The 57,181-nt window shown below is 70.8% G+C and carries 49 protein-coding genes, 1 tRNA gene and 1 pseudogene (2 of these 51 cut by a window edge); 24 read left to right on the top strand and 27 right to left on the bottom strand.

Translation table 11 applies throughout. The features are described 5' to 3' along the window. Positions 1–1,041: the beginning of an ABC transporter permease gene (locus tag ACV530_RS15080; protein WP_494332943.1), read on the bottom strand. 1,521 nt of this gene lie to the left of the window's left edge; the window shows 1,041 of its 2,562 coding nt (coding positions 1–1,041); it begins with the start codon at positions 1,039–1,041; its stop codon lies off the left edge, out of view. Then, positions 1,038–1,811 carry an ABC transporter ATP-binding protein gene (locus ACV530_RS15075; RefSeq protein ID WP_494333045.1) on the bottom strand — a complete coding sequence of 258 codons (774 nt, stop codon included), beginning with the start codon at positions 1,809–1,811 and terminating at the stop codon, positions 1,038–1,040. The genes ACV530_RS15080 and ACV530_RS15075 overlap by 4 nt, the downstream gene beginning before the upstream one ends. Positions 1,812–2,329: 518 nt before the next feature. Between ACV530_RS15075 and ACV530_RS15070 the strand changes: the two genes are divergently transcribed. Next, entirely contained in the window at positions 2,330–4,060 is a 1,731-nt protein-coding gene (locus ACV530_RS15070; RefSeq protein WP_494332942.1) for a lytic transglycosylase domain-containing protein, read from the top strand. A 163-nt stretch (positions 4,061–4,223) separates the two neighbouring features. Here ACV530_RS15070 and ACV530_RS15065 read toward each other — a convergent pair whose 3' ends face one another. From ACV530_RS15065 to ACV530_RS15055, 3 genes are all read right to left on the bottom strand, one after another. After that, positions 4,224–5,129 carry a cellulose-binding protein gene (locus ACV530_RS15065; protein WP_494332941.1) on the bottom strand — a complete coding sequence of 302 codons (906 nt, stop codon included), beginning with the start codon at positions 5,127–5,129 and terminating at the stop codon, positions 4,224–4,226. A 129-nt stretch (positions 5,130–5,258) separates the two neighbouring features. Then, positions 5,259–7,508, bottom strand: a complete 2,250-nt coding sequence (locus ACV530_RS15060; RefSeq protein ID WP_494333044.1) for an SUKH-4 family immunity protein — start codon at positions 7,506–7,508, stop codon at positions 5,259–5,261. 5 nt (positions 7,509–7,513) lie between these two features. Next, a complete protein-coding gene (locus tag ACV530_RS15055) occupies positions 7,514–8,491 on the bottom strand; it encodes an SMI1/KNR4 family protein (RefSeq protein ID WP_494332940.1) in 978 nt (325 codons plus the stop codon). A 267-nt stretch (positions 8,492–8,758) separates the two neighbouring features. Between ACV530_RS15055 and ACV530_RS15050 the strand changes: the two genes are divergently transcribed. Both ACV530_RS15050 and ACV530_RS15045 read left to right on the top strand, forming a co-directional pair. Next, the gene (locus ACV530_RS15050; RefSeq protein ID WP_494332939.1) at positions 8,759–9,322 is read left to right on the top strand and encodes a YwqJ-related putative deaminase; all 564 of its coding nucleotides are present in this window, start codon (positions 8,759–8,761) and stop codon (positions 9,320–9,322) included. Between the two features lie 6 nt (positions 9,323–9,328). Further along, positions 9,329–9,832 (top strand): SUKH-3 domain-containing protein, encoded by a 504-nt coding sequence (locus ACV530_RS15045; RefSeq protein ID WP_494332938.1) that lies wholly within the window; start codon positions 9,329–9,331, stop codon positions 9,830–9,832. 6 nt (positions 9,833–9,838) lie between these two features. On the opposite strand, the gene ACV530_RS15040 is transcribed toward ACV530_RS15045, so the two are convergent. Continuing rightward, positions 9,839–11,188, bottom strand: coding sequence for a sensor histidine kinase (locus ACV530_RS15040; RefSeq protein WP_494332937.1), 1,350 nt, complete (start codon positions 11,186–11,188; stop codon positions 9,839–9,841). Positions 11,189–11,371: 183 nt separating this feature from the next. Between ACV530_RS15040 and ACV530_RS15035 the strand changes: the two genes are divergently transcribed. The 5 genes and pseudogenes from ACV530_RS15035 to pth all read left to right on the top strand — a co-directional run bounded on the left by ACV530_RS15035 (position 11,372) and on the right by pth (position 15,225). Continuing rightward, positions 11,372–11,442, top strand: a tRNA-Gln gene (locus ACV530_RS15035). Positions 11,443–11,558: 116 nt separating this feature from the next. Then, positions 11,559–13,013, top strand: coding sequence for a bifunctional UDP-N-acetylglucosamine diphosphorylase/glucosamine-1-phosphate N-acetyltransferase GlmU (gene glmU / locus ACV530_RS15030; protein WP_494332936.1), 1,455 nt, complete (start codon positions 11,559–11,561; stop codon positions 13,011–13,013). A gap of 73 nt (positions 13,014–13,086) precedes the next feature. After that, positions 13,087–14,064, top strand: a complete 978-nt coding sequence (locus ACV530_RS15025) for a ribose-phosphate diphosphokinase (RefSeq protein WP_494332935.1) — start codon at positions 13,087–13,089, stop codon at positions 14,062–14,064. A gap of 182 nt (positions 14,065–14,246) precedes the next feature. Further along, positions 14,247–14,528: pseudogene (locus ACV530_RS15020) on the top strand (50S ribosomal protein L25); the annotation flags it as partial. A 100-nt stretch (positions 14,529–14,628) separates the two neighbouring features. Continuing rightward, positions 14,629–15,225 (top strand): aminoacyl-tRNA hydrolase, encoded by a 597-nt coding sequence (gene pth, locus ACV530_RS15015; RefSeq protein WP_494332934.1) that lies wholly within the window; start codon positions 14,629–14,631, stop codon positions 15,223–15,225. Between the two features lie 42 nt (positions 15,226–15,267). Here the strand turns inward: pth and ppc are convergent, their stop codons facing one another. Beyond that, positions 15,268–18,027: a phosphoenolpyruvate carboxylase gene (gene ppc / locus ACV530_RS15010; protein ID WP_494332933.1), complete on the bottom strand. Its 2,760-nt coding sequence runs from the start codon at positions 18,025–18,027 to the stop codon at positions 15,268–15,270. 209 nt (positions 18,028–18,236) lie between these two features. On the opposite strand from ppc, the gene ACV530_RS15005 reads away from it, so the two are divergent. Together ACV530_RS15005 and ACV530_RS15000 are read left to right on the top strand one after the other, a co-directional pair. Beyond that, positions 18,237–19,229 (top strand): acyl-CoA desaturase, encoded by a 993-nt coding sequence (locus ACV530_RS15005; protein WP_494332932.1) that lies wholly within the window; start codon positions 18,237–18,239, stop codon positions 19,227–19,229. After that, complete coding sequence (locus ACV530_RS15000; protein ID WP_494332931.1) at positions 19,226–19,918, top strand: TetR/AcrR family transcriptional regulator; 693 nt, start codon at positions 19,226–19,228, stop codon at positions 19,916–19,918. The genes ACV530_RS15005 and ACV530_RS15000 overlap by 4 nt, the downstream gene beginning before the upstream one ends. 184 nt (positions 19,919–20,102) lie before the next feature. Here ACV530_RS15000 and ACV530_RS14995 read toward each other — a convergent pair whose 3' ends face one another. Further along, entirely contained in the window at positions 20,103–20,909 is an 807-nt protein-coding gene (locus ACV530_RS14995) for a trans-aconitate 2-methyltransferase (RefSeq protein WP_494332930.1), read from the bottom strand. A 101-nt stretch (positions 20,910–21,010) separates the two neighbouring features. Here ACV530_RS14995 and ACV530_RS14990 point away from each other — a divergent pair, with 101 nt between their 5' ends. Next, positions 21,011–21,508, top strand: a complete 498-nt coding sequence (locus ACV530_RS14990; protein WP_494332929.1) for a MarR family winged helix-turn-helix transcriptional regulator — start codon at positions 21,011–21,013, stop codon at positions 21,506–21,508. Here ACV530_RS14990 and ACV530_RS14985 read toward each other — a convergent pair. The 4 genes from ACV530_RS14985 to galT form a co-directional block, all read right to left on the bottom strand. Further along, the gene (locus tag ACV530_RS14985; RefSeq protein ID WP_494332928.1) at positions 21,467–22,258 is read right to left on the bottom strand and encodes a response regulator transcription factor; all 792 of its coding nucleotides are present in this window, start codon (positions 22,256–22,258) and stop codon (positions 21,467–21,469) included. The two genes, ACV530_RS14990 and ACV530_RS14985, sit on opposite strands and share 42 nt — an antisense overlap. A 244-nt stretch (positions 22,259–22,502) precedes the next feature. Beyond that, positions 22,503–23,654 carry a galactokinase gene (gene galK / locus ACV530_RS14980; protein WP_494333043.1) on the bottom strand — a complete coding sequence of 384 codons (1,152 nt, stop codon included), beginning with the start codon at positions 23,652–23,654 and terminating at the stop codon, positions 22,503–22,505. Positions 23,655–23,665: 11 nt separating this feature from the next. Continuing rightward, positions 23,666–24,634, bottom strand: coding sequence for a UDP-glucose 4-epimerase GalE (gene galE / locus ACV530_RS14975; protein WP_494332927.1), 969 nt, complete (start codon positions 24,632–24,634; stop codon positions 23,666–23,668). Further along, positions 24,631–25,677 (bottom strand): galactose-1-phosphate uridylyltransferase, encoded by a 1,047-nt coding sequence (gene galT / locus ACV530_RS14970; protein ID WP_494332926.1) that lies wholly within the window; start codon positions 25,675–25,677, stop codon positions 24,631–24,633. The genes galE and galT overlap by 4 nt, the downstream gene beginning before the upstream one ends. Positions 25,678–25,784: 107 nt before the next feature. Here galT and ACV530_RS14965 point away from each other — a divergent pair, with 107 nt between their 5' ends. Continuing rightward, positions 25,785–27,443, top strand: a complete 1,659-nt coding sequence (locus ACV530_RS14965) for a sodium:solute symporter family protein (RefSeq protein WP_494332925.1) — start codon at positions 25,785–25,787, stop codon at positions 27,441–27,443. A gap of 38 nt (positions 27,444–27,481) precedes the next feature. Beyond that, positions 27,482–27,712: a hypothetical protein gene (locus ACV530_RS14960; RefSeq protein WP_494332924.1), complete on the top strand. Its 231-nt coding sequence runs from the start codon at positions 27,482–27,484 to the stop codon at positions 27,710–27,712. Here ACV530_RS14960 and ACV530_RS14955 read toward each other — a convergent pair. From ACV530_RS14955 to ACV530_RS14920, 8 genes are all read right to left on the bottom strand, one after another. Continuing rightward, positions 27,672–28,391, bottom strand: coding sequence for a response regulator transcription factor (locus tag ACV530_RS14955; protein ID WP_494333042.1), 720 nt, complete (start codon positions 28,389–28,391; stop codon positions 27,672–27,674). The two genes, ACV530_RS14960 and ACV530_RS14955, sit on opposite strands and share 41 nt — an antisense overlap. Before the next feature lie 239 nt (positions 28,392–28,630). Beyond that, the gene (locus ACV530_RS14950; protein WP_494332923.1) at positions 28,631–30,421 is read right to left on the bottom strand and encodes a proline-rich domain-containing protein; all 1,791 of its coding nucleotides are present in this window, start codon (positions 30,419–30,421) and stop codon (positions 28,631–28,633) included. Between the two features lie 186 nt (positions 30,422–30,607). Further along, a complete protein-coding gene (locus tag ACV530_RS14945) occupies positions 30,608–32,410 on the bottom strand; it encodes an ABC-F family ATP-binding cassette domain-containing protein (RefSeq protein WP_494332922.1) in 1,803 nt (600 codons plus the stop codon). 348 nt (positions 32,411–32,758) lie between these two features. Beyond that, on the bottom strand, positions 32,759–35,323 hold the full coding sequence (locus ACV530_RS14940; protein WP_494332921.1) for a SpoIIE family protein phosphatase: 2,565 nt from the start codon (positions 35,321–35,323) through the stop codon (positions 32,759–32,761). A gap of 130 nt (positions 35,324–35,453) precedes the next feature. After that, positions 35,454–35,876 carry an ATP-binding protein gene (locus tag ACV530_RS14935; protein ID WP_494333041.1) on the bottom strand — a complete coding sequence of 141 codons (423 nt, stop codon included), beginning with the start codon at positions 35,874–35,876 and terminating at the stop codon, positions 35,454–35,456. A gap of 103 nt (positions 35,877–35,979) precedes the next feature. Continuing rightward, positions 35,980–36,162 (bottom strand): SPOR domain-containing protein, encoded by a 183-nt coding sequence (locus ACV530_RS14930; RefSeq protein WP_494332920.1) that lies wholly within the window; start codon positions 36,160–36,162, stop codon positions 35,980–35,982. 172 nt (positions 36,163–36,334) lie between these two features. Then, entirely contained in the window at positions 36,335–38,056 is a 1,722-nt protein-coding gene (locus tag ACV530_RS14925; protein WP_494332919.1) for an APC family permease, read from the bottom strand. A gap of 212 nt (positions 38,057–38,268) precedes the next feature. Then, entirely contained in the window at positions 38,269–39,021 is a 753-nt protein-coding gene (locus tag ACV530_RS14920) for a GntR family transcriptional regulator (protein WP_494332918.1), read from the bottom strand. Positions 39,022–39,211: 190 nt separating this feature from the next. Between ACV530_RS14920 and ACV530_RS14915 the strand changes: the two genes are divergently transcribed. Further along, positions 39,212–40,618, top strand: a complete 1,407-nt coding sequence (locus ACV530_RS14915) for a M1 family metallopeptidase (protein WP_494332917.1) — start codon at positions 39,212–39,214, stop codon at positions 40,616–40,618. Positions 40,619–40,677: 59 nt separating this feature from the next. Here ACV530_RS14915 and ychF read toward each other — a convergent pair whose 3' ends face one another. Beyond that, positions 40,678–41,766, bottom strand: coding sequence for a redox-regulated ATPase YchF (gene ychF / locus ACV530_RS14910; protein ID WP_494332916.1), 1,089 nt, complete (start codon positions 41,764–41,766; stop codon positions 40,678–40,680). A gap of 242 nt (positions 41,767–42,008) precedes the next feature. Here ychF and ACV530_RS14905 point away from each other — a divergent pair, with 242 nt between their 5' ends. Then, positions 42,009–42,566 (top strand): DUF6542 domain-containing protein, encoded by a 558-nt coding sequence (locus ACV530_RS14905; protein WP_494332915.1) that lies wholly within the window; start codon positions 42,009–42,011, stop codon positions 42,564–42,566. Here ACV530_RS14905 and ppgK read toward each other — a convergent pair. Beyond that, entirely contained in the window at positions 42,475–43,224 is a 750-nt protein-coding gene (gene ppgK, locus ACV530_RS14900; protein WP_494332914.1) for a polyphosphate--glucose phosphotransferase, read from the bottom strand. The genes ACV530_RS14905 and ppgK overlap by 92 nt on opposite strands. A 30-nt stretch (positions 43,225–43,254) precedes the next feature. Continuing rightward, positions 43,255–44,259 carry a 4-hydroxy-3-methylbut-2-enyl diphosphate reductase gene (locus tag ACV530_RS14895; protein WP_494332913.1) on the bottom strand — a complete coding sequence of 335 codons (1,005 nt, stop codon included), beginning with the start codon at positions 44,257–44,259 and terminating at the stop codon, positions 43,255–43,257. Positions 44,260–44,332: 73 nt separating this feature from the next. On the opposite strand from ACV530_RS14895, the gene xseA reads away from it, so the two are divergent. From xseA to ACV530_RS14880, 3 genes are all read left to right on the top strand, one after another. Then, complete coding sequence (gene xseA, locus ACV530_RS14890) at positions 44,333–45,583, top strand: exodeoxyribonuclease VII large subunit (protein ID WP_494332912.1); 1,251 nt, start codon at positions 44,333–44,335, stop codon at positions 45,581–45,583. Positions 45,584–45,593: 10 nt separating this feature from the next. Further along, the gene (locus ACV530_RS14885) at positions 45,594–45,842 is read left to right on the top strand and encodes an exodeoxyribonuclease VII small subunit (RefSeq protein ID WP_494332911.1); all 249 of its coding nucleotides are present in this window, start codon (positions 45,594–45,596) and stop codon (positions 45,840–45,842) included. A gap of 169 nt (positions 45,843–46,011) precedes the next feature. Next, positions 46,012–46,602 (top strand): malonic semialdehyde reductase, encoded by a 591-nt coding sequence (locus tag ACV530_RS14880; protein ID WP_494332910.1) that lies wholly within the window; start codon positions 46,012–46,014, stop codon positions 46,600–46,602. A gap of 71 nt (positions 46,603–46,673) precedes the next feature. Here the strand turns inward: ACV530_RS14880 and ACV530_RS14875 are convergent, their stop codons facing one another. Continuing rightward, positions 46,674–47,228: a DUF4245 domain-containing protein gene (locus tag ACV530_RS14875; protein WP_494332909.1), complete on the bottom strand. Its 555-nt coding sequence runs from the start codon at positions 47,226–47,228 to the stop codon at positions 46,674–46,676. Between the two features lie 162 nt (positions 47,229–47,390). Here ACV530_RS14875 and glpX point away from each other — a divergent pair, with 162 nt between their 5' ends. Further along, positions 47,391–48,422 (top strand): class II fructose-bisphosphatase, encoded by a 1,032-nt coding sequence (glpX, locus tag ACV530_RS14870; RefSeq protein WP_494332908.1) that lies wholly within the window; start codon positions 47,391–47,393, stop codon positions 48,420–48,422. A 95-nt stretch (positions 48,423–48,517) separates the two neighbouring features. On the opposite strand, the gene ACV530_RS14865 is transcribed toward glpX, so the two are convergent. Together ACV530_RS14865 and ACV530_RS14860 are read right to left on the bottom strand one after the other, a co-directional pair. Continuing rightward, a complete protein-coding gene (locus ACV530_RS14865; RefSeq protein ID WP_494333040.1) occupies positions 48,518–48,823 on the bottom strand; it encodes a WhiB family transcriptional regulator in 306 nt (101 codons plus the stop codon). Between the two features lie 229 nt (positions 48,824–49,052). After that, positions 49,053–49,736 (bottom strand): DUF1707 SHOCT-like domain-containing protein, encoded by a 684-nt coding sequence (locus ACV530_RS14860; protein WP_494332907.1) that lies wholly within the window; start codon positions 49,734–49,736, stop codon positions 49,053–49,055. 188 nt (positions 49,737–49,924) lie between these two features. On the opposite strand from ACV530_RS14860, the gene ACV530_RS14855 reads away from it, so the two are divergent. Next, positions 49,925–51,583, top strand: coding sequence for a fumarate hydratase (locus ACV530_RS14855; RefSeq protein WP_494332906.1), 1,659 nt, complete (start codon positions 49,925–49,927; stop codon positions 51,581–51,583). A 49-nt stretch (positions 51,584–51,632) separates the two neighbouring features. Here ACV530_RS14855 and ACV530_RS14850 read toward each other — a convergent pair whose 3' ends face one another. Continuing rightward, entirely contained in the window at positions 51,633–53,153 is a 1,521-nt protein-coding gene (locus tag ACV530_RS14850; RefSeq protein WP_494332905.1) for a ricin-type beta-trefoil lectin domain protein, read from the bottom strand. 108 nt (positions 53,154–53,261) lie between these two features. On the opposite strand from ACV530_RS14850, the gene ACV530_RS14845 reads away from it, so the two are divergent. From ACV530_RS14845 to ACV530_RS14830, 4 genes are all read left to right on the top strand, one after another. Beyond that, a complete protein-coding gene (locus ACV530_RS14845) occupies positions 53,262–54,656 on the top strand; it encodes a class II fumarate hydratase (RefSeq protein WP_494332904.1) in 1,395 nt (464 codons plus the stop codon). 190 nt (positions 54,657–54,846) lie between these two features. Next, positions 54,847–55,569: a cytidylyl-2-hydroxypropylphosphonate hydrolase gene (gene fomD, locus ACV530_RS14840; RefSeq protein ID WP_494332903.1), complete on the top strand. Its 723-nt coding sequence runs from the start codon at positions 54,847–54,849 to the stop codon at positions 55,567–55,569. A 120-nt stretch (positions 55,570–55,689) separates the two neighbouring features. Continuing rightward, the gene (locus tag ACV530_RS14835) at positions 55,690–56,367 is read left to right on the top strand and encodes a class I SAM-dependent DNA methyltransferase (RefSeq protein WP_494332902.1); all 678 of its coding nucleotides are present in this window, start codon (positions 55,690–55,692) and stop codon (positions 56,365–56,367) included. Positions 56,368–56,491: 124 nt separating this feature from the next. After that, positions 56,492–57,181, top strand: the 5' portion of a protein-coding gene (locus ACV530_RS14830; RefSeq protein WP_494333039.1) for a SpoIIE family protein phosphatase. The gene runs 1,233 nt beyond the window's last position; only the first 690 of its 1,923 coding nucleotides appear in the window; its start codon is at positions 56,492–56,494; its stop codon lies off the right edge, out of view.

Here is a 57,181-nt window from a genome sequence, read left to right as displayed (position 1 = left end):
CAGGGAGTTCATGACCTGCATCAGCCCGATGGCCAGCCCGATGCCGCCGCCGATGCCCAGCACCGAGCCGACGACGCCGAGCAGCAGCGCCTCCACCAGCACGGACCGGTTGACCTGCCGGCGGCTCGAGCCGATGGCCCGCATCAGGCCGATCTCCCGGGTGCGCTGGGCGACCAGCATGGAGAAGGTGTTGACGATCAGGAAGATGCCGACGAGCAGGGCGATGCCGGCGAAGCCGAGCAGCGCGTACTTCATGACGTCCATGAAGGAGCCGAGGTTGTTCTTGTTCTCCTTCTTGGTCTCGGCGGCGGTGTGCACGGTCCAGTCCGTGCCGATGGCGGCCGTGACGTTCTTCTTCAGCTGCTCGTCGCTGACGCCGGGGGCGGCGGTCAGCCCGTAGCCGGTGTACTCGGCGGTGCTGCCGAGCAGCTTGGCCTGGGCGGTCGGGGTGTCGAAGTAGACGACGGTCGCACCCGGGTTGGTGATCTTGTACGTGGCGATGCCGACGACCCGCACGGTGAAGTCGCCGGGGGCGGCCATCACCCGGAGCGTGTCGCCCGTCTTCACGTGGTGCTTGCGGGCGGTGTCCGCGTCCAGGACGGTCTCGTGCGCACCGCGCGGCTCGTGGCCGCTGGTGATCTCGACGGACTTCTTCTGCTCCTCGTTCCAGCTCGCGCCGACGGTGGGGGCGCCGGAACTGGGGCTCAGGCTCTCGTTCTTCGCGTTCGCGACGGTGATCTTCTGGCTGGTGACCTGGGCGTCGACCGCGGCGACGCCCCGCACCTTCGACAGTCGGTCCTTCAGGGAGTCCGGCAGCGTCGGGGGCTTGCCGGTCTCCTGGGCGTTGTCGTCCTTCTTCGGGGAGACGTCGACGTCGCTGGCCGTGGCGGCGAAGAGCTTGTCGAAGGTGGCCGTCATGGTGTCGGTGAACACCAGCGTGCCGCAGACGAAGGCGACGGACAGCAGGACGGCGACGGCGGAGAGCGCCATGCGGCCCTTGTGCGCAAGGAAGTTGCGCAGAGAGGTCTTGAAGACGGTCACGACACCCGCCCGCGGGCATCGAAGTGCTTCATGCGCTCGAGGACCATGTCGGCCGTCGGCTGGTGCATCTCGTCCACGATCCGCCCGTCCGCGAGGTAGAGGACGCGGTCGGCGTAGGAGGCGGCGACGGCGTCGTGGGTGACCATGACGATGGTCTGGCCCAGTTCGTCGACCGAGCGGCGCAGGAAGCCCAGCACCTCGGCCCCGGCGCGGGAGTCCAGGTTGCCGGTGGGCTCGTCACCGAAGATGATCTCGGGCCGGGCGGCGAGCGCGCGGGCCACGGCGACGCGCTGCTGCTGGCCGCCGGAGAGCTGGTTCGGCCGGTGCTTGAGCCGGCCGGCGAGGCCCACCGTCTCCACGACCTGGTTCACCCAGTCGCGGTCCGGCTTGCGGCCCGCGATGTCCATGGGGAGCGTGATGTTCTCGATGGCGTTGAGCGTCGGGAGCAGGTTGAACGCCTGGAAGATAAAGCCGATGCGGTCCCGGCGCAGCTGGGTGAGCTTCTTGTCCTTGAGCCCGGTGATCTCGGTCTCGTCGATCCAGATCTGGCCCGCGGTGACGGTGTCCAGCCCGGCGAGGCAGTGCATCAGGGTCGACTTGCCGGAGCCCGACGGACCCATGATCGCCGTGAACTGCCCCCGGGCGATGTCCACGTCCACGTGGTCGAGCGCGGTGACCCGGGTGTCCCCCGAGCCGTACGCCTTGAGGATCCGGCGTCCCCTCGCCGCTACGGCCGATTGCTGCCCGCTGCCGGTCATGGGAATCGACATAGCCATGGTCACGGTGGGTTCTCCTGATCCTTCTGCCCCGTTGGTGGTACGCCCCGTTGGTGGTACGCCCTACAGCCTGCTGGTCGGCGTACGTGGCCGCGATGGTGCTCGTCCGTGTCTTCGAGGTGGTGGTAGCCCCACCATCGATCCCCCGGCCACCTCGACGAGCGTAGGTTCGGGGCCTTCGCCGGCTCCTCCTGCTGCGGGACGAACCGGGGGCGGAGAAACGTCCGGGCGGGCCCTTAGGGGACGGGCCCGTGCGGCGCCGTGCTGTCTCGGGGTCAGCTCGCGTTCCGGCCAGTCGGCTTGGGGAACGGCCCCGGACACATGGCCGGACCCGACCGACTCCGGCCGGACCCACAGGTTCCGCGGGGAGAACGAACGGCGAAGAATCCGTGAAGCCCGTCCCCGGGCAAGACATCTGGGGGCAGAGGGAATTAATGTTCGGCTTTAGGCCGAGGGGGGTGCCGTGGGCCCCCCGGGTGCACGGCCGCCGGTCTCCCAAGGAAGCAGCCTTCGTGAAGATACTTCGTACTCGCGCTGCCAGTGTCTCCCGACAGGGACTGTGCACGGCTCTGCTCGTCGCCAGCCTCACCACCGCGGCGGTCGGTGCTGCCGGTCCGCCGCACAACGCCGCGCACACCGGGAGCGATCCCGCCCCGTCGCCCGGCGGCCCGCAGAGCCGACCGCACGGCTCCCCCGACCTCGCGCTCCCCGACCTCGTCCCGAGGCCCGGCTCCACCCCCTCCGCGCAGGGCGGCACCGGTGATACCAAGGACAGCAACACGGGCATCCCGTCGACCGCGCTCGCCGCGTACAAGAACGCCGAGAAAATCGCCAAGGAGCAGTGGCCGGACTGCCACGTTCCCTGGGAACTCGTCGCCGGTATCGGCAAGGTGGAGTCCGAGCACGCCTCGGGCTACGGGCTGCGCCCCGACGGGTCGACCGAGAGACGGATCATCGGGCCCGTGCTGGACGGCGGGCAGTTCGCGCTCGTCCGCGACACCGACGGGGGGAAGTGGGACGGCGACAAGGTGTACGACCATGCCGTCGGCCCGATGCAGTTCATCCCATCGACGTGGGTGGCCTACGCCATGGACGGGAGCGGGCTCGGTCAGAAGGACCCGAACAACATCTTCGATGCGGCGGCCGGCACCGCGCGTTACCTGTGCGCGGGCGGTCTGGACCTGAGCAAGCAGGCCGACATCGAGACGGCCGTGCTCCGTTACAACAACTCGCGTGACTACCTCAACGCCGTGGTCGGCTGGATGCGGGCGTACCAGGACGGCAAGGCCGTCGCGGTGCCCAATCCTCCGGCGGCGCCCGGTACGGTTCCGCCCTCGACGCCTTCGGCACCCTCGACCGGGCGGCCGACGTCGCCGGCCGAGCCGCCGCGGCAGAGTCCGGCGCCGTCGAAGCCCCAGCAGCCCAACACGCCGCAGGAGCCGCGGGATCCGCAGAAGCCGGATCACCCGGGCAAGCCCGACGATCACCGCGGGGACCGGGACAAGGACCGTGGTAAGGACAAGGACAAGGACAAGGACCACAAGCCCGTTCCGCCGGCGACCGCCGACCGTCTCGACCCCGTCGGGGACCAGGAGCTGAAGGCCACCGCCGGGACGGCCTTCGCCGACCGGCCGCAGGTACGGGCCACCGACCGCGGCGGCAAGGCGGTCAAGGGCACCCGGATCCGCTTCGAGGTCATCGGCGACACGGAGGCCCGCTTCCCGGGCGGCTCCCGTACCGTCACCGTCATCACCGGCAAGGACGGTGCGGCCGCGACGCCCACGCTGCAAGCGGGCGGCAAGGCGGGCGAGTTCACCGTCCGTGCCACGGTGCAGGGCCGGGACATCGATCCCGTCGACTTCGACGCGACCGTCGAGGCGCCGCCCGCGCCGCCGCATGCGGATGCGCTGGTGCGCGTCGGGGACAAGGCGCTCACGGCCGCGCCGAAGGCGGCCTTTGCCCCTCCCGTGCAGATCAAGGCGCTGACGAAGGACGGCAAGGCCGTTGCCGGCGTCAAGGTCACCGCGGCCGTGCTGGCCGCGGACGGCAAGACGGTGGTGAAGAACGGGCCCTTCTTCAAGGGGAAGGACGGCAAGCCGGTGCGGTCGGTGGACGTCGAGACCGGGAAGGACGGGCAGGTTGTCCTGCCGGGGCTGTTCGCTGATGCGAAGGCTGGGACGTATTCGCTGGTGCTGAGCACGGAGGACGGGGTGAGTCTGTCGCTGACGTTGACCGTCAAGTGACGGGTGGGGGCGGGGTGGGGGATTGTGCCCCGGTCCCGCCCTTTCACCGTTTCTTCCGGGGCTCCGCCCCGGACCCCGAAACCGTGCTCCGCGCGGCCACGCGGCGGAGCCGCACATCGAGCACAGCCTCAAACGCCGGACAGGCTGAATTTGCCGGGCCGCGCTACGACGACGTCGAGCCGTCGTCCTGGGCCACCGGCTTGCCCGTCAGGGCCGCCAGGCTGTGGCGGACATGGGCCATGTGCGAGCGCAACTCCTCGCGGCGTTCCTCGTGTTCGCGCAGGACGCGCTCCGTCTCACGGACCACGCGTTCCTCGCGGACCTGCGCCTGGGCGATCACCGAGGCCGCCTGGGCCTCCGCGTCCTCCTGGCCGTGGCGGGCCGCTTCCTCGGCGTCCGCGTAACGCCGCTGCGCCTCGCTCAGCTTCGACCGCGCGTACTCCTCCATCGCCCCGATGCGGGCCTCCAGCGCCGTCTCACGATCGGAGATCTCGCGCGCGCCGGTCTCCCAGCGGTCCGCCTGTTCCTTCTCCTGCTCGGCGAGCATCGCGGCCGTGCGCTCGCGCATCTGGTGCAGCGCCTGCGCCGACTCCGCGCGCCGCTGCTTCGCCTCCTGGCGCACCGTCGCGCGCAGGTCGTCGGCGACCGCCTCGGCCGCCAGCTGCGCCTGCCGTGCCCACTCCTCCGCCTCGGCCCGCAGGGCCACCGACTGCTCGTGCGCGGCGTCCCGTGCCCCGCGGGCGTACGTCTCGGTCGCGTCCTGCATCTCGGCGGCCGCCGCCTCGGCGCGTTCGCGCAGGCCGATCGCCTCCGCCTCCGCGGTGGTCACCAGCCCCTGGGCGCGCGGCCCCAGCGACTCGTACGTCTGCGGCGGGAGCTGCGTGACGATCTGGTGGACGCGCTGTACCTCGTCCTCCATCTCGCGCGCGAGCACCGTCAACCGCGCCGCCCGCTCCCATGCGGAGTCCCGCTGTCGTGCGAACTCGGCGACGGCGCGCTCGACCTGGTCGGGCCGGTATCCGCGGCCCCGTACGACAGAGAACCCTTCGGGAGACACCGATGCGCTCATGCTTGTAGCCCCTTAAGTCCGGACACCCGGTGTGCGACGCGGTCAGGCGCACATCATTCCCGTAAGGGCGAAGTGCCCCACAACGCGACACTCCGCCCGCCACAGCACGGGGAGTCCTTGGCCGGCCCGCTAGAAAAGACCGTCCCACATCTGCTCGAGCAGCACGGCCCACCAGTTCTCCGGCGCCGAAAGCGCCGCAGGGTCCAGCGCGGCCAGCTGGTCCTGGAAATCCACGGTCCAGCGCCCGGCCTGCTCCGGTGTCAGCCCATATCGCCACCGCCACATCCGGCCGAGCAACGCCAAAGAGCGTACAAACTGAGGAAGGCTCGTGTTGACGAACTGCGGTGGCACCGACTGCCCGTCCGGACCCGCCTCCAGCGGTACGGCCACGATGTGCGCCGTGCCGTACTGCACGCACAGCTGCCGGCCGAAGTCGTTGCCCATGACGAGGTACGACCCGGCGTCCGGCGCGGGCTGCACGCCGCGCTCGACCGCGAGTTCGGCCAGCGTCGGCACCGGGCGGCCCGGCTGGGCCTGCGCCCAGAAGAACGGACCGAAGTCACGCGGCAGTCCCGCCCATACGAGCGTCTGCGCCACGATCTCCGGCACGCCCTGCCGGGACACCGCACGCTGGTCGAAGCGGAACACCCCTTGCGGGCCGTACGACTCGAGCAGCTCGTGCGCGATCGCGTCCGGTGCGACCGGCGGCGCCGCCGCCACCTGTCCGGGCTGCGGCAGCGGCACCCGGTTCGGCGCGGAGCGCGCGGGGGCGCCCGCGACCTGGTGCAACTCGCCCTGGTGCTCGACCAGATGACGCACGCCCTGCTGACGGGTCGCGTGCTCCCGCCCGTACGCCGCCGTGTGACTCACGCGCACCTGCGGCCAGGTCTCCCGCACCATCCGGGCGCAGTAGCCGCCCGGCAGGTCGCACGACTCCAGCTCCGTGTGCAGCTCGAGCACCTGCTGCGGCGGCACGTTCATCGTCCGCAGCTCGTGCAGTATCTGCCACTCCGGGTGCGGCGTGCCGAGCGCGCTGCGGCGGATGATCTGCTGCTCCGAGCCGTCGGGCGCGCGGTAGCGCAGGACGGCCATGTAGCCGGGGCCGACCGTCGGCACACCGGCGGGGGCCTGCGGGTAGCCGTACCCGCCAGGGGGCGCGGGAGGCGCGGGAACGCCGGAGGCGGCCGGAGAGCCGGGCGGCACGGGGGCACCCGGGCCGCCGGGGTGGGCCAGCATCGTCGCCGCGTACGCATCCTGCGCACCCGAGCCCGAACCACCGGACGCGGCAGGCGCCTTGGGGGCGGCCGGAGGCGCCGGCGGCGGGGGCACACCCGGGCCTGCCTGGCGGCCCGCGGGGCCCGAGGGGCCGGGCTTCGCGAGCATCGTGGCCGCGTACGCGTCGCCGGAGGCGTTGGGGGTGCCGGGGGCGCCCGGAGGGCCGGGCGGCACGGGGGCACCCGGGCCACCGGGGTGGGCCAGCATCGTCGCCGCGTACGCATCCTGCGCACCCGAGCCCGAACCGCCAGACGCAGCGGGTGCATTGGGGGCAGCGGGGGGCGCGGGAGGTGCCGCGGGTGGGGTGTTCGCAGCGGGGGGCGCGGGCGGCGCAGGCACACCCGGCACCTTCGGCGCGCCAGGCACACCCGGGATATCCAGCCCCTCGATCGCAGGAGCAACAGCCGTCGGCGGCAGCGCGCTGCCCTTCGGCATCAACTCGGTCCGGGCGTCCGCCCGTACGCCCGGGGCCGGGCGGTCGTCGTCGTCCGAGCCCGACAGCGCCGGCGCGAGCTGCGTCGCGGGCAGGCCGGGGGACGGCTCGCCCTCGCGCTCACCCTCGCCCTCCTGCTCGTTCGCGTCCTCGCCCGGCCACGTCTGCGCAGGCACAGGCGCGGGCTCAGGCTCAGGCTCGGGCTCGGGCGCAGATACAGGCGCAGGCGCAGGCTCGGGCTTCGGCTCGTCCTTGCCCTCCGCCTTGGCGGAAGCCGCTTCCGCCTTGCGGTCGGGGATGCCCATCGCGTCCGCCGCGTCCTGCAGCCACTGCGGCGGGCTCAGCAGGAAGGACGTCGCCTCCAGGTCCAGCCTCCGCGGCGGCGTGTCCGCCGCCGGTGCCGTTTCCTCCACGGCTCCGTACTCCTCCTCGTACCGCCGGATCACCTCGCCCACCGGCAGCCCCGGCCACAGCGTCGTCTCGCCGCTGTCCCGGGCGATCACCAGCCGGGTCCGGCCGCCGTCGGACGCCGGAGCCCCCTCACGGTCCTCGGCCCAGGCCACGAAGCCCAGGTCGAACTCCCGTACCTTCACCTCGCGGTGCAGAGCCGCCGGGACATCACCGTTGACCCAGCGCTCCGCGCGCTCCTGAGCCTGCGCGAAGGTCACCACCGCGCTCACCCCTCCACCGGGACGGCGTACGCGAAGCCGCCGTCGACCATCAGATTCGCCACGGTCTCCAGCTCCGGCGGGCCGCCGGCCAGCCGGGACAGGAACACGTCGAAGTCCTCACCACAGGGCAGCAGCAGCCGCTCCACCCTCTCCTGCACCGTCCAGCCGTCGCGGTCGCGGGCGTCGTCGTACGGGCAGAACCACACCGAACCGGTGGCCTCGCCCTTCACCTTGACCACGAGCACGCCGCCCTGGACGAAGGCCACCCCGAGGTAGTCCTTGGTGAAGTGGTCGCGCAGGCACTTGTTGACGTAGACGAGGTCGTTGACCGCCGCCGCCTCGCGCACCGTGAAGAACGGCTGGTCCAGCAGCAGTCCCAGCTCCGCGTCCAGCGCGGCGCCCACCGGGGCGCAGCCGCCCGCGGCCTTGAGGAAGTCCCGGTACGCGCCGGGCAGCCGGTAGCCGAGGTCCTCCTCGACCCCGCGGACCTGCTCCTCGGAGGCCGCCAAGTCCCGCTGCGGGAGCGTGAAGTGCACCGGCCGGGTCTCCTGGAGCGGGCGGGTGCCCCGCTTGTCCTGGTCCACGGCCGCCGTCGCCAGACCGGCGTGGTGCCGCAGCAGCGCCTTGACCTCGGTGGGGACCAGCTCGAGCCGCCGGGTGCCCGCCACGTGGTGCCAGGTCCAGCCGTGCGGCGTCGCCACCGGCGGCAGGCTCGCCCACAGCTCGTGTCCCGCCGCGTGCAGGGCCGCGTTGGCGGACACGTAGTCGGTGAGCCGCAGTTCGTCGACCCCGAAGCCCTCCGGCGGTTCCGCGATCTCGGCGGCCGCGCGGGCGTACGGCGAGAAGTCCGGGTAACCGTCCTCGTCCATCCGCACCCCCTTGGGGTAGCGGCTGTGCCGGACCGGATCCGGGAAGTGCACGACCTGCCCGGCGTAGGCCTTGTTCGGTGGCGCGGCCTGCTGCCCGAGCCGACCTGTCGTCATGGCGGATGCCCCCTGCTGGCTGGCTGTGCTCCTTAAGACCCGGACCTTCCGGCCGGGAACATGGTGACCGACAGCCTATGCAATGACGCAAGACAGGGTCCCGGCCGCTCGCGCCGGGCCACTCACCCCCGTGCGATACCTCACATCTCCGCGGCACCCAGAAGACACACCAGACCCACGCAACACCGACCTGCCTTCCACTCCCACCACCGCATTTGGCAGGCTGATCTCCGCAACAGGGGGATTGCACGGGAGGGAAGAACCACCATGCACACGACTCAGGACCGACCGCCGCTGGGCGAGGGGACCGAAAACGTCGGCCCCGACGACACCACTGTCGCGCCCGGCGACCCCCGACTCAGCTGGAGCTCCACCGAGGACACCGACCGGCCGCCCGCACTGCTGCACAGACGCGACGGCATCCTGCCCGCCGTCGCCGCCGCGCTGTCCGTACGCGGCAACACGCTCACCTGTACCGCCGGCAAGTCCGAACAACCGCCCGTCCTGCACCCCCTTGTCCAGGACTTCCTCGACACCCTCACCAGCGAGCGCCGCGAACGCTTCACCGGCCGCTGCCCCGAGGCCGTACTGCTCACCCGCTTCCTCACGACCCACGAAGCCGGCCGCAGCAAGCGCGCCTCCCGCAAGCCCCTCACCCACGGCGAGGCCCGCCGTGCCCTGAAGCAGGCCAAGCTCACCGCCCGGCACATCCGCGAGGACGGCGACCCCCGGCACGGCGCCTACGCCGCCCCGTGCCGCTCCTGCACCGCCCTGCTCGCCCACTTCGGCGTCCGCGCCATCGACCCCACCACAGCCCAAGGCAGGGGCTGACCATCCATGCGCGCTTTCGACCGCACCGCCGCCACCCGCTTCCCCGTCGCCGTCGACGCCGCCCTGCGCGAGGCCGGCTGGCAGCCCGGCCGCTGGGACATCAAGACCGCCGAGAAGTGGGCCGACGCCCTGCGCGCCCACACCTCGCCCGCGGGCCACCGGCACACCGTCTTCCCCGCCGCCGTCGAGGCCTGGGCCGAGTTCGGCGGCCTGCACATCGCGGGCCCCGGTCCCGGCCGGCACATCGCCCCCACGCCGTTCCACATCGACCCCCTGCACGGCCTCCACCTCGCCCGCACCGTGGCCGACCTGGGGCGCGCGCTCGGTGCCGAGGTGTGCCCGCTCGGCCAGGAGCTCGACGGGCAGGCCCTGCTCACCATCGACACCCACGGCCGGGTCTACAGCCTCGACCACACCGGTGACTGGTACCTCGGCTCCGACATCGACCACGCGATAGGCACCCTCATCAGCGGCACCCGGCCCTCCCGCCTCGCAGCGGGAGGGCACTGACGCGTGTTACGCCGCGTCCGCTCTGTCCCGGGCCCCGAGGTCGGGGATCACCGCCGACACCCGGAAGCCCCCCGCGTCCGTGGGCCCCGACACAAACGCCCCGCCGAGCGCGGTGACCCGCTCCTTCATCCCCACCAGGCCGTTGCCGCCGCTCGGCAGCCCGGCGTCCGTGCCGCCGTCCGGCGGGCCGTTCTCCACCTGGAGCGCGACCTCCGCCTCGCGGTGCGCCACCCGCACCCTCGCCTTCGCGCCCGGGGCGTGCTTGTGGACGTTCGTCAGCGCCTCCTGCACCACGCGGTACGCCGTGCGCTCCACGCGCGGCGCGTACGAGCGCTGCTCCCCCTCGACGGACAGCTCCACGGCCATCCCGGCCTCCCGGGACTGGCCCACCAGCCCCTCCAGCTCCGCCAGGCACGGCCCTTCGGGCCCGTCGCCGGCCGCGCGTACGCGCGCCGAGGCCACCGCGGCGACCGCCGCCAGCCGATCGGGCTCCTTCGCGCCGCCGGGCTCGGCCGTCGTGCCGTCCGGCTTGGTGCGCAGGACGCCCAGCATCTCCCGCAGCTCCGTGAGAGCCTGCCGGCCCATGTCGCCGACCAGGGCCGCGTTCCGCGAGGCCTTCTCGGGGTCCTTGAGCGCGACCGCCTGGAGCGCCGCCGCGTGGACCACCATCAGCGACACCCGGTGGGCCACCACGTCGTGCATCTCGCGGGCGATGCGGGTGCGCTCCTCGTTACGGGCCCACTCGGCCCGTTCCTCCGCGCGGTCGGCCAGCAGCGACAGCTCTCGCTCCAGGCCGTCGGCGCGCTCGCGCAGGCTCTCGACCAGGCGGCGGCGGGCGCCCACGTACAGGCCGAGCAGCACCGGCGGCGCGGTCAGGCCCAGCGCCATGACGACCGAGAACAGCACGACCACCCAGAGGCCGGGCCGGTAGCCGGTCTGCGTCATGTCGTGGTGGAAGCGCGCGGAGGTGACGATGAAGGTCCCCGCCAGCGAGGCGGAGGAGAGGACGACGATGATCCGGCGCGGCACGTCCGACGCGGCCAGCGTGTACAGACCGACGAGCCCCAGCAGGAAGCCCATCTCCGCCGGGGTGACCGCGATCGAGATCAGCACCACGGCGACCGGCCACCGCTGCCTGAGCAGCAGCGAGGTCCCCACCAGCACCCCGAACAGGCCCCCCAGCTCGGCCGGGAGCGCCACTTCTCTGGCGAAGGAAATGCCCTCGAGCATGCACTCGAGCGCCGATGCCAGCGCCAGCACGACATCCAGCGCCAGGCTCCGCGGCCTGGCCCACCACCACGGCCCCGCGGGTGCGCCTCGCGCACCCGCGTCCGTGACTGCCCCCGTTGTGGTCATACCAACCAGACTACGGGTGGGGGGCCAGCCGATTTTCAAAAAATGACAGCGGCACTCAAACGGCAGAAACAGAAGCGAAGGCGTAAGACCCCGCCCCGCACCGTCGCGCCCGGGGCCGGGCGTACGGCATAGTGGTGCCTGCACGTCGGGCCGATCAAGAAATCGGGTATGACGGACGAACCATCCCGGGTCGTCTAATGGCAGGACAAATGGTTTTGGTCCATTGAATGAGGGTTCGATTCCTTCCCCGGGAGCACCTATCAAGGGCCCTGACCTCCTGGTCGGGGCCCTTCCGCGTTCCCGCTCCCCTACGCCCCGGTATCCTGCGGGTGTCCACCCCCTCGTAATCCCGAAGCCGAAGGGCACACCCGTGAGCGCCAACCGCCCGGCAGCCGTCGTCGTTCTCGCAGCGGGTGAGGGCACCCGCATGAAGTCGGCCACACCCAAGGTTCTGCACGCGATCTGCGGCCGCTCCCTCGTCGGGCACGTCGTCGCCGCCTCGCGCGAGCTGGAGCCGGAGCACCTCGTGGTGATCGTCGGGCACGCCCGCGAGCAGGTCACCGGTCACCTGGCCGAGATCGACCCGGGCGTCCGCACGGCCGTGCAGGAGGAGCAGCGCGGCACCGGCCACGCCGTGCGCATGGGCCTCGAGGAGCTCTCCGGCAGCGGCATCGCCCTCGACGGCACGGTGATCGTCGTGTGCGGTGACACCCCGCTGCTCACCGGCGAGACCCTCGGGCGCCTCGCCGCCGCGCACGCCGCCGACGGCAACGCCGTGACGGTGCTGACCGCCGAGGTGCCGGACTCCACCGGCTACGGCCGCATCGTCCGCGACGCCTCGGGCGCGGTGACCGCGATCGTGGAGCACAAGGACGCCACCGACGAGCAGCGCGCGATCCGGGAGATCAACTCCGGTGTGTTCGCGTTCGACGCGCAGCTGCTGGCCGACGCGCTCGGCAAGGTCCGTACGGACAACAGCCAGGGCGAGGAGTACCTGACGGACGTCCTCGGCATCCTGCGCGAGGCCGGGCACCGCGTGGGCGCGGCGGTCGCCGCCGACCACCGGGAGATCGTGGGCATCAACAACCGCGTCCAGCTCTCCGAGGCCCGCAGGATGCTCAACGAGCGCCTGCTGCACGCCGCGATGATGGACGGCGTCACGGTGGTGGACCCGGCGACCACGTGGGTCGACGTGACGGTGACCTTCGAGCGGGACGCCCTGGTGCACCCGGGCACCCAGTTGCTGGGCGCCACGCACATCGCCACCGGCGCGGAGGTCGGCCCGAACACCCGCCTGAAGGACACGACGGTCGCCGCGGGCGCCCGGGTCGACAACACCGTGGCGGACAGCGCCGTGATCGGCGAGGGCGCGAACGTCGGCCCGTTCGCCTACCTGCGCCCCGGCACCAGGCTCGGCCGGAAGTCCAAGGCCGGCGCCTATGTCGAGATGAAGAACGCCGAGGTCGGCGAGGGCACCAAGGTGCCGCACCTGTCGTACGTGGGGGACGCGACCATCGGCGACCACACCAACATCGGTGCCGCGAGCGTCTTCGTGAACTACGACGGTGTGGCCAAGCACCACACGACCATCGGCTCCCACTGCCGGACCGGATCGGACAACATGTTTGTGGCTCCTGTCACGGTCGGGGACGGTTCCTACACCGCCGCGGGCTCGGTCATCACGAAGGACGTACCCCCGGGTTCGCTCGCCGTCGCACGCGGCCAGCAGCGGAATATCGAGGGTTGGGTGGCCCGGAAGCGTCCGGGAAGCGCGGCCGCGCAGGCCGCTTCCGAGGCCCTTGAGAAGCACGACTCAGAGCAGTGACCGTGAAACGGGCACCCCGCGCGGGGCGTACCGTGATAAGCGCACACAAAGCGACATCCAAGGAGACTGTGCTGTGACCGGGTTCAAGACGACCGGCGAGAAGAAGCTGATGCTCTTCTCCGGCCGCGCCCACCCCGAGCTTGCCGAGGAGGTCGCGCACCAGCTGGGCGTCGACCTGGTCCCGACCAAGGCCTTCGACTTCGCCAACGGCGAGATCTACGTCCGCTTCCAGGAGTCGGCGCGCGGCGCGGACTGCTTCCTGATGCAGAGCCACACGGCTCCCATCAACAAGTGGATCATGGAACAGCTGATCATGCTCGATGCTCTGAAGCGGGCCTCCGCCGCGAGCATCACCGTGATCGTGCCGTTCTACGGCTATGCGCGTCAGGACAAGAAGCACCGCGGCCGTGAGCCGATCTCGGCCCGCCTGATCGCGGACCTGTTCAAGACGGCGGGCGCCGACCGCATCCTCACCGTCGACCTGCACACCGACCAGATCCAGGGCTTCTTCGACGGCCCGGTGGACCACCTGTTCGCGCTGCCGGTCCTCGCGGACTACGTGGGCGCGAAGGTCGACCGCAGCAAGCTGACGGTCGTGTCCCCGGACGCCGGCCGCGTGCGCGTCGCCGACCGCTGGTGCGACCGGCTGGGCGCGCCGCTGGCGATCGTCCACAAGCGCCGTGACAAGGACGTCGCGAACCAGGTCACCGTGCACGAGGTCGTCGGTGACGTGAAGGATCGTGTCTGCGTACTGGTGGACGACATGATCGACACCGGTGGCACGATCTGCGCCGCCGCCGACGCGCTGTACGCGCACGGCGCCGCGGACGTCATCGTGACCGCCACGCACGGTGTGCTCTCCGGCCCGGCCGCGGACCGGCTGAAGAACTCCAAGGTCAGCGAGTTCATCTTCACCAACACCCTGCCGACGCCGAACGAGCTCGAGCTCGACAAGATCACGGTGCTGTCGATCGCGCCGACGATCGCCCGCGCGGTGCGCGAGGTGTTCGAGGACGGTTCGGTGACGAGCCTCTTCGACGAGCAGGCCTGACGGTCTCCGCCTGATCGATTTCTGCTGCGGCCTCCCCGCCGGGTAAACTCCTCGAGTTGCTCGGCGAGGGAGGCCGTACGTATATCCGTACGGCGGTCCGTTATCGACGCGCTCTTCGTAGCAGGCCTGTCGTGGGCCGGGTAACCAGTCCGCCCACACACAGTGACTCCGAGGAGCGCACCATGGCCGAGTTCAAGCTCACCGCCGCCATCCGCACCGACTTCGGCAAGGGCTTCGCCCGCCGTGCCCGTGCCGCCCACCAGGTTCCCGCCGTCATCTACGGCCAGGGCACCGAGCCGGTTCACGTGACCCTGCCGGGCCACGACCTGATGCTGGCGCTGAAGACCTCCAACCCGGTCCTGGCGCTCGACATCGAGGGCCGCAACGAGCGCGTCGTCCCCAAGCAGATCCAGCGCGACCCGCTGAAGGGCTTCCTGGTCCACGCCGACCTGCTGGTCGTCAAGGGCGAGGGCGCCGAGGCCTGAGCCCCGGACTTTTCCACCCGACCGCCGTCCCGCTCCACCGGAGCAGGACGGCGGTCGGCTGTATGAAGGAGGTATGCGGATGACGGAGGGCACGAGCGCGAGCCCCTGGCTGATCGTGGGGCTGGGCAACCCCGGGCCCGAGTACGCGGGCAACCGCCACAACGTGGGCTTCATGGTCGCGGACCTGCTCGCGGAGCGGATGGGCGCCAAGTTCAAGGCGCACAAGGCACGGGCACAGGTCGTCGAGGGACGCCTGGGCGCACCGGGCCCCTCGGGCCGGCGCGTGGTGGTCGCCAAGCCGATGTCGTTCATGAACCTGTCGGGCGGCCCGACGACGGCGCTGCGGGACTTCTACAAGGTCCCGGCCGAGCGGATCATCGCGGTGCACGACGAGCTCGACATCGACTACGGCACGCTGCGCCTGAAGCTGGGCGGCGGCGACAACGGGCACAACGGCCTGAAGTCCATCACCAAGGCGCTGGGCCCCGACTACTGCCGGGTGCGGTTCGGGATCGGGCGTCCGCCGGGGCGGATGCAGGTCGCGGACTTCGTCCTCAAGGACTTCTCGTCCACCGAGCGCAAGGAGCTCGACTACCAGGTGGACCGGGCCGCCGACGCGGTCGAGGCGCTGGTCCTCGAGGGCCTCGAGCGGGCGCAGAACACGTACAACACCTGACGGGCCCGGGGCCGTCGCCCCGGACCCGTCCGCGTTCGCGTGTCAGCCCGTGTTGCGCAGGCCGGCCGCGACGCCGTTGACCGTCAGCAGCAGCGCGCGGGCGAGCAGCGGGTCGGGGTTCCCGCCCCGCTCCGCGGCCTGCCGCTGGCGGTGCAGCAGGGTCACCTGGAGGTAGGAGATCGGGTCCAGGTAGGCGTCCCGGATGTGGAACGTCTGCCGCAGCACCGGGCTGGCGTCGAGGAGTTCGCGCTCGCCGGTGATGCGCAGCACCTCCTGCACGGTCAGCTCGTGCTCGGCCTTGATCGCGTCGAAGACGTGCCGCAGCTCGTGGGGCACGAGCGTGTCGACGTAGTGCTGGGCGATCCGCAGGTCCGTCTTGGCCAGCGTCATCTCGACGTTGGACAGGAAGTTCCGGAAGAAGTGCCAGCTCTCGTGCATCTCGTCCAGGACGGTGTCGAGACCCGCCTCGCGCGCCGCCCTGAGCCCGGAGCCCACGCCGAACCAGCCGGGGACGATCTGCCGGGACTGGGTCCAGCCGAACACCCAGGGGATCGCCCGCAGTCCGTCGAGCCCGGCGCCGGAGTCGGGCCGGCGGGAGGGCCGCGAGCCGAGGTGGAGCTCGGCGAGCTGGTCGACGGGGGTGGAGGCGAAGAAGTACGCGGGCAGGTCCGGGTCCTCCACCAGCGCCCGGTACGCGCCGTGCGCCGCGTCGGAGACGGTGTCCATGGCGGCGTCCCAGCGGGCGAGCGCCTCGTCGGACTGGCGCGGCGCGGTGTGCAGCGCGGAGGCCTGGAGCGTGGCCGCGACGGTCAGCTCGAGGTTCTCCCGGGCGAGGGCCGGGATGAGGTACTTGTCGGAGATGACCTCGCCCTGCTCGGTGACCTTGATCTCACCGTCGAGGGTGCCCCACGGCTGGGCCAGGATGGCGTCGTGGGTGGGGCCGCCGCCGCGGCCCACGGTGCCGCCGCGGCCGTGGAAGAGCCGCAGCCGCACGCCGTGCCGGTGGGCCACGTCGCGCAGCCGGCGCTGGGCGCGGTGGATCTCCCACTGGCTGGTGGTGATGCCGCCGAACTTGGACGAGTCCGAGTAGCCGAGCATGACCTCCTGGACGTCGCCGCGCAGCGCGACGAGACGCCGGTAGGAGGGGTCGGAGAGCATGTCGCCGAGGATCCGGTCGGCTTCCTTGAGCTCGTCGGTGGTCTCCAGCAGCGGGACGATGCCGATCTTCGCCCAGCCCGCGTGCAGGTCCACGAGCCCGGCCTCGCGGGCGAGGACGGTGGCGGCGAAGACGTCGTCGGCGCCCTGGCACATGGAGATGATGTACGACTCGATCGCCTCGGGCCCGAAGCGGGCCAGTGCCTCGCCGATGGTGTGGAAGACGCCGAGGGTCTTGGCGCCGGCCGCGTCCAGCGGCGCGGGGCTGGGCGCGAGCGGACGCCGGGAGCGCAGCTCCTTGGCGAGGAGCTTGCGGCGGTACTCGCGCGGCATGTCGGTGTAGCGCCAGGACTCCTCGCCGAGCCGGTCGAAGAGCTGGCCGAGGGCGTGGTGGTGGGCCTCGGCGTGCTCGCGCACGTCCATGGTGGCCAGGTGCAGGCCGAAGGCGGCGAGGGTGCGCAGGACACGCTCGACCCGGCCGTCGGCGATGAGCCCGCCGCGGTGGGCGCGCAGGGAGTCCTGGATGAGCTGGAGGTCGGCGAGCAGGTCACCGGTGCCGAGGTAGTCGCGGCCCTCGTGGTGCGGGGTGTTGCGGGCCAGGCGGTCCCGGGTGTTGATGAGCTTCTGCCGGACGCACGTGGCCTTGAGCCGGTACGGCTCCTCGGCGTTGAGCCGCTTGTAGCGGGGGCTGATCTCGGGCAGGCGCTCGAGATCGCTCTGCAGCGAGACGAGCAGCTCCTCGGTGGCACCGCTGTTGCGGATCGAGTTGGACAGGGCCACGCGCAGCTTGTCGACGAGCTCGAGGGCGTCGGTGATGCCGTGCTCGTGCTGGAGGATCAGCACGTCCCAGGTGACCTGGGGGGTGACGTTCGGGTTGCCGTCGCGGTCGCCGCCGATCCAGGTGCCGAAGGTCAGCGGGCGGGTGGCGGCGGGCAGCGGGACGCCCACGCGGTCGAGCTCGGCGGCGAGGTCCTCGAGGACGTCGCCGACGGCACCGGCGTGCAGCTCGTCGAGGTAGTAAATGGCGTTGCGGGCCTCGTCGGTGGGCTCGGGCCGGGCCACGCGCAGCTCGTCGGTCTGCCACAGCAGGTCGATGTTCTCGGCCAGACGCAGATCCGTACGGCGCTTGTCCGCCTCGCCGTTGGCCGGCGCGTCCAGCAACTCGGCAATGCGCAGGAGCTTGTTGAGGACGCTGCGCCGTGCGGCCTCGGTGGGGTGCGCGGTGAAGACGGGGCGCACGCCGAGGTGCCGGACGGTCTGCTCGAGGTGCTCGGGGTCGGCGTCCTTCAGCTCGTCCGCGGTACGGGCCAGGATCGAGCCCTCCGCGTCGCGCTTGGCGCGCAGCTCGCGGCCCCGGTGCACCTGCTCGGTGATGTTGGCCAGATGGAAGTAGGTGGAAAAGGCCCGGACGAGCTTGGCGGCCGTCTGCGGGTCGGTGCCGCCGAGCAGCGCGGCGGCGGCCTCGCCGTCCGTACGGGTCAGCGCGCGCACCTGCTCCACCAGGGCCAGGAGCTCGTCACCCTCCTGACGGACGAGCGTCTCGCCGAGGAGATCGCCGAGGCGGCGGATGTCCGCGCGCAGGGCGGCGCTGCGCTGTGCTTCGCCGTCGCTCTGGACCGCGGCGGGGGTGGGGTCGGCACTGCTCACAGGTGCGGCTCCTTGCGGTGGTTCGAGCACGTACTGGAGGGGTGGCGGACCGCGCTGTCCGACGAGCACCAGCATAGGTCGCCGCCCGACGCGTCCCGCAGCCCTCTTGCCCCGGGCCCGGGCCCTGCCATACTTACGATGCCGTAGGTTACGGAACCGTAGCCAATATGCTCCCGTAGCCAATGCCCCCGACCCCCATGAGGGAACCCATGACTGCAAGCCCCGACGTGCTCGAAGACGCGCCGAAGGCCCAGGAGGCCGATCTCCTTTCCGCCACGCTGGGTGGCGACAGCAAGCGTTCGATCGAGCAGATCACGCTCCTGCTGTTCATCACCGTCCCCTTCGTCGCTCTGCTGGCCGCGGTTCCGCTCGCCTGGGGCTGGGGGGTGAGCTGGCTGGATCTGGGTCTGATGGCCGCGATGTACTTCATCGGCTGCCACGGCATCACGATCGGTTTTCACCGCTATTTCACACACGGTTCGTTCAAGGCCAAGCGGCCGTTGCGGATCGCGCTCGCGATCATGGGTTCCCTGGCGGTCGAGGGACCGGTGGTGCGGTGGGTGGCCGACCACCGCAAGCACCACAAGTTCTCCGACGCCGAGGGCGACCCGCACTCCCCCTGGCGGTTCGGCGAGACCGTCCCGGCCCTGATGAAGGGCCTGTGGTGGGCGCACATCGGCTGGATGTTCGACGAGGAGCAGACCCCGCAGCACAAGTACGCGCCGGATCTGATCAAGGACCCGGACATCCGCGCGATCTCCCGCCAGTTCGCGATGTGGACGGTCGTCTCGCTGCTGATCCCGCCGGTGGTCGGCGGGCTGGTGACCTGGTCCTGGCAGGGCGCGGTGACGGCCTTCTTCTGGGGCTCGCTGGTCCGGGTGGCGCTGCTGCACCACGTGACCTGGTCGATCAACTCGATCTGCCACGCGGTCGGCAAGCGCCCGTTCAAGTCGCGCGACCGCTCGGGCAATGTGTGGTGGCTGGCGGTGCTCTCCTGCGGTGAGTCCTGGCACAACCTCCACCACGCCGACCCGACCTCGGCACGGCACGGTGTGCTCCGGGGACAGGTGGACTCCAGCGCCCGCCTCATCCGCTGGTTCGAGCTGGCAGGCTGGGCGTACGACGTGCGCTGGCCCACCGAGAGCCGGATCGATGCACGGCGCACCAAGCAGGAAAGGGAGGGTGCCGCACACGCGGCATGATTGACGGCGTGGCGATCGACGGCAAGACCAACGGCAAGAAGGAACTGACCCCCTCCCCAGGGAGCAGGCGTACCCGCAGGGTGCGGATGACCGGCGCCGAGCGCCGGGAACAGCTGCTGGACGTCGGTCGCACACTGTTCGCGGAGCGGGGATTCGAGGGCACGTCGGTGGAGGAGATCGCGGCCAAGGCCGGGGTCTCCAAGCCGGTGGTGTACGAGCACTTCGGGGGCAAGGAGGGGCTCTACGCGGTCGTGGTGGACCGCGAGATGCGCCAGCTCCTCGACATGGTGACGGGCGCCCTCACCGCGGGCCATCCCCGCGAGCTGCTCGAGCAGGCCGCGTTCGCCCTGCTCGACTACATCGAGACCTACACGGACGGCTTCCGCATCCTGGTCCGTGACTCCCCGGTGGCCCAGTCCACCGGCACGTTCGCCTCGCTCATCAGCGACATCGCCACCCAGGTCGAGGACATCCTGGGCCTGGAGTTCAAGGCCCGCGGCTTCGACCCCAAGCTCGCCCCGCTCTACGCCCAGGCCCTGGTCGGCATGGTGGCCCTCACGGGCCAGTGGTGGCTCGACGTCCGCAAGCCGAAGAAGTCCGAGGTGGCTGCCCATTTGGTCAACCTCGCCTGGCATGGCCTGCACGGCCTGGAGCCGAAGCCGCGGCTGATAGGACACCGCCGGTCCTGACCGGCGTGTCCGGTTTCCTGGGGCTGCGCCCCAGACCCCCTGTCGCGGCTTCGCCGCTCGTCCTCAATCGCCGGACAGGCTACAAGTCAGCCCGTCCGGCGTTTGAGGACAACCGCGCGGAGCGCGGTTTCGGGGGCCCGGGGGCTTGCCCCCGGAAGAAACGGTGAAAGGGCGGGACAGGGGCTCACTTCCTCACGGCCACCACGAACACCCTCCGGAACGGGAACAACGTGCCGTGCGGGCCTCGCGGATACGCCTCGCGCAGCAGGGCACGGTACCCGGCGAGGAACTCCTCCAACGCGGCCGGATCATCCGCAAGCGCATCCAGCACCGGCCGCAGCCCCGTCCCCTTGACCCAGTCCAGCACGGGGTCCTCCCCCGCCAACTGGTGCACATACGTGGTCTCCCACGCATCCACCGCACACCCCAGATCCGCGAGCCGGCTCAAATACTCCGCGGGGGCGAGAATCGAATCGGCCCCCCGCAGAATTCCCCCCAGCCGCCCGCGCCACCGCGCGCTGCCGCACAGCTCCCGCATCAACGCATGCGACGGCGCATCGAAGTTGCCCGGCACCTGGAACGCGAGCGTGCCGCCGGGCACCAGCGCGTCCGTCCACGTCTTGAACGAATCGACATGATTCGGCACCCACTGGAACGCCGCGTTGGAGACGATCACGTCGAACGACTCGGCGGGCGCGGCCCAGTCCGTGAGGTCCGCGTAGGCGAACTCGATCCCCTCCTGCCCCACCGACTCCGTCGCCTCGCTCAGCATCTCCGCGGAGTTGTCGAGCCCGGTGATCCGCGCCTCGGGCCACCGCTCGGCGACCACGGCGGTGCTGTTGCCGGGCCCGCAGCCGAGGTCGGCGATGCGCACGGGCCGTCCCCGTACGGGCGGTTCGGGGACGCGGGCCAGCAGGTCGCGGAACGGTCGTGTCCGGTGGTCGTTGTGCTGGAGGTATTGCTGCGGGTCCCAGGTGGGGCTGCGGTGCATGGCGGATCCTCCTGTCGATTCCTCGATCTCCGGCCAGCATCCTCCCCAATTTATCTCGACGTCAAGAGACTTCATGTCGACAGACCCATTACAATCACTGCATGGAGGACGAGGTCGATCGGCTGGTCGCGGCTTGGCGCCGGGAGCGCCCTGACCTCGACGTGGAACCACTCGAGGTGCTGAGCCGCATCAGCAGGCTCGCCCGCCACCTCGACCGTGCCCGGCGCATCGCGTTCGCCGAGCACGAGCTCGAGCCCTGGGAGTTCGACGTCCTGACCGCCCTGCGCAGGGCGGGGGTGCCCTATCAGCTCTCCCCCGGCCAGTTGCTCACCCAGACACTGGTCACCTCGGGCACCATGACCAACCGCATCGACCGGCTCGCCAAGAAGGGGCTGGTCGAGCGGGAGCCCGATCCGCACGACCGGCGCGGTGTGCTGGTGCGCCTCACGCCGGAGGGCCAGGACCGCGCGGATCAGGCGCTCGCCGGGCTGCTCGACCAGGAACGCGCGATCCTCGCCGAGCTCTCCACGGCACAGCGCCAGGAACTCGCCGCGCTGCTACGCCAGTTGACCGCCCCGTTCGACAACCTCCCCGGCTAGGTCCACCGGGCCCACCCCGGCCCGCCGGGCCAGCGCCACCGCGGCCAGCGTGGAGTGCACACCGAGCTTGCCCAGCACGTTCTGCATGTGCGTACGGACCGTGTGCGGGGAGAGGTAGAGCCGCTCGGCGACGGCCTTGCGGCCGAGGCCCGCCACCATGCAGCGCAGCACCTCCCGCTCGCGCGGGGTCAGCGACTCCACGAGACGCTCGCTCTCCGTACGGTGCCTGCGCGCCGCGGTCAGCTCCCGCAGCACGCCCGTCAGCAGAGCGGGCGGCAGATGGGTCTCGTCCCGCAGCACGCCGCGTATCACCGCGAGCAGCCGCGACAGGGAACAGTCCTTGGCGACCCAGCCGCCGGCCCCCGCCTGGAGGGCCGCCGCCGCGCGGCGCGGGTCGTCGCGCTCGGCGAGCACGACCGTCCGCACGCCCGGGTGCCCTGTGCGCACCCCGGCCACCAGGGAGATCCCGTCGACCACCGCCCCCTCGCCATGGCCCGGGGCCTCCTGGCCCGGCGCCCGGCGCTGCTCCGGCACACGTGCCGCGTCCGTGCCCACCGCGCCGAGATCGGCGTCGATCAGCAGGACGTCGAACCGACGCCCCTCCACCGCCGCGCGCTCCAGCGCGCGCAGTGCCGCCGGCCCGCTGCCGGCCGCCGATACGTCCACGTCCTGCTCCGCCGCGAGTGCGGCGGCCAGGGACTCGGCGAAGATGCGGTGGTCGTCGACGACCAGTACTCGAATACGTGCCACAACCACCCCCAAATCCGGGGAGGCGGGCAGTGCGGGTACGGCGCCCGAACACAGGGCCGTCATACGCGCACGGCCGCCGCCGTGCGAACAACTTCCCCACCCCGGGCGTCGTACCTGCCTGTCTCGCCCCCTGATCAGCGTCGGCCCCCACCGGCGCTGAGCACAGCGTACGGCCGGGGTCCGACAACGGAAGCCGAATCGCAAAACTGCTTGGCCCAGATGTTTATGGTGTGCTTTCTGTTCACTATTGAGGCAGTGGAGGCAGTGAACGACAAGTCCGTTGCGGGTGGTTGAACGATCCGGTGTCGAAGACATACGGCTCCGCATAACCTGCCGACGCAAACGCCTCGTTGACCGCATCCGTCACAGCACGCGAACGGGACTCGTCCAGGAGCACCACCGCGGATCCGCCGAAACCGGCACCGGTCATGCGGGCACCCAGGGCGCCGGCCGTGCAGGCCGCGGTCACCACCAGGTCGAGCTCGGGGCACGAGACCGCGTAGTCGTCGCGCAGGGAGACATGCCCGGCGATGAGCAGGGACCCGATCTCGCGCACGGCACCGGCGTCCAGCAGGCGGACGACCTCCCCGACCCGCCGGTTCTCCGTGACGACGTGCCGGACCAGCCCCCGCAGCCGCGGTTCCAATGCCTCCAGCGCACCGGGTAATTGGTCGTACGGCACGTCACGCAGGGCGCATACGCCCAGCGCCCGCGCCGCCTCCTCGCACCCCGCGCGCCGGGCGGCGTAGGCGCCGTCGGCCAGGGTGTGCCGGACCCGGGTGTCGACCACCAGCAGCCGCAGGCCGTGGGCGACGAGGCGGAGGGGGACGGAGCGCATGCTGAGGTCGCGGGTGTCGAGGTGGAGCGCGTGGCTCTCGGTGCAACAGGCCGCGGCCATCTGGTCCATGATCCCGCAGGGCACCCCGGCGAAGGCGTGCTCCGCGTGCCGGGCCAGCCGGGCGAGCTCCGGGCGGGGCACCGTCAGCCCGTGCGCCCCGGTCAGGGCGAGCGCGGTGGCGACCTCCAGCGCGGCGGAGGACGACAGCCCCGCCCCCACCGGCACCTCGCTCTCCACATGCACATCGGCACCGCCCGCGCACAGCCCCGCCTCGCGCAGCGCCCAGGCGACCCCGGCCGGGTACGCGGCCCAGCCCCGCACCGCCCCCGGCGCGAGCTCCTCGACGCGCAGGACGGTCACGCCCCCGGCCGCCTGCGCGGAGTGCAGGCGCAGCACTCCGTCGGTGCGGGCCCTGGCGGCGGCCCAGGTGCGCTGCGGGAGGGCGAGCGGCAGGACGTGGCCGTCGTTGTAGTCGGTGTGCTCGCCGATGAGGTTGACGCGGCCGGGCGCGGACCACACCCCGTCGGGGGCGGCGCCGTACAGGGCCCGGAAGGCCATGGCGGCCGGCTTCACGGCTGCTCGGGGCGGCGCGCGAACTCCCAGGCGTCGGCGATGATCTCCGCCAGATCGCCGCGCCGGGGTCGCCAGCCGAGGCGCTCGCGCGCCCGGTCGGCGGAGGCGACGAGCACGGCCGGGTCGCCCGCCCGGCGCTCCCCGGCGCGCTGGGGAACGGGGTGGCCGGTGACCTTGCGGGCGGTCTCGATCACCTCGTGGACGGAGTAGCCGTTGCCGTTGCCGAGGTTGCACACGAGGTGCTCGCCGGAGCGGGCGGCGCCCAGGGCGAGCAGATGGGCCTCGGCGAGGTCGGCGACGTGGATGTAGTCGCGCACGCAGGTGCCGTCGGGGGTGGGGTAGTCGTCGCCGTGGACGAGGATCTCCTCGCGCTCACCGAGGGCGACCTGGAGCACGAGCGGGATCAGGTGCGACTCGGGCAGGTGCCGCTCGCCGTAACGGCCGTGTGCACCGGCCACGTTGAAGTAGCGCAGCGAGACCGCGGCGAGGCCGTGGGCCGCGCACTCACCGGCGATCATGTGGTCGACGGCGAGTTTGGAGGCGCCGTACGGGCTGGTGGGAGCCGTGGGGGCGGTCTCGGTGAGCGGGACGGAGACCGGCTCGCCGTAGGTGGCGGCGGTGGAGGAGAAGACGAGGGTGTGGACGTCGGCGCCGCGCATCGCGGCGAGCAGGTCGAGGGTGCCGCCGACGTTGTTGCTCCAGTACTTCTCGGGGCGGGCGACGGACTCCCCCACCTGGGAGAAGGCGGCGAAGTGCAGAACGGCGTCGTAGGAGGGATCCAGCCAGCGCGCGGCGTCCTGAACGCGCCCCTGGATGAACTCCGCGCCGTCCGGAACGCTGTCGCGGTGGCCGGTGGAGAGATCGTCGAGCACGGTCACGGAGTGTCCGGCGGTCAGCAGATGCGCGGCGACCACGCTGCCGACATAGCCGGCACCGCCGGTGACCAGGCACTTGCTTGCGTTCATCCGCTCGCCACCTCTCGCAACCGCACGGCCGCCGCCTCGGGCGGCACGTCGTTGACGAAGACGTTCATACCAGATTCGGAACCCGCGAGAAACTTGAGTTTGCCGGGAGTACGGCGAATGGTGAAAAGCTCGAGATGCAGGGCGAATTCACCCCTCAGCGGGTGGTGCGGCGGCGCCTGGTGCCAGGCGGAGACATAGGGGGTCGGCGGCCGGCCCGGTCCGAAGATCCGGTCGAAGCGCCGGAGCAGCTCCCGGTAGACCGCCGGGAACTCGGCGCGCGCCCCGTCGTCGAGTTCCGGCAGCGCGGGCACCCTGCGCCGCGGATAGAGGTGCACCTCGTACGGCCAGTGGGCGGCGTACGGCACGAAGGCGGTCCAGTGCTCACCGGCGAGGACGACACGGCACCCGTCGTCCACTTCACGCGCGATGATGTCGTCGAACAGGTTGCGTCCGTCAGCGCGTTGACGATGAGCGGCCACTGCGGCGAGCATCCGTCCGGTGCGCGGGGTGACGAACGGATAGGCGTAGATCTGGCCGTGCGGGTGGCCGAGAGTGACGCCGATTTCCGCGCCCCGGTTCTCGAAACAGAAGACCTGCTCGACGCCCGGGAGTTCGCCGAGTCGTGCTGTGCGGTCGATCCAGGCCTCGAGCACGAGCGCGATCCGCTCGTCGTCGAGATCGGCGAACGAGGCCTTGTGGTCGGCGGTGAAACAGACGACCTCGCAGCGTCCCGCACCACCGGCGAAAGCCGGGAACCGGTTCTCGAAAACAGCGACTTCGTAGTCCGCGGCGGGCACTTCGCTCTGCCGGCCGTCGCGCGAGGGGCACAACGGGCAGGCGTCGGGCGGCGGATGGTAGGTGCGTCCCTGGCGGTGGGAGGCGATGGCGACGGTGTCGCCGAGCAGAGGGTCGTGACGGAGCTCGGTGACCGTGCCGGAGGGCGTGAGGGCCCGGGTGTCGGCGGCATCGCGCACGACGCCACCGCGGGAGTCGTAGTAGATCAGCTCACGGCCGTCCGCGAGACGGGTCAGGGTCTTCCGCATTCCTGATGCCTCCTCACCACACCTTCCCACACAACCCAACACAAGGAATCATGAGCCAACAAGCTCGGTCAACAGTGAGTGGTCAACAGTGAGTGTGAGGTGACCTCATGCACCAGCCGGCCGAGGGGCTCCGGCTCCCCGTCAACGGGCTCGACTACACGATCCTCGGCATCTATTTCGCGGTCGTCCTGGGCATCGGCTTCGCCGTCCGGCGCTCGGTGCGCACCAGCCTGGACTTCTTCCTCTCCGGCCGCTCGCTGCCGGCCTGGATCACCGGTCTCGCCTTCGTCGCCGCCAACCTCGGGGCGACCGAGATCCTGGGCATGGCCGCCAACGGCGCCCAGTACGGGGCCTATACGGTGCACTGGTACTGGATCGGCGCCGTGCCCGCGATGGTGTTCCTGGGGCTGGTGATGATGCCCTTCTACTACGGCTCGAAGGTGCGCTCCGTACCGGAGTTCCTGCTGCACCGCTTCGGGCCGTCCTCGCACCTGCTGTCGTCGGTCATCTTCGCCGTCTCGTCCGTGCTGATCGCGGGCGTCAACCTCTACGCGATGGCGATCGTGCTCGAGGCGCTGCTGGGCTGGCCGCAGTGGGTGGCGATCGTCGTCGCGGGCTTCTTCGTCCTCGCGTACATCACGCTCGGCGGCCTCTCCTCCGCGATCTACAACGAGGTGCTCCAGTTCTTCGTGATCCTCGCGGCGCTGATACCGCTGACGGTCGTCGGCCTGAAGCGCGTCGGAGGCTGGGGCGGGCTGACCGACAAGGTCTCCGCGTCCCACGGCGACGGCTTCCTCAGCGCCTGGCGCGGTACGGGCGTCGGCCACGCCAACGCGCTGGGCGCGAACTGGCTGACGATCGTCCTCGGGCTGGGCTTCGTGCTCAGCTTCGGCTACTGGACGACCAACTTCGCCGAGGTGCAACGGGCGTTGTCGGCCAAGGATCTCGGCGCGGCCCGCCGCACACCGCTGATCGCCGCGTTCCCGAAGATGCTCATCCCCCTGGCCGTTGTGGTGCCGGGGCTGATCGCCCTGGTCATGGAACCGTCGCTGGGCAAGGCGGGCAGCGGGCTGAGCTACAACGACGCGATACCGGTGCTCATGCGCGACCTGCTGCCCAACGGCGCGCTGGGCCTCGCGGTCACCGGACTGCTCGCCGCGTTCATGGCGGGCATGGCGGCCAACGTGTCGTCCTTCAACACCGTGTTCACGAACGATATTTGGGCCGCCTACGTCAAGCGGGGCCGCGACGACGCATACTACCTGGCGACCGGGCGCCGGGTGACGGCGGTCGGTGTGCTCGCGGGCATGGGGACCGCCTTCATCGCGTCCACGTTCTCCAACATCATGAACTACCTCCAGACGCTGTTCTCCTTCTTCAACGTCCCGCTGTTCTGCGTCTTCATCATCGGCATGTTCTGGACGCGGGCCACGGCCGCGGCCGGGTTCTGGGGGCTGCTGTCCGGCACCGTCGCCGCGATGGTCAACTACTTCGGGCTCTACCGGCAGGGCGTGGTCTCCATACCCTCCGACCAGGGCGCCAACTTCGTTTCCGCCATTGTCGCCTTCGTGGTCGGAGCGGTCGTGATGATCGCGGTGTCGTACGCCACCAGACCCAGGCCGGTCGCCGAACTGACCGGATTCGTCTACGCATCACGGCTGACCGGACCGGACGCCGAGGACGAGGTCTGGTACCGCAGGCCGGCCGTGCTCGGCTGGAGCGCGGTCGTACTCGCGGCGGTCTGCTACGTCCCCTTCTCCTTCTGATTCTTCTGATTCTTCTGATTCTTCTTCCGAGGAATGCCATGACCCGCAAGAACCGGCTCTTCGACATCCGCCTCGTCATCGGCGGCCTGTTCACCGTCTACGGAGTGCTGCTCACCGGCGCCGGGATCGCGGCCTCCGACGCGGACCTGGACAAGGCGCAGGGCATCAACATCGACCTCTGGACGGGCCTGGGCATGCTCGCGCTCGGCCTCGGCTTCCTGCTGTGGCTCAGACTCCGCCCTGCCGCCCCACCGTCCGCCGGGGAGTAGCCGGCGAGGCCGCGGCGTTCGCGGCGCGCTCCAGCAGCCCGGTGCGCGCGGCCAGGGCGGCGGCCTCCAGCCGGGAGCCCACGCCCAGCTTCATCAGGACCCGCTGGACGTGCGTCCGCGCGGTGCTGGGCGCTATGCCCATGCCCGCCGCGATCAGCCGGGTGTCCTCCCCCTCGGCGACCCGCACCAGCACCTCGACCTCGCGCGGGGTGAGCAGCTGGAGCAGCCGGGCCCCCTCGTCGTCCGGCTGCGCCGCGGGGTTGAGGAGCTCGGTGAACGCGCCCTGCAGCAGCTGCGGTTCGACCGCGGCCTCGCCCGCGCGGGCCTTCATCATCGCCCGCTCGACGCCCTCGATGCGCTCGTTGTGCCGCACATAGCCGGAGGCGCCGGCCGCGAAGGCGGCGGCGATCCCCAGCGGGCTCGGCACCGGCCCCAGCACCACGACGGCCACCTGGGGCCGCTCCCGCTTGATCCTGACCACCGGCTCGAAGGCCCCGGGCTCCGCCGGTGCCGAGGTGCCCAGCAGACACACCTCCGGCGCGCGGCTCACCACCAGCTCGGCCGCACCCGCACTCGGCGCCGCCGCGGCGAGCACCCGGTGCCCCCGCAGCTTCAACGCCGAGGCAAGGGCCTCGGCCAGCAGACGGTGGTCGTCCACCACCATGAGCCGCACGCCCATGCGCTGCCCCCCTGTCGCCGCGTACGTCTCCACGTCTACGTCGCTACGTCTCTTTGTCGCCCTGTTGCCTCCGGAAGCTACACGCTTGTTCGACGTTCCGCGCCCCCTACCGGTGAGAAGTCCCCCGGAATGCCGAAATCCCTGCCATTCATGTGTACTTCGCGTCTGAAACGGATCGTTCAGGCATGTACGCACGATGAACAGGGATTTGGCCGGTAGCGCTCGTCAAACGATCAGGATCAGTTGCTGCCCCAGACCGTCGCCAAGTACTTCTTGTCCGTGTCGACCTTGCTGGGCTCGCTGATATAGGTCTTGCCGAGGTAGAGCCGGTTCCGGCTCCACACGACCCAGTCGTACTGGGGCAGGATCTGGCTCTCGACCCGGTAGGTGTCCGCCGGGTTCTTCAGCAGCACGTCCGCCTTGAACGTCTTCGGATCGATGCGCACGACCTGGCCGCCGGAGCGCCAGCTGCCGGTCCGGTAGGCGATGACGGCACCGTCCTTGTCCACAGTCACCGGGGACATCGTGGCGCTGAGCAGGCCGTCGGCCTTGCCCTTCGGCTGGCCGCTGCCCAGGTCGAAGGCGACGATCTCGTTGACGCGCCCGATGTCGTCGGCCTTGCCGGTCTGGTGGTCGGCGGTCGGCAGGTAGAGCGTGTCCTTGCCGACGACGAGGTTCTTGCAGCTCTCGACGTTGGTGTAGCTGCACTTCGGCGCGTACTTGCCGTTCTCGGTGGACACCTTGCTGCGCAGCTTGCCGTCCTTGCCGCTGTCGTCCACGGCGATGATGTCCGAGGCGCCGGTGGCCGAGTGGTCGCTGCCCGCCCGCAGGGCGATCACCAGCGGGTCGGTCGACACGACGTTGGCACCGTCGATGCCGTTCGGCAGCTTGAACTCGGACTGCACGGCACCGTTCGGCTTGAGGGTCTGCGCCTTCAGCTGCGGGTGCTCGTAGTCACCGCAGCGGCGGATCGCGACGAGCTTGCTGCCGCCGCCGTAACCCTGGTCCTTGCAGTCGTCCTCCGGCTTGGGCTTCCACTGCTCCTTGCCGCCGTCCAGCGACCACGCGGCACCGCCCTCGATGCCGCCCGCGGCCACATCGCCGTTGCCGACGGTGACTTCGCTGAACGCGACGTCCCGGTCACTGCCCTTGGCGGTCTGCTGCCACAGCTTCTTGCCGTTGTTGAGGTCGAGCGCGACGACCTCGGTGCAGCGGCCGCCCGAGAACTTCTCGTTGGTCGGCTTCTTGTCCTGGACGAGGACCGCGGTCTTGCCGTCGTCGGTCACATGCGGGGACGCCCAGCAGATCTCGCCGTCGAGCGGGATCTCCCACTGCTTGCCGCCGCTCAGTCCGTAGCCGACCACCTTGAACAGGTCGGTCTTGGCGAAGACCTTGTCGGTGGCCCACAGGCCGGGCGCCTGGCGGCTGTCGGGGACGACGGGCTGCTCGACGCCGAACAGCATCTTGCCGTCGGCCGTCTTGGGCTTGTCGCCACCGCCGGTGTCGCTCTTGCCGGTGTCGCTCTTGCCGCCGCCGCTGTCCGCGGAGTTGTGGGAGTTGCCGCCCTTGTCGTCCTTGCCGTCGCTCTTGGTGGCGAACCAGATGCCGCCGCCCGCGACCAGGCCGAGCGCCACCACGGCGCTGACGATCAGCGCCATGCGCTGCTTGGACTTGCCGTTGCCCTTGCCGGGCTGTTGCGGCGGTGCCGGGTACGCGCCGAACTGCGGCGGCTGGCCCGGGTAGCCGTAACCGCCCTGCGGTGCGCCGACGGGCGGCGCGGGCGGCATCTGCGGGTAGCCGTAAGCCGGTTGCCCCGGCGGAGGCTGCACCGGCGCCGGGGGCTGGACCGGCGGTTGGGCCGGGGGCTGTCCCGGCGGCTGCGGCGGCATGACCGGCGCGGCACCGAAGCCCGCGGGGGCGCCGGCGGCCGGGGCAGGGGGCAGGTCCCGCGGCGGTTCGCCGAAACCACCGGCCGGTTGCTCCGGCGGGACCCCCTGCGGCGGCTGGGGCGGCTTGGGCGGCTGTGACATCAGCTTTCCTCTTTACGCACGGTCCACGGCGCCTGATTCCCGCCAGTGATCGGCGGCAAGCGAGTGTTCTTTGTATCACCCGTTACCGACAACACACGGGGCGGTATCGGCCGCAACTCCCGGCCGATACCGCCCTGTGACGAGACTGTTGTGTCGTGTGTGCCTTACGAGCCGCTAGCCGATCCGTCACACATCATCGGCGAGTTCCAGCCACCGCAGCTCGAGTTCCTCGCGCTCCCCGGCGAGTTCACGCAGCTCGGCGTCCAGCTTGGCCACCGCCTCGAAGTCCGTGGCCTGCTCGGCGATCCGCTGGTGCAGCTTCGCCTCCTGCTCGCTGATCTTGTCGAGCCGGCGCTCGATCTTCTGCAGCTCCTTCTTCGCCGCCCGCGCGTCCCCCGCCGGCTTGGCCTTGGCGGCGGCGGGCGCCGGGGCCGCGGCCGGGGCCGCCGCCTCGAGGACCGCCTGCCGGCGCTCGAGGTACTCGTCCAGTCCGCGCGGCAGCATCCGCAGGAAGCGGTCGCCGAGCAGCGCGTAGACCCGGTCGGTGGTGCGCTCGACGAAGTACCGGTCGTGGCTGATGACGACCATCGAGCCGGGCCAGCCGTCGAGCAGGTCCTCGAGCTGGGTCAGCGTCTCGATGTCGAGGTCGTTGGTCGGCTCGTCCAGGAAGAGCACGTTCGGCTCGTCCATCAGCAGCCGCAGCAGCTGGAGCCGTCGCCGCTCACCGCCGGAGAGGTCGCCGACCGGCGTCCACTGCTTCTCCTTGGTGAACCCGAACTTCTCGCACAGCTGCCCCGCGGTCATCTCCCGGCCCTTGCCGAGGTCGACGCGGTCGCGCACCTGCTGCACCGCCTCCAACACCCGCTTGGCGGGGTCGAGTTCGGTGACCTCCTGCGAGAGGTACGCCAGGCGGACCGTTTTGCCGACGACCACCTTGCCGCCCGCTGGCTGCTTCTCGCCCTCCGTACGCGCCGCCTCGGCGAGCGCGCGCAGCAGCGACGTCTTGCCCGCGCCGTTGACTCCGACGAGACCGATCCGGTCGCCCGGGCCCAGCTGCCAGGTCAGGTGCTCGATGAGCACCTTCGGCCCGGCCTGGACGGTCACGTTCTCGAGCTCGAAGACCGTCTTGCCGAGGCGCGCGTTCGCGAACTTCATCAGCTCCGAGCTGTCGCGCGGCGGCGGCACGTCCGCGATGAGCTCGTTGGCGGCCTCGATGCGGAAGCGCGGCTTGCTCGTACGGGCCGGGGCGCCGCGGCGCAGCCAGGCGAGCTCCTTGCGCATCAGGTTCTGCCGCTTGGTCTCCTCGGTCGCGGCGATCCGCTCGCGCTCGGCGCGCGCGAAGACGTAGTCGCTGTAGCCGCCCTCGTACTCGTGGACCGTGCCGCGCTGCACGTCCCACATGCGGGTGCAGACCTGGTCGAGGAACCAGCGGTCGTGCGTCACGCAGACGAGCGCCGAGCGGCGCTCCCTGAGGTGGCGGGCCAGCCAGGAGATGCCCTCGACGTCGAGGTGGTTGGTCGGCTCGTCCAGGACGATCAGGTCCTGGTCGGCGATCAGCAGCTTGGCGAGCGCGATGCGGCGGCGCTCGCCGCCGGAGAGCGGGCCGATGACGGTGTCCAGGCCCTGCGGGAAGCCGGGCATGTCCAGGCCGCCGAACAGCCCCGTGAGCACGTCGCGGATCTTGGCGTTGCCCGCCCACTCGTGATCGGCGAGGTCGCCGATGACCTCGTGCCGGACGGTGGCGGCCGAGTCGAGCGAGTCGTGCTGGGTGAGCACGCCGGTGTGCAGGTTGCCGGCGTGGGTGACGCGGCCCTTGTCCGCCTCCTCCAGCTTCGCGAGGACGCGGATGAGCGTGGTCTTGCCGTCGCCGTTGCGGCCGACCACGCCGATCCGGTCGCCCTCGTTCACGCCGAGGGAGATGCCGTCGAGCAGGGCACGGGTGCCGTACACCTTGTCGACGGCTTCCAGATTGACCAGGTTGGCTGCCATTCCGCTCCTCGCTTTGAGTTCTGTGTTCCAGGATCCCATGCGGGTCGGTGGGGCCGGGTGGGGGTGTGCCCCGGTCCCGCCCTCTCGCCGTCTCCCGGGGCTCCGCCCCCGGACCCCGGTCCTGGGGCTGCGCCCCAGACCCCCTGTCGCGGCTTCGCCGCTCGTCCTCAAACGCCGGACGGGCTGGAATTGCGCGGCCCGGTACCTTCCAGCGCGGCCCGGCACAATCCAGCCCGTCCGGCGTTTGAGGACAACCGCGCGAAGCGCGGTTTCGGGGGCCCGGGGGCTTCGCCCCCGGAGGAAACGGTGAAAGGGCGGGGCAGGGGCACAACTTCCCACCCACCCACGTCAGTACAGGCTCATCAACGCCTCCACCGCATCCGGCACCCCACCATCCCCCGCCGGCAGGGCCAGCTCGAACCACACCGTCTTGCCGTCCGGGATCCGCCGGCTCCCCCACGCCGCGCTGAGCAGGCCGACCAGTTGCAGACCCCGCCCGCCCTCGTCCGTGTCCATCGCCCGGCGACGGCGCGGCTGCACCAGGCCCCCGTCCCAGACCTCGCACACCAGCGTGCGGTCCAGCAGCAGCCGGAGCCGGATCTCGCCCTCGCCGTACCGCAGGGCGTTCGTGACGAGCTCGCTCACCAGCAGCTCGGCCGTGTCCACCAGGGCCTCCAGGCCCCACAACGGCAGCTGTTCACGGGCCAGTTCACGGGCCCGTGCCACCGAGCGGGGCTCGGGCGGCAGCGTCCAGTCGCCCACGTTCTCCGGCGGCAGGCCCCGCAACCGCGCCATGAGCAGGGCGATGTCGTCCTCGCCATGGTGCGTGTCCAGCGCGCCCAGCACGTGGTCGCACACATCCTCCAGCGGACGCGCCGGATCCGTGAGGGCGTCGCGGAACGCCTGCAGACCCTCGTCCAGCGGGTGGTCGCGCGACTCCACCAGGCCGTCCGTGTACAGCGCGAGCAGCGCACCGTCCGGCAGTTCGAGGACCGTCTCCTCGAAGAGCTCGCCGCCCACGCCCAGCGGCATGCCCGGCTGCACCTCGAGCAGCCGCGCGGGCTCGCCCTGCTCGACCAGCACCGGCGGCAGATGGCCCGCGTTGGCGACCGTGCAGCGCCGGGTGACCGGGTCGTACACGGCGTAGACGCACGTCGCCAGGTACACCTCGGACAGGTCGGCCGGCCGTACACTGCCGCGCTGGCCGCGCGGCGCGGACTGGGTACCGCCGGGCCGGCCGAGGCCGTGGGCGATCTCGTCCAGGTGCGAGAGCACCTCAGCGGGCTCCAGGTCGAGCATGGCCAGGGTCCGTACGGCCGTGCGCAGTTCGCCCATGGCCACCGCGGCCCGCAGCCCGCGCCCCATCACATCGCCGACGACCAGGGCCGTGCGGTGCCCGGGCAGCTCTATGACGTCGAACCAGTCGCCGCCCACCTCGGTGGCCGCGTTGCCGGGCAGATAGCGGCAGGCGATCTCCAGGCCCGCGGCCTCCGGCGACACCGGCGGCAGCAGGCTGCGCTGGAGGATCAGTGCCCGCTCGTGCTCGCGCCGGTAGAGCCGGGCGTTGTCGATGCAGACCGCCGCGCGCGAGGCCAGCTCGACGGCGAGCGCGGTGTCGCGCTCGCCGAAGGGCTCGCTGCCCTTCGTGCGCGTGAACTGCGCCAGCCCCACGACCGTGTCCCGCGCGACCATCGGCACCGCGAGCGTGGACTGCACCGAGGTGCCGAGCTCGTGCGCGTCCGTGCCCTCCCGGCTCGGGATGGCCTGCGGGCTCGCCGTGCGCAGGGCCCCGGCGCAGGGCGAGTGGAAGGCGTACCGGTGCACCTCGCCGACCTGGATCGGCTTGTCGTCCGTCACGACCGGCGCCCCCGACACCGCGCTCGCGTACGCCACGCGCCGCAGCTCGGCACTGCCGTCGGCCAGCCCCGGCGGCGCCTCGTCACCGACGAGCAGCCCCTGGTAGAGGTCGACGGAGGCCAGGTCGCAGAACTGCGGCACCGCCACGTCCAGCAGCTCGCGCGCGGTGGTCTCCAGGTCGAGTGAGGTGCCGATGCGCGCACTCGCCTCGTTGAGCAGCGCCAGATTGCGCCGTACGCCCGCGGCCTCCCGCTCCGCGCGGCGGCGCCCCGTGACGTCCGTGGCGATCGCGGCCACGCCGATCGGCCGCCCGCTGCCGCTGTGCAGCCGGTACAGCGACACGGACCAGCGCCGCCGCTCCCTGCGCCCGGGCACCGGCCCGACGAGCTGCAGATCGGCCACCGGCCGCCCGCTGCCGAGGACTTGGCGCAGGGCGGCGGTCAGCCGGTCGGCCTCCGCGCGGGGCAGGAAATCGTGCGGCGTACGCCCGCGGTGCCAGTCCGCGGGACGGCCGAAGGTCTGGGCGAAACTCTCATTGACCCGCAACAGCTTCAAATCCGTGCCGAAGAAGAAGAATCCGAGCGGAGATTGGCCGAAAACGGCTTCCGAAGCCGCGATGTCGGTCTCTATCCCCTGCAACGCCCTGACATCGACGGCCACACAGAGCGCGGCGCTCTCGCCGTGCTCGTTCCGGCTGGGCATCACATAGATTTCGGCAAGGCCCTCTTCCCGGCCGTCCCGCTGGTACGGGACGCGTCCGGTCCACGGCCTGGCACCGGCTTCCCCCGAAAAGAGGACCCCGCCGCCCTGCCCCACATCTGACGCGGCGGAAGCGAACACCTCGCGCGGGTCTCTTCCGACGGCCTGTCCCGGTGTTATTCCGAACAGGTCGGCGGCACGCTCGCTCCACTGCTCGATTCGCCCGTCGGGCCCGAGCGAGAACGACGCGACGCGAATGTGGTCATAGAGAGAACCGGGCGGGCTGCCGCGCCACACCGCTGTGGCGTCCGCACCCTCTGACCTGCCCGTCGCAGTACCCGCTGGCTGTTCGCTCACGTGCCCGTCCCCTCCGGCTGATGTGCTCGCACCGGCATCAGAAGGCCGAGTATCCAGCACAGGAGGCCCCCGTAACACGGACTTCACGATCACAGCACGGTCTCAACCGCTATGTGTTCTCCCCGGCTTCCTAACCTGACAAGCCGAGTTCGAACCACACCGTCTTGCCTTTGCCGCTCTGACGCGTACCCCAGCGACGGGAAGCCAGTGCCACCAGTTGCAGTCCCCGGCCACCTTCGTCGTCGGGCCGGGCGGAACGTTCACGGGGCGGATCGGGCAGCGGGTCGGAGACCTCGACCATCAGCACTCCGCCGGGGCGGGAATACATCCGCACGCCGATCGGGCCGCTCGCATAGCGGAGGGAATTGGTGACGAGCTCGCTGACGAGCAGCACCGTCACGTCGGTGATGGGGGCGAGGCCCCACTCGTGCAGGGTGTCGCGGACGAGCGTACGCGCGGTCCTCACGGCGCCGGCTTCCGCGGGGAAGCTCCATTCGGCGAATCCGGGCGTCGACGACGCCAGGGTCCCTGCGCTGTCGCTCACGCCGACCACTTCCCACACCCGCTGCGTACCCACCGGTTTGACCGGTTCGGGGAGAATAATCAGCACATACCCGGTATGGGGGTCGGTGTATCTCGTTGCGGGGCCCGCTGGGCTAGGTACCGCCCACGCGGCCCACACGCTCCACGATGTAGAGCTGTTTGTGGCCGGTGGAATCCAGCCGGTCCGCCACCCGCTCGGCTTCCGTCCTGGTGGCGTAGCGGCCGACCCGGTAGCGGTTGCCGTTGTCGTCCTGGCGGATCACCAGCCAGGGCAGGGACGCGCCGTTGTCGTTCATCGTCCCTGCCCTCCCGTAGTGAGGTGCGCCGGCACCGACCGCACCGGCGCACACCCGTCGGTGCTTCGCGAAGAAACCGCAGTCCGCATATGCCCGAGCGTACGCCCGACCTTTACTCAGCGGATACGGGTTTTCACGAAGAGATGTGCATTCGGCCACCTGAGAGTGACCGTCAGGCCTTCGTGGCCTCCTTCACGACGGCATCCTCGACGGCCTCGGCCGCCTCGGCCGCCTCGGCCGCCTCGGCCTCGAGAATCTCCTTCTCGGTCGCCACCAGCGTCGGGTTGCGCCAGGAGCTGCGCACGCCCCAGAAGTAGAAGGCGAGACCGATCAGGGCGACAAGGGCCATGTCCCAGCCCTCGGCCAGGTAGCCCTGGCCGTTGAACTTGGTGCTGCCGGCCCAGGAGACCACGGACATCACCAGCAGGTAGGTGACCATCCAGGCACCCGCCTTGAGGTGCGGCTTGAGCTCGGCCCACGGCTTGCGCAGCTCGTAGAAGGCCCAGATCGGCAGGCCGACCGCCATGATCATGATGACCTTGCCGGTGAGCGGCCACTTGGCCCAGTACAGCACCAGCGAGCCGAAGACCATCGCGACGGGCGCGATGACCGGCATGGCCTTCAGCTTGACCGGGCGCTTGAGGTCCGGGGCGATCCGGCGCAGCGACATCACGGCGACGGGGCCGGTGATGTACGAGATGACGGTCGCGACCGAGACGATCTCGGCGAGCGAGCCCCAGCCGCGGAAGACGGCGAGGAAGATGAACGCGACACCCAGGTTGAGCAGCAGAGCCGGGCGCGGGACGCCCGTCTTCTTGTCGACCTTGCCGAAGACGCCGGGCAGGTGACCGTTCTCCTGCACGCCGTGGATCATGCGCGAGGTGGTGGCGGCGTAGATCATGCCGGTGCCGGACGGCGAGACGAAGGCGTCCGCGTAGAGCACGATCGCCAGCCAGTTCAGGCCCCAGGCCATCGCCAGGTCGGCGAGCGGCGACTTGTAGGTCAGCGCGCTCCAGCCCTTGGCGAGGTCGCCGGACGGGACCGCCATCAGGAACGCGACCTGGAGGGCGATGTAGATGACCAGCGCGATGAGGATCGAGCCGATGACGGCCTTGGGCAGCGACTTGCCCGGGTTGCGGGCCTCACCGGCCATGTTCAGCGGTGACTGGAAACCGTTGTACGCCCAGACGATGCCGGAGGTGGCGACGGCCGTGAAGACCGCGCTCCAGCCGTTCGGGGTGAAGCCGCCCGCCGACTCGATGTTGTGGGTGTCGAAGTGCGCGTAGATCAGCGCGCCCGCGGTCAGCGCCGGGACGACCACCTTGAAGACCGTGATCGCGTTGTTGGTCTTCGCGAACAGGGTGATCGCGAACCAGTTGAGGAAGAAGTAGAAGACCAGCAGGACGCTGGCGAGGGCCACACCGCTGCCGGTGAGCTCCTTGCCGTCGTAGAGGTCCTTGGCCCACTGCCACTTCCAGGAGCTCATGTACTGGACGGAAGCGGTCGCCTCGCCGGGGATGACGGAGACGATCGCGATCCAGTTGGCCCAGGCGGCCAGGTAGCCCGCGAGGGAACCGTGCGAGTACTGGCCGTAGCGGACCATGCCGCCGGCCTTCGGGAACATCGCCCCGAGTTCGCTGTACGTGAGCGCGATGGTCAGCGCGACAGCCGCACCGATCACCCACGCGAGGATCGCGGCAGGGCCGGCGATGCTGGCGGCTCGCTGGGCACCGAAGAGCCAGCCGGAACCAATGATGGACCCGAGGCCGACGGCCGTCAGGGCCACCGGACCGAGGGTCCGGCGGTAATTGGAGTGTGAACCCCGTTCGGTACTCAACGCCCCGGATCTCCTTTGCTTTCTAACTCCCCCACGGCAGGACACAAACCCCCGCATCGTACGAGCGATTTGGCCATGTTGGTCCTGCCAAAGGGCCCTGAGCTGGGCCTATGTGAGGTTTGCAACACAGGAGTCCGCTTGTCCAAATGCGGACAAAGGGCAAATCAAGCCACACATCCTACTCGTTGGTATGGACTTTTGATGAGGTCCTGATGAAGCCTTGACGACCCCCGAACTGACCCCGGAGTCAGTTCACGCGCCCGTCACGACTACTTCACCGGCAGGTGGTAGGCGACCCGGTGCCGCTCGGCGAGCATCACGACGTCCGCCGTCTCCACCGGACAGCCGCCCGCGAGGAACGTGCGCGAGACGACCAGCACGCAGTGGCCCGGCACCCCGCCGAGCGCGAGCGTTTCCTGAGCCAGGCCAGGCCGGGCGCTGATCTCCTCGGTGACGTTGTCGACGACCAGGTCGATGGCCGCCATCCGCTCGACGACCCCGCGCCCGGCCAGCGGCCCCTCCTCGGGCAGCATCACGGGCGTACGGCCGGTGACGGCGAGGGGCTCCCAGGAGGTGGAGAGCATGGCCGGCTCGCCCGCGGCCCGGAAGAGGTACTCGGTGCGCATCACGCGCTCGCCGACCCCGATGCGCAGCCGCTCCGCGACCGCCGCGTCCGCGACGCGCTGCTCGCTGCGCGACTCCCAGGTGCCCTTGACCTTGACGTCGCCCTGCTCCTGCCGGAAGGGCGTGCCCTCGCCCGCGGACCGGTAACCGGTGCGCACGACGGAGCGCCGCTCGGGCCGCTCGCGGACGTACGTGCCCGAGCCGGAGCGGCCCTCGACGAGGCCCTCGGCCATCAGTACCTTGCGGGCCTCCAGGGCGACGGTGTCCGAGACGCCGTACTGCTCACGGATGCGGGCCTGGGAGGGGAGGCGGGTGTGCGGCGGCAGCTCGCCTGCGACGATCTTCTGGCGGAGATCACCGGCGACGCGGAGGTATGCGGGCTGGTCACCGAAAGCCACGGCCACTCCCAAAGGTTGACAGTGCGCAACAGCTTGGCAACCGTGGGTTGCGAACCGCAACTCAAGGCCAAGGATTCACCAGATGTGGTGAATTGCAGCTCAAGGGCGTGTAGCCGACACCTCGACACACACGTCGATGCACCACCATGCAGGGGATCGTGACCCCGCCGAGCGTCCCGAGGAGTCGCCCGTGCGCCGCCGATGCCCTCTCGCCCTCACCGGCTCCCTCCTACTGGCCCTCAGCACGCCCTGCACGCCGACACACGCCACGGACCGCCTCGGCACCCTCGACGCCCTCGACACTCCGACGGCCGGTGTGAAGGGCGTCGGAGACCCCCTCTTCCCCTCCATGGGCAACGGCGGCTACCGGGTGAGCCACTACAACCTCACGCTCGCGTACGACCCCAAAGCCAACAACCTCTCCGGGACAACCGAGATCACCGCCAGAACCGACCGCGCGCTGTCCTCCTTCTCCCTGGACCTCCACGGCATGACCGTCCGCACGGCCACCGTCGACGGCACCGCCGCCACCGTGACCCGCCACGGGGACGAGCTCCGCCTCACCCCCGCCCGTCCCCTCCCCCGCGACTTCGCCTTCAAGGCCACCGTCACCTACCAGGGCTCCCCGCAGACCATCACGGACCCCGACGGCTCGCAGGAGGGCTGGCTCAGAACCGCCGACGGCGCGGTGGGCCTCGGCGAACCGAACGGCTCCATGGCCTGGTTCCCCGGCAACCACCACCCCTCGGACAAGGCCACGTACGACATGGCCGTCACCGTCCCCGAGGGCCTCACGGCCGTCTCCAACGGCGAGTTGCGCGGACAACGCACCACAGGGGGCCGCACCACCTTCCAATGGCACACCGGCGAGCCCATGGCGAGCTACCTCGCAACCGTTGCCATCGGAAAGTTCCGGATCGACCGGAGCACCGCGGGCACGGTGCCGCAACTCGTCGCCACCGACACCGCCGTGGCCGACAAGGCCACCGACATCCCGCGCTGGACCGCCGAGATCACCACCTGGGGCACCAGGACCTTCGGCCCGTACCCCTTCTCCTCCACGGGCGCGATCATCGGCGCCGGCCCCAGGATCGACTACGCCCTGGAGACGCAGAACCGCCCCTACTTCAACCACCCGCCGGACCACGCCTCGCTCGTCCACGAGCTCACGCACCAGTGGTTCGGCGACTCCGTCACCCCGCGCACCTGGCGGGACATGTGGCTCAACGAGGGCTTCGCGACCTACGCCGAGTGGCTCTGGGAGGAACAGCACGGCGGCCCCACCACCGCCCGCACCTTCGCGACGTACTACGCCCGCGACGCGAAGGACGACGTCTGGTCGTTCCCGCCTGCGAAGCAGCCCACGGCGAAGGACGTCTCGGGCTCACCGGTCTACGGCCGCGGCGCCATGACCCTGCACAAGCTCCGCGAGACGGTGGGCGACACGGCCTTCTTCACCATCCTGCACACCTGGCTGACCGACCACCGCCACGGCACCGTACAGACCGCCGACTTCATCGCCCTGAGCGAAAAGGTGTCGCGGAAGAACCTGTCGAGGCTCTTCAAGACCTGGCTGTACGACAACGGCAAGCCGTGAACAGCCGTAGGGGCCGGACTCGTTCGAGTCCGGCCCCTACGGCCTGCGTATGCGGTGTGTCAGACGTTGAAGCGGAACTCCACCACGTCCCCGTCGGCCATCACGTACTCCTTGCCCTCCATCCGCGCCTTGCCGGCCGCGCGGGCCTCGGCCACCGAGCCCGTGGCGACCAGGTCGGCGAAGGAGATGACCTCGGCCTTGATGAAGCCCTTCTGGAAGTCGGTGTGGATCACACCGGCCGCCTCGGGGGCCGTGGCGCCCTTCTTGATGGTCCAGGCGCGGGACTCCTTGGGGCCGGCCGTCAGGTAGGTCTGCAGGCCCAGGGTGTCGAAGCCGACGCGGGCGAGGGTCGCGAGGCCCGGCTCGTCCTGGCCGACGGACTGGAGGAGCTCGAGGGCCTCCTCGTCGTCCAGCTCGGCGAGGTCGGCCTCGAGCTTGGCGTTGAGGAAGATGGCCTCGGCCGGGGCGACCAGGGCGCGCTGCTCCTGCTTGAACGCCTCGTCGGAGAGCTCCTCCTCGTCCACGTTGAAGACGTAGAGGAAGGGCTTGGTGGTGAGCAGGTGCAGGTCGTGCAGCGGCTCGGCCTTCTCGGTGCCCTGGACGATGCCCGCGGAGAAGAGGGTGTTGCCCTCCTCCAGGATGGCCTTGGCCTCCTCGACGGCCTTGACCTTGGCGGCCTTGTCCTTCTGGATGCGGGATTCCTTCACCAGGCGCGGCAGGACCTTCTCGATGGTCTGCAGGTCGGCGAGGATCAGCTCGGTGTTGATGGTCTCGATGTCGCTCTTCGGCGAGACCTTGCCGTCGACGTGGACGACGTTCTCGTCCTTGAAGGCCCGGATGACCTGGCAGATCGCGTCGGACTCACGGATGTTCGCGAGGAACTTGTTGCCCAGGCCCTCGCCCTCGGAGGCGCCGCGCACGATGCCCGCGATGTCCACGAAGTCCACCGTGGCGGGAAGGAGCTTCTGCGAACCGAAGATCTCCGCGAGCTTGGTCAGCCGCGCGTCCGGGACGCCGACGACACCGACGTTGGGCTCGATGGTGGCGAACGGGTAGTTGGCCGCCAGCACGTCGTTCTTGGTCAGGGCGTTGAACAGCGTCGACTTGCCGACGTTGGGCAGACCGACGATTCCGATCGTGAGCGACACGTGACGACTTCCTGTAGTGGAGGGCCCTGGTGGGAAGGGGGCCCATGACCGGGCCGGTCCCCCAGTCTACGGGTCCCGACCGCGCCCCACCCCGGACGGGCTGTTCGGCGAACGGGCGGACAGGACGGACGGCCAAGGTGGTGCAACCGGCGTGTCCAACGCCGGATTCTTCCCACTTGTCCGCCTAATTTGGTCGGGTGGAGCAACGCAGCACGCGTATCACCCAGCACAAAGTCCGCCGTATGTCCCCGGTGCCCCGCCCGACCGCCCCCTTGGGCCAGGACTCGGGCGGCACCGTCTACCGGTCGGGCTCGGTCCGTACCCCTCCCGCACTGCTGCGGGCCCTGCGCCGGCTGCCCTCGGCCCGGCTCACCGGGCTCGGCGCCGGTCTGCTCACCACCGCGGCGATGCTCGCGGCCGGGTGGCTGGACTCGGTGCTCCTCGGCGGCTCGCCCAGTGCGTACGGGGCGTTCTTCATGCTCGCCGCGCTGACCTGTGCGCTGTGGGTCCGGCCCGCCGAACTCATCACGGCCCCGGTGAGCGCCCCCATCGCCTTCGCCATCGGCGCGGTGCCGGCCGTCGGTGTGGCGGAAGGTTTCGGCAACCAGGTGATGGCGCTCGTCGGCTTCCTGTCCCTCCAGGCCGGCTGGCTGTACGCGGGCACGCTGCTGGCCGCGCTGATCGCGCTGGTGCGCAGGCTGGTGTGGATCAGGCGGCGGAAATCGGCGCGGAAGCGGCCATCGCGGCCCCCACGATCCCCGCGTTGTTCTCCAGCTGAGCGGGCACGATCTCGGCGCTGATGCCCTCGATCAGCGGCAGGAACTTGTCCGCCTTGCGGCTGACCCCGCCGCCGATGACGAACAGCTCGGGCGAGAACAGCCCCTCCACGTGGGCCAGATACTTCTGCACCCGGCGGGCCCAGCGCTGCCAGTTCAGGTCGCCCTCGTCCTTGGCCCGGGTGGAGGCACGCGTCTCCGCGTCGTGACCGTTCAGCTCCAGGTGGCCCAGCTCGGTGTTGGGGACGAGCCTGCCGCCGGTGAAGACGGCGCTGCCGATGCCCGTGCCGAAAGTGAGCACGATGACCGTGCCCGTACGGCCGCGCCCGGCACCAAAGGTCATCTCGGCGATCCCGGCGGCGTCCGCGTCGTTGAGCAGCGTGACCGGTGCCCCGAGCCGCTCGCCCAGCAGAGCGGCACCGTCGACGTCCACCCACTCCTTGTCGACATTGGCGGCCGTACGGACCGTGCCGTCCACGACCACGCCCGGGAAGGTCACGCCGACCGGGCCGGACCAGCCGAAGTGCTCCACGACCTCCCGGACGCCCGCGGCGACCGCGTCCGGGGTCGACGGCTTCGGGGTGAGCACCTTGTGCCGCTCGGCCGCCGGCTCGCCGCGTGCCAGATCGACCGGTGCGCCCTTGATGCCCGACCCGCCGATGTCCACGCCGAATACGTCCATGCCCTCCACGCTACGGGCGGAGGGCGCCCGTCACCCCTCCTCGGCGGCAGCGGGAGGAGCGGCGACGGCGGCGGCCGCCTCGGCGCGCAGGTCGCGGCGCAGCTCCTTCGGCAGGGAGAAGGTGATGGACTCCTCGGCGGCCGTGACCACCTCGACGTCCTCGAAGCCGCGCACGGCGAGCCACTCCAGCACGCCCTCGACGAGGATCTCCGGCACGGACGCGCCCGAGGTCACGCCGACCGTGCTCACGCCCTCGAGCCAGGCCTCGTCGAGCTCCTCGGCGTAGTCGACCAGGTGGGCGTCGCGGGCGCCGGCGCCCAGCGCCACCTCGACCAGGCGCTTGGAGTTGGAGGAGTTCTGCGAGCCGACGACGATGACCAGATCGGCGTCGGCGCCCATCTGCTTGACGGCGATCTGCCGGTTCTGGGTGGCGTAGCAGATGTCGTCGCTGGGCGGGGAGAGGAGATTGGGGAAACGGCCCTGGAGGGCGTCCACCGTCTCCATGGTCTCGTCGACGGAGAGGGTGGTCTGGGAGAGCCAGACGACCTTGTCCGGGTCGCGGACCTCGACGTTCTTCACGTCCTCGGGGCCGTCGACGAGCTGGATGTGCTCGGGGGCCTCGCCACTGGTGCCGACGACCTCTTCGTGGCCCTCGTGGCCGATGAGGAGGATGTCGTAGTCCTCCTTGGCGAAGCGGACGGCCTCCTTGTGGACCTTGGTGACCAGCGGGCAGGTCGCGTCGACGGTGGCGAGGCGGCCGCGGCGGGCCTCCTCGTGGACGACCGGCGCGACACCGTGCGCGGAGAAGATCACGATGTTGCCCTCGGGCACCTCCGCCGTCTCGTCGACGAAGATCGCGCCCTTCTTCTCCAGGGTCTTGACCACGTATTTGTTGTGGACGATCTCGTGGCGCACGTACACGGGCGCGCCGTACTGCTCCAGAGCCTTCTCGACAGCGATCACTGCGCGGTCCACGCCCGCGCAGTAACCCCGGGGGGCGGCGAGCAGAACCTTGCGGGAGGGCGTGGCAGTCATGCCGTCCATCGTAAGGGCCCGTACCGACAGCGGACTGCCGCGCGTTGTCACAGCCCGCCGCTAGGCTCGCCGCATGGCTGCAACCACGTCCCCCGAGGCACCGCTCCCCGTCAGCGAGGTGAGCCGGCTGATCGGCGGCTGGGTCGACCGGCTGGGCACGGTCTGGGTCGAGGGGCAGATCACCCAGCTGTCCCGGCGCCCGGGCGCCGGCGTCGTGTTCCTGACGCTGCGCGACCCGTCGCACGACGTCTCCCTCTCGGTCACCTGCTACCGCGCCGTCTTCGACAAGGTCGCGGACGTCGTCTCGGAGGGCGCGCGCGTGGTCGTGCACGCCAAGCCCGAGTGGTACGCGCCGCGCGGCACGCTGTCGCTGCGGGCGGCCGAGATCCGCCCGGTCGGCATCGGCGAACTGCTCGCGCGGCTCGAGCAGTTGAAGAAGTCCCTGGCCGCGGAGGGGCTGTTCGCCGCCGAGCGCAAGCGGCCGCTGCCCTTCCTGCCCGGGCTCATCGGGCTCGTCTGCGGGCGCGCCTCCGCCGCCGAGCGCGATGTCCTGGAGAACGCCCGGCACCGCTGGCCCGCCGTCCGCTTCGAGGTGCGCAACGTCCCCGTGCAGGGTGTGCACGCGGTGCCGAGCGTGATCGAGGCGGTCCAGGAGCTGGACGCGCTGCCCGAGGTGGACGTGATCATCGTGGCGCGGGGCGGCGGCAGCGTGGAGGACCTGCTGCCGTTCTCCGACGAGCAGCTCATACGGGCCGTGGCCGCGTGCCGTACGCCCGTGGTGTCGGCGATCGGCCACGAGCCGGACAGCCCGCTGCTCGACCTCGTCGCCGATCTGCGGGCGTCCACGCCGACGGACGCGGCGAAGCGCGTCGTGCCGGACGTGAGCGAGGAGCTCACGCGCGTACGCCAGCTGCGCGACCGCGCGCTGCGCTGCGTCACGGCGCGGCTGGACCGCGAGGAGCACGGGCTGGCCGCGACGCTGGCCCGCCCGTCCCTGCAGCAGCCGCACCGCATGGTCGAGGAGCGGGAGGAGCAGGTCGCCGCGCTGGCCGGCCGCGCCCGCCGCACGCTCGGGCACCTGCTGGACCGGGCCGACTCCGAGCTCGCGCACACCCATGCCCGGGTGGTGGCCCTGTCCCCCGCGGCGACGCTGCGGCGCGGCTATGCCGTCCTCCAGCACGCCGACGGTTCCGTGGTGCGCGACCCCGGCGAGGTGGCGGCGGAGGAGGAGCTGCGGGCGCGGGTCGCGGAGGGCGAGTTCGCGGTGCGGGCCGTTGCCGCACCCCCGGCTGTCACACCACCGACTGTCACACCCCCGGCTTAGGCTGTCCGGCATGGCGAAGACGGGCGAGAAGACCGGAGACGACGATCGGGGCGACCTCGGTGCGCTGGGCTACGAGCAGGCGCGCGACGAGCTGATCGAGGTGGTCCGCAAGCTGGAGACGGGCGGCACCACGCTGGAGGAGTCGCTGGCCCTGTGGGAGCGGGGCGAGGCGCTGGCGAAGGTCTGCCGCCGCTGGCTGGAGGGCGCGCGCGCCCGGCTGGACGCGGCACTGGCCGAGGAGGAGAGCCAGGAGTCCTGACGGGCTCCGGGGCTCCCCGGCACAGCACAGCGAGCACAGCACAGCGAGCACAACACGACGAGGCGAAGTGATCCGGGTCACTTCGGGCCCGATTTAGTTGAAAGTTAATACACCTCGGTTAAGGTTGAAACCGCAAGCAAGGCCGTACCCAGCCCAGAAGGGTCCCCCCATGTCTTTCGCCCTTGACGCAGCCGCCCGTGACCTGCTCTTCCACGAGGCCCACACGGCCAACACCTTCACCGACGAGCCCGTCTCGGACGAGCAGATCCAGGCCATCTACGACCTGATCAAGCTCGCCCCCACCGCCTTCAACCAGTCGCCGCTGCGCATGGTGCTGGTCCGCACCCCGGAGGCCCGCGAGCGCCTGGTCTCCCACATGGCCGACGGCAACAAGCCGAAGACGAGCACGGCCCCGCTGAGCGTGATCATCGCGACCGACAACGAGTTCCACGAGGAACTGCCCACGCTCTTCCCGCACTTCCCGCAGGCCAAGGACGTCTTCTTCAGCGAGCGCGCGGCCCGCGAGAACGCCGCCCTGCTCAACGGCGCCCTCCAGGCCGGTTACTTCATCCTGGGCATCCGCGCCGCCGGCCTGGCCGCCGGCCCGATGACCGGCTACGACGCCGAGGGCATCCGCAAGGAGTTCCTGGACGACGACCACACCCCGCTGATGGTCATCAACATCGGCAAGCCGGGCGAGGACGCTTCCTTCCCGCGCAGCCCGCGCCTGGCCTTCGACGAGGTCGCCAAGACCGTCTGATCCCGGTCGCCCCACGGCGCCTTCGCGGATACGCATCCGCGAAGGCGCCGTGTGCGTTTCAGGCGTGTGCGTTACGGGGCGGGCTGCGCCTTGCCGACCTTCAGCGCGGCGGCGATCCGCGTGAGCTGCTCCTGCGGCGCGGTCCCGGCGACCACGGTGGTCACCCCGCGCTCCTGGCGCACCAGGGCGTTGTACTTCGGGCCCTCGTAGCGCTGCCAGACGGCACCGCCCACCCGCTCGGTCCGGTCCGTCTTCTCCGCGTTCTGGCTGGCGTCGTCGATGAAGTCGCGCGCCGGGCCGTCGCTCTGCTCGACCTGGACGTAGTGCTTGTCGTCCCGGTCGAGGAGGCCCAGGTGCCAGACCTTGCCCAGCTTGGGCGTCACCCGGTACCAGGCCGAGGTCGCGCGCCAGTCCTGGTCGATCCCCTCGGGAGCCGCCACCGCGTACGGCGCCTCGCTGCGGGCCCCGGCCAGCTTCCCCCGATAGTCGACGGTCTTGATCGGATCCACGTTGCGGTTGTCGCCGTGCGGAATCATCCAGTAGGCGCTGCCCGCCACGGGCACCACCACCGCCAGCGACAGCATCAAGTTCCGAACTGTCTGTGTCTTGCCGTTCCTGCCTGCCACGTCACCATCGTCCCCCATGCCCCGGCCGATCTTGACGCCGGTCGGCCCGTGGCGGCACCGGCGGCCTTGACGCTGCTCATGCGTAGGGCGCCCTGCTCATACTCGCAATCAGCGGATAAAGTCATGAGCACCCTCACTCTGCCACCCGAAAGGTGCGCTCCGATGTCCGATCACCACCTGCCGTCCCAGCTCGAGGTCAGCCCCGAGGCGCCCGACCGCAACCTCGCCCTCGAACTGGTCCGCGTCACCGAGGCGGGCGCCATGGCCTCGGGCCGCTGGGTGGGCCGAGGCGACAAGAACGGTGCCGACGGCGCTGCCGTCCGGGCCATGCGCGCCCTGATCCACACCGTCTCGATGAACGGTGTCGTCGTCATCGGCGAGGGCGAGAAGGACAACGCGCCCATGCTCTACAACGGCGAGCGGGTGGGCGACGGGACGGGCCCGGAGTGCGACGTCGCCGTGGACCCGGTGGACGGCACCACGCTCACCGCCAAGGGCATGGCCAATGCCGTCTCCGTGATGGCGGTCGCCGACCGCGGCAGCATGTTCGACCCGTCCGCGGTCTTCTACATGGACAAGCTCGTCACGGGCCCCGACGCCGCCGACTACGTCGACATCACCGCGCCCGTGGGCGTCAACATCCGCCGCATTGCGAAGGCGAAGCGTTCCTCCTGCGAAGACGTGACGGTCGTCGTCCTGGACCGCCCCCGCCACGACGGCATCGTCAAGGAGATCCGCGAGGCGGGCGCCCGCATCAAGTTCATCACCGACGGCGACGTGGCCGGCGCGATCATGGCCGTGCGCGAGGGCACGGGCGTGGACCTGCTGCTCGGTGTCGGCGGCACGCCCGAGGGCATCATCGCGGCCTGTGCCATCAAGTGCCTGGGCGGCACGATCCAGTCCCGGCTGTGGCCGCGGGACGACGAGGAGCGCCAGCGGGCGATCGACGCCGGTCACGACCTCGACCGGGTCCTGACCACCAACGACCTCGTCCGCGGCGAGAACGTCTTCTTCGTCGCCACCGGCATCACCGACGGCGAGTTGCTGCGGGGCGTGCGCTACCGCGCGGAGACCGCGACCACGCAGTCGCTGGTCATGCGCTCCAAGTCCGGCACGATCCGGCAGATCGACTCCACGCACCGGCTGTCGAAGCTGCGCGCGTACAGCACGGTCGACTTCGAGCGCCCCAGCTGACACCCCCCGAAACAGCTGACACCCCCTGAAACACGACTACGGGCCGTCCCCCGCCGGTGCGAACGGCGGGGCGCGGCCCGTGGGCACCGGCGCGGTCATCCCGCGGCGGCGACCCGCGTGGCCCGCTGGAGCTCCGCCTCGCGCCGCCTGCGGCGCGCCAGCACGACGCGGCGCTCGGCGGCGGTCAGCCCGCCCCACACCCCGTACGGCTCCGGCTGGAGCAGCGCGTGCTCACGGCACTCGACCATCACGGGGCAACGGGCGCAGACCCGCTTCGCGGCCTCCTCGCGGGAGAGCCGCGCCGCCGTCGGTTCCTTTGATGGTGCGAAGAAGAGCCCGGCTTCATCCCGGCGGCACACCGCCTCCGAATGCCAGGGGCCTGCCTGATCCCGCGGAGACATCCGCGGCGACGGAACGGCGGCTTCCTGCAGGGGCTGATGCGGTAGCAGCACGGTCTACTCCTGACGACGGCTTTGCTTGGCCGGTTTTGAGTCACCATTCGCCCGTCTCACCCTGCACGGCCATTCGCACCCGCAGCCGTACGAGAGACGATGCACCAAGCTTTACCCGCTGTGCGCGCTCTTATTCACACCGTTGCCATGACCGGAACCTCGCTCGTCACACCACCTCTCAGTCGGCCGCCCGGAGATCCTTGAGCCGCCTGCCGGGCACGTGCTTCGCCGTGACGCCGCCCATCAGGGCAAAACCGGTGATCACGACAACGGGTGCGCCGGGGTCCGCCGCCTCGTGGGAGTCCACGTCGTACCCGCCGAAGATCCCGCTGGCCGTGCAGCGCACGGTCACGTTCTCCGGAACCTTGATCTCCACGCCGCCGAACAGGGCGAAGGTGTTGATGACGACCTGCTGCTGTTCGAAGGTCGCCTCGGTCAGGTCGATCTCCACGCCGCCGAACACCGCGACCGCGTTCGTCCGGGCCCCCACCCGCCAGCGGCCCTTGCGCTGCGCACCGCCGAAGATGGCGACGAGGTTGTCGTCCTCGTACCCGCCGGGGCGCGCGGAGGCTTCGTACGGGCGCGAGGGTGCGGGCTCGGCGTCGGGGCGCCTGCCGGCGGGCAGGTCGTGCACCAGCGGTTCCAGCTCCGCCGTCGTGCGCGCCTTGTAGACCGCTTCGATCCGCTCGGCGTGCTCGTCCGGGGTGAGCCGGCCCTCGGCGAGGGCCTCGCGCAGGATGTCGGCGATCCGGTCGCGGTCCGCGTCGGAGGCGCGCAGCACCGGCCGGTCGGCCACGGTATCGGTCTTGGTCTTGGTCAGCACCGGCCGAGCGGCCGGCTTCTCCAGCGATGACTCGTCCACGCACAACAGAGTAGCCAAACGCGATAGATCGCGATACCCCCCGATGTAGCCGGGCGTGCGACTGAGCCTTACCTCACAAACCGGTGCCCGGCCCGGCGGCCTAGTCTGGAGAGCGCTGCTGACGAGGACGCCAGCACCGGTCAACCGCAGAGTGCACCGGTCAACCGCAGAGTGAGGGAATCGCCGCGATGTCTCGGCCCGAGTTTGCCTATACGGATCTCCTGCCCCTGGGTGAGGACAAGACGCCGTACCGCCTGATCACCTCCGAGGGCGTGTCCACCTTCGAGGCGGACGGCCGTACGTTTCTCAAGGTCGAGCCGGAGGCGCTGCGCAAGCTGGCCGAAGAGGCGATCCACGACATCCAGCACTACCTGCGCCCCGCGCACCTCGCCCAGCTGCGGAAGATCGTCGACGACCCCGAGGCCTCGCCCAACGACAAGTTCGTCGCCCTCGACCTGCTCAAGAACGCCAACATCGCGGCGGCCGGCGTGCTGCCGATGTGCCAGGACACCGGCACGGCGATCGTCATGGGTAAGCGAGGCCAGAACGTCCTCACCGAGGGCGGCGACGAAGAGGCGCTCTCGCGCGGCATCTTCGACGCCTACACCGAGCTCAACCTGCGCTACTCGCAGATGGCCCCGCTGACCATGTGGGACGAGAAGAACACCGGCTCCAACCTGCCCGCGCAGATCGAGCTGTACGCGACCGACGGCGGCGCCTACAAGTTCCTCTTCATGGCCAAGGGCGGCGGCTCGGCCAACAAGTCCTTCCTCTACCAGGAGACGAAGGCGGTCCTCAACGAGGCCTCCATGATGAAGTTCCTGGAGGAGAAGATCCGTTCGCTGGGCACGGCCGCCTGCCCGCCGTACCACCTGGCGATCGTCGTCGGCGGCACGAGCGCCGAGTACGCGCTGAAGACCGCCAAGTACGCCTCCGCGCACTACCTCGACGAACTGCCGGAGGAGGGCTCCCCGCTGGGCAACGGCTTCCGGGACAAGGAGCTCGAGGAGAAGGTCTTCGAGCTGACCCAGAAGATCGGCATCGGCGCCCAGTTCGGCGGCAAGTACTTCTGCCACGACGTGCGCGTGGTGCGTCTGCCGCGGCACGGCGCGTCCTGCCCGGTGGCCATCGCGGTGTCGTGCTCCGCCGACCGCCAGGCCGTCGCGAAGATCACCGCCGAGGGCGTCTTCCTCGAGCAGCTCGAGACGGACCCGGCGCGCTTCCTGCCGGACACGACGGACGAGCACCTCAGCGACGACGACGTCGTGCGCATCGACCTCAACCGCCCGATGGACGAGATCCTCGCCGAGCTCACCAAGTACCCGGTGAAGACCCGGCTTTCGCTGAACGGCCCGCTGGTCGTCGCCCGCGACATCGCCCACGCGAAGATCAAGGAGCGGCTGGACGCGGGCGAGGAGATGCCGCAGTACCTCAAGGACCACCCGGTCTACTACGCGGGCCCGGCCAAGACGCCCGAGGGTTACGCGTCCGGTTCCTTCGGCCCGACGACGGCCGGCCGCATGGACTCGTACGTCGAGCAGTTCCAGGCCGCGGGCGGCTCCAAGGTGATGCTCGCCAAGGGCAACCGCAGCAAGCAGGTCACCGACGCGTGCGACGCGCACGGCGGCTTCTACCTCGGCTCGATCGGCGGCCCGGCGGCGCGCCTCGCGCAGGACTGCATCAAGAAGGTCGAGGTCGTCGAGTACGAGGAGCTCGGCATGGAGGCGGTCTGGAAGATCGAGGTCGAGGACTTCCCCGCGTTCATCGTCGTGGACGACAAGGGCAACGACTTCTTCACGGACCCGGCCCCGGCGCCGACGTTCACGTCGATCCCCGTACGCAAGTAAGCGGTGTGCGGGCCCCGTTGAACGAACGGGGCCCGCATGGCTGCTGCTCTCACGCGAAGCGCTGGTCCGCCGAACCGGCGCACTTCTTCAGCTGCACCGGGCCCTTCGCCTGGGTGAGCGTCAGGCACAGCTCCGGTGCCGCGGCCGGCCGGAACGTCGAACCGGCCTTGGTGAACTGCTGGTTCTTCCCGCCGTGGCAGTTCCACAGCACCAGCCGCGCGCCCTCGGTGTACTTGCCCCCGGGCACGTCCACGCAGCGGGCGTGGCTCAGTTCGGTGTGGAGGGAGCCGCGTCCGGCGTCGTACCACCAGCCCTGGTTGCGGTTGCCGGTGCAGTCCCAGCCGCCGACCTCGGTGCCGTTGCGGCTTGAGGCTCCGTACGCGTCCACGCAGGTGCCCGTCGCGGCGTTCTTCAGCGGGTGGTACGCGTCGTCCCAGCCGCCCTCGCGGAGCACGGGCTTACCGGTGTTCGCCGGGTCGGCGCAGCCGGCCTCGCGGTAGCCGGAGACGTACAGCATGCTCAGGCAGGCCGCGAAGGCGCCGTGGCCACGCTCGTTGGGGTGGAAGGACTGCCGGACGGAGTTGGAGTCCGGCGGGAACGGGTTCGACAGGTCGATCCACAGGCCGCGTGCCCAGGTGTTCTCCGTGCACACCTCGTGGCCGTGGAACAGACGGGAGTTGTCGAGGAAGACCGCGCCCGTGTCACGGGCGGCCTTGCGCTCGCCGCGCTCGAAGGCGGGTACGGCGGTGTTGCGGCCCCAGCCCGAGTCGGAGGTGTAACCGACGCAGCCGCCCGGGAGCTTGCCCGGGTAGTCGGGGTTGTCCTCGAAGTCCGGGCCGATGGGGCTCGGGTAGCCCATGACCACCAGCTTGTAGTCGCTGTCGGTGTAGCCCGCGCCGCGCATGACCGTCCGCAGGTCCTTCACCGTCTGCTCGACCTTGGGCACCAGCCCGTCGACACGTTTCTGCCAGCCCGGCGCGTACTTCGGTTCGCAGGGGCCCTGGAGCGTCAGGTAACGCACGACGCAGTCGGTGATGACGGGGCCGAACTGGAGGTCGTCGTTGGCGCCGGCGACCAGGAGCACCATCTTGACGCGGGTGTTGCGGGCCTTGACCGCCAGGTTGTCGCTCTGCACCAGTTCGTCGGCGTACTGCTTGCTGCCGCCGATGCGGATGTTGACGGTGGACGCGCCGGAGCAGGCCACGTTGTAGGTCACGTCCGCCGGTATGGACGTGCGGTGGATGGCCGCCCGGGGGGAACGGTGGCACCAGTTCGTCGGCCCGTTCGTGCCTGGCTCGTACGTGCCGACTCCCTCGCCGGCGATCTCGCTGTCGCCGAGCGAGACGAGCGAGGTCTTGCGCTCGGCGAGCGGGCGTACGCCGGCGTCGCCGTAGAGCTTCACGGACTCCGCGGCGCGGATCTTCTCCAGCTCGGGCGAGAGGGCGGTCGTGCGCACGGGTTTGGGTGTTTTCGCATCGGCCGCCGGTACATTTGCGGCCAATCCGCCGAAAAAGGCTGCGAAAGCCGTGATGGCGGCGAATGAACAGCGCAGGGTGGGTCTGCGTGTCATGAAGCCTCCCCGATTTCAGTTGTTACCCGGGGTATTTACTGGCTGGTAGTGGCCTTTGGGAACACGTGGAACGAGACAAACGCTGTTCCTGTCAGGAGGTAGTCGACGATGACCGACAGCGAGCAGTACCGGATCGAGCACGACTCCATGGGAGAGGTGAGGGTCCCCGCGCACGCCAAGTGGCGCGCCCAGACCCAGCGCGCCGTGGAGAACTTCCCCGTCAGCGGGCAGCGCCTGGAGCGCGCGCACATCGCGGCCCTGGCCCGGATCAAGGCGGCCGCCGCCAAGGTCAACGCCGAGTTGGGCGTGCTCGACAAGGACCTCGCGCAGGCCGTTTCCGACGCCGCCGAAGAGGTAGCCGAGGGCCGCTGGGACGACCACTTCCCCGTCGACGTCTTCCAGACCGGCTCCGGCACGTCCTCCAACATGAACACCAACGAGGTCATCGCCACCCTCGCCGGCGAGCGCCTCGGCCGGGACGTCCACCCCAACGACCATGTGAACGCCAGTCAGTCGTCCAACGACGTCTTCCCGTCCTCGATCCACATCGCGGCGACGGCAGCTGTCACGGGTGACCTGATCCCGTCGCTCGACCACCTCGCGGCGGCGCTGGAGCGCAAGGCCGAGGAGTTCGCGGACGTCGTCAAGTCCGGCCGTACGCACCTGATGGACGCCACGCCCGTCACCCTCGGCCAGGAATTCGGCGGTTACGCCGCCCAGATCCGCTACGGCGCGGAGCGGCTGCGCGCCGCACTGCCGCGGCTGGCCGAACTCCCGCTCGGCGGTACGGCCGTGGGCACCGGCATCAACACCCCGCCCGGCTTCTCCGCGGCCGTCATCGCCGAAGTCGCCCGCGCGACGGGGCTGCCACTGACCGAGGCCCGCAACCACTTCGAGGCGCAGGGCGCGCGCGACGGCCTGGTGGAGACCAGCGGCCAGCTGCGCACCATCGCGGTGAGCCTCACCAAAATCGCCAACGACCTGCGCTGGATGGCCTCCGGCCCGCGCACCGGCCTCGCCGAGATCGCCCTCCCCGACCTCCAGCCGGGTTCCTCGATCATGCCGGGCAAGGTCAACCCGGTCGTCCCGGAGGCCGTGCTCATGGTCGCCGCCCAGGTCGTCGGCAACGACGCGACCGTCGCCACGGCGGGCGCGGCAGGCAACTTCGAGCTCAATGTGATGCTGCCGGTGATGGCGAAAAACCTGCTGGAGTCCGTGCGGCTGCTCACCAACGCGTCCCGGCTGCTGGCCGATCGCACGGTCGACGGCATCACGGCGAATGTCGAGCGGTGCCGCGAGTACGCGGAGTCCTCGCCGTCCGTCGTCACCCCGCTCAACCGCTACCTCGGGTACGAGGAGGCGGCGAAGGTGGCGAAGCGGGCGCTCGCGGAGCGGAAGACGATCCGTCAAGTGGTGCTGGAGGGCGGCTATGTCGAGCGCGGCCTGCTGACGCTGGAGCAGCTCGACGAGACGTTGGACGTCCTGCGCATGACGCGCCCGTAGGGAAAATCCAGCCCGTCCGGCGCTTGAGGACAATCGCGCGCAGCGCGGTTCCGGGGCCCGGGGCGGAGCCCCGGAGGAAACGGTGAAAGGGCGGGACCGGGGCACAACTCCTCCCGCCCGCACCGTGCAACGGCCATGCATGCGGCATATGTCACGGCGCACTCCCACCCCCACCACCTAAGATTCGCCCATGACAGCGGAGGCGACGGACCACACGGCAAGCACCATAAACACGACCTGGACCCCCGGCACCCGCATCCTCTGGCGCTACCGCGGCAACGCAACCGACCGCATCCACATCTGCCGCCCGATGACCGTCGTCCAGGACACCCCCGAACTGCTCGCCGCCTGGATGGCACCCGGCACCACCTGCGTCCGCCCCGTCCTCGCCGACGGCACACCGCTGCACCGCGAACCGCTCGCCACCCGCTACACCAAGCCCCGTACCACGACCACGGGCGCCTGGTTCGGGCCCGGCGTGCTCAAGCTCGCCCGACCTGGCGAACCCTGGTCGGTCTGGCTCTTCTGGGACCTCGACTGGCGCTTCAGGAACTGGTACGTGAACCTCGAGGAACCGCTCACCCGCTGGGAGGGCGGCGTCGACTCCGAGGACCACTTCCTCGACATCGCCGTCTACCCGGACCGCAGTTGGGAGTGGAAGGACGAGGACGAGTTCGCCCAGGCCCAGCGCGTCGGCCTGCTCCCGCCCGACCGGGCCGAGCGGGTACGGGCCGCCGGGCGCGCGGCGGCCGAGCTCGTCGAGGCCTGGGGCGCCCCGTTCACCTCCGACTGGGAACGGTGGCGGCCGGACCCCGCCTGGCCGGTCCCGGAGCTCCCCGATGACTGGGACCGCACCCCTTCTCAACCGGACCGGAGCGGAAACGCTTGCCGTCTCCCCACCGGGCAACCGTAGGATCGTCGTCCGCGGGACTACATAACCCACAAGCACAACCCATCGGCACAGCACGGCACCAGACACAGCACGGCATGTGACGCAGGATCACATGAAGGCAGGCGCAGAAAGGGCGAAGCCGTGAGCGGTGACGACCAGCGGGACTACGATCGCTACGCCCTCCCCGGGCTCGATCGCACCGGTCAGGCCGAGGCGTTCGACGCGATCGGCGACCGTTACGACGAAGCCTTCCCGCACAAGGAGGGCCAACTCGCCGCAGGCGAATGGCTCGCCGCCGCCCTGCCGCCCGGCTCCCGGATCCTCGACGTCGGCTGCGGAACGGGCCTGCCGACGGCCCGTCAGCTCACCGAGGCCGACCACCACGTCACCGGCATCGACCTGTCGCCCGGCATGCTCCACCTCGCCGAGGCCAACGTGCCGGAGGCCACCTTCCTCCAGGCCGACCTTGCCGACCTCCGCGACGGCCGACTCGGCTCCTTCGACGGCATCGCGGCCTTCTTCTCTCTCCTGATGCTGCCGCGCGCGGAGATCCCCCACGCTCTCCGCATGCTGCGCGGACTGCTCAAGCCGGACGGCCTGTTGGCCCTTTCCATGGTCGAGGCGGACGTGGACGACTACGCGATTCCGTTCCTCGGCAACACGATCCGGGTATCCGGTTACCTGCGGGACGACCTCCGCCAGGTCGTGCACGACGCGGGTTTCGGCATCACCGGCGAGAACTCGCTGTCGTACGCACCCGCCAGTACGGACGTACCACCCGAGATCCAGCTCTTCCTCAACCTGCGACGCACCGCCTGAGCATGGTGCGCCCTGTGCGACCGGGCTTACGGTCCCGACGGATGGAATCCCACGCGTGACGGAGCATCCCAACTCCCCCGGAGGACGGCGCGACACCGCCGTCCGGCAGACCGCCGCCCCCGGCATGGAGGCCGGCGGCGAAGCCGCGCGGCCCAGGGGCGAGGCGTGTTCCGCGCACCCGGGCACGCCCGGCCCCGAACACGCCACGGCCCGAGACGCCGCCCACCCCGACCCCGCCGGTCTCATCGGCCCGCCCGCAGGTCCGGCGGACGGGCCGCCCGGCGACGGCCCGTCGGGCGGCGGTTCGCGGACCGCCGCGGCCGCCGGCGGCGAGCGGCTGCGCTTCGTGGGCGCCGCCACCCGGCGCATCGCCCGCGGCATAGACCTGGACGAGATCGTCCTCGGCCTGTGCCGGGCGACCGTACCCACCTTCGCCGACGCGATACTCGTCTATCTCCGTGACCCGCTGCCGGTCGGCGACGAGCGGCCCGTCGGCCCCGTCGTCCTGCGGCTGCGCCGCACCGACCGACTCCCTGAGTACGCGCGCGGCCTGGAAACCGCGGGCTTCCCCGGTCCGGCCGCCGCCGAGGACACCGACGATGCCGGGGTCGAGCTCGCGGACGCCGCCGCCGAGCGCTGCGAGGTACGCATAGGCGGCCCGCTCGCGGAGGTGCTGCGCGGCGTCAGACCCGTCTTCGGCGACTCCCCCGCCGCCCGCGCCGCCCTCCCCGAGCTGATCGGCGAGGACCGCCACGTACCGGACCGGCAGCGGACCGTCCTCGCCCCGCTGCGCGGCCGGCGCCGGGTGATAGGC

Source organism: Streptomyces sp. SX-6, assembly GCF_059089585.1.
The sequence above is the reverse complement of the archived record's forward strand: the minus strand, read 5'-3'. Positions and strand labels throughout refer to the sequence as shown.

What these genes read in the sequence shown, in the direction of transcription:
- ACV530_RS15075 (WP_494333045.1), bottom strand. Translation starts at nt 1,811, where the DNA reads ATGTCGATTCCCATGACCGGCAGCGGGCAGCAATCGGCCGTAGCGGCG.
- ACV530_RS15065 (WP_494332941.1), bottom strand. Translation starts at nt 5,129, where the DNA reads ATGAGCGCATCGGTGTCTCCCGAAGGGTTCTCTGTCGTACGGGGCCGC.
- ACV530_RS15055 (WP_494332940.1), bottom strand. Translation starts at nt 8,491, where the DNA reads ATGACGACAGGTCGGCTCGGGCAGCAGGCCGCGCCACCGAACAAGGCC.
- ACV530_RS15050 (WP_494332939.1), top strand. Translation starts at nt 8,759, where the DNA reads ATGCACACGACTCAGGACCGACCGCCGCTGGGCGAGGGGACCGAAAAC.
- ACV530_RS15045 (WP_494332938.1), top strand. Translation starts at nt 9,329, where the DNA reads ATGCGCGCTTTCGACCGCACCGCCGCCACCCGCTTCCCCGTCGCCGTC.
- ACV530_RS15040 (WP_494332937.1), bottom strand. Translation starts at nt 11,188, where the DNA reads ATGACCACAACGGGGGCAGTCACGGACGCGGGTGCGCGAGGCGCACCC.
- pth (WP_494332934.1), top strand. Translation starts at nt 14,629, where the DNA reads ATGACGGAGGGCACGAGCGCGAGCCCCTGGCTGATCGTGGGGCTGGGC.
- ACV530_RS15005 (WP_494332932.1), top strand. Translation starts at nt 18,237, where the DNA reads ATGACTGCAAGCCCCGACGTGCTCGAAGACGCGCCGAAGGCCCAGGAG.
- ACV530_RS15000 (WP_494332931.1), top strand. Translation starts at nt 19,226, where the DNA reads ATGATTGACGGCGTGGCGATCGACGGCAAGACCAACGGCAAGAAGGAA.
- ACV530_RS14995 (WP_494332930.1), bottom strand. Translation starts at nt 20,909, where the DNA reads ATGCACCGCAGCCCCACCTGGGACCCGCAGCAATACCTCCAGCACAAC.
- ACV530_RS14990 (WP_494332929.1), top strand. Translation starts at nt 21,011, where the DNA reads ATGGAGGACGAGGTCGATCGGCTGGTCGCGGCTTGGCGCCGGGAGCGC.
- galK (WP_494333043.1), bottom strand. Translation starts at nt 23,654, where the DNA reads ATGGCCTTCCGGGCCCTGTACGGCGCCGCCCCCGACGGGGTGTGGTCC.
- galE (WP_494332927.1), bottom strand. Translation starts at nt 24,634, where the DNA reads ATGAACGCAAGCAAGTGCCTGGTCACCGGCGGTGCCGGCTATGTCGGC.
- galT (WP_494332926.1), bottom strand. Translation starts at nt 25,677, where the DNA reads ATGCGGAAGACCCTGACCCGTCTCGCGGACGGCCGTGAGCTGATCTAC.
- ACV530_RS14965 (WP_494332925.1), top strand. Translation starts at nt 25,785, where the DNA reads ATGCACCAGCCGGCCGAGGGGCTCCGGCTCCCCGTCAACGGGCTCGAC.
- ACV530_RS14960 (WP_494332924.1), top strand. Translation starts at nt 27,482, where the DNA reads ATGACCCGCAAGAACCGGCTCTTCGACATCCGCCTCGTCATCGGCGGC.
- ACV530_RS14955 (WP_494333042.1), bottom strand. Translation starts at nt 28,391, where the DNA reads ATGGGCGTGCGGCTCATGGTGGTGGACGACCACCGTCTGCTGGCCGAG.
- ACV530_RS14950 (WP_494332923.1), bottom strand. Translation starts at nt 30,421, where the DNA reads ATGTCACAGCCGCCCAAGCCGCCCCAGCCGCCGCAGGGGGTCCCGCCG.
- ACV530_RS14945 (WP_494332922.1), bottom strand. Translation starts at nt 32,410, where the DNA reads ATGGCAGCCAACCTGGTCAATCTGGAAGCCGTCGACAAGGTGTACGGC.
- ACV530_RS14930 (WP_494332920.1), bottom strand. Translation starts at nt 36,162, where the DNA reads ATGAACGACAACGGCGCGTCCCTGCCCTGGCTGGTGATCCGCCAGGAC.
- ACV530_RS14925 (WP_494332919.1), bottom strand. Translation starts at nt 38,056, where the DNA reads ATGCGGGGGTTTGTGTCCTGCCGTGGGGGAGTTAGAAAGCAAAGGAGA.
- ACV530_RS14905 (WP_494332915.1), top strand. Translation starts at nt 42,009, where the DNA reads ATGTCCCCGGTGCCCCGCCCGACCGCCCCCTTGGGCCAGGACTCGGGC.
- ppgK (WP_494332914.1), bottom strand. Translation starts at nt 43,224, where the DNA reads ATGGACGTATTCGGCGTGGACATCGGCGGGTCGGGCATCAAGGGCGCA.
- ACV530_RS14895 (WP_494332913.1), bottom strand. Translation starts at nt 44,259, where the DNA reads ATGACTGCCACGCCCTCCCGCAAGGTTCTGCTCGCCGCCCCCCGGGGT.
- xseA (WP_494332912.1), top strand. Translation starts at nt 44,333, where the DNA reads ATGGCTGCAACCACGTCCCCCGAGGCACCGCTCCCCGTCAGCGAGGTG.
- ACV530_RS14885 (WP_494332911.1), top strand. Translation starts at nt 45,594, where the DNA reads ATGGCGAAGACGGGCGAGAAGACCGGAGACGACGATCGGGGCGACCTC.
- ACV530_RS14880 (WP_494332910.1), top strand. Translation starts at nt 46,012, where the DNA reads ATGTCTTTCGCCCTTGACGCAGCCGCCCGTGACCTGCTCTTCCACGAG.
- glpX (WP_494332908.1), top strand. Translation starts at nt 47,391, where the DNA reads ATGTCCGATCACCACCTGCCGTCCCAGCTCGAGGTCAGCCCCGAGGCG.
- ACV530_RS14865 (WP_494333040.1), bottom strand. Translation starts at nt 48,823, where the DNA reads ATGTCTCCGCGGGATCAGGCAGGCCCCTGGCATTCGGAGGCGGTGTGC.
- ACV530_RS14855 (WP_494332906.1), top strand. Translation starts at nt 49,925, where the DNA reads ATGTCTCGGCCCGAGTTTGCCTATACGGATCTCCTGCCCCTGGGTGAG.
- ACV530_RS14850 (WP_494332905.1), bottom strand. Translation starts at nt 53,153, where the DNA reads ATGACACGCAGACCCACCCTGCGCTGTTCATTCGCCGCCATCACGGCT.
- ACV530_RS14845 (WP_494332904.1), top strand. Translation starts at nt 53,262, where the DNA reads ATGACCGACAGCGAGCAGTACCGGATCGAGCACGACTCCATGGGAGAG.
- fomD (WP_494332903.1), top strand. Translation starts at nt 54,847, where the DNA reads ATGACAGCGGAGGCGACGGACCACACGGCAAGCACCATAAACACGACC.